The 57,671-nt window shown below is 55.3% G+C and carries 49 protein-coding genes (2 of these 49 running past the window's edge); 30 read left to right on the top strand and 19 right to left on the bottom strand.

Annotated elements, in window-relative coordinates; all coding sequences use genetic code 11:
• Window positions 1–5, top strand: the 3' portion of a protein-coding gene (locus AAFH99_RS11275) for an aminotransferase class IV (protein WP_406827776.1). It extends 901 nt beyond the left edge of the window; only the last 5 of its 906 coding nucleotides appear in the window; the start codon falls outside the window, past its left edge; it ends in the stop codon at window positions 3–5.
• Window positions 1–1,114, top strand: partial view of an endolytic transglycosylase MltG gene (mltG, locus tag AAFH99_RS11270; RefSeq protein ID WP_406827775.1) — the 3' portion only. The gene continues 2 nt to the left of window position 1, outside the view; only the last 1,114 of its 1,116 coding nucleotides appear in the window; its start codon straddles the left edge of the window (only 1 of its three bases is visible, at window position 1); it ends in the stop codon at window positions 1,112–1,114. Before AAFH99_RS11275 ends, mltG begins: the two co-directional genes overlap by 7 nt.
• Window positions 1,115–1,144: 30 nt before the next feature.
• Window positions 1,145–1,783 carry a dTMP kinase gene (gene tmk, locus AAFH99_RS11265; protein WP_406827774.1) on the top strand — a complete coding sequence of 213 codons (639 nt, stop codon included), beginning with the start codon at window positions 1,145–1,147 and terminating at the stop codon, window positions 1,781–1,783.
• The gene (locus AAFH99_RS11260; RefSeq protein WP_051686877.1) at window positions 1,780–2,817 is read left to right on the top strand and encodes a DNA polymerase III subunit delta'; all 1,038 of its coding nucleotides are present in this window, start codon (window positions 1,780–1,782) and stop codon (window positions 2,815–2,817) included. Before tmk ends, AAFH99_RS11260 begins: the two co-directional genes overlap by 4 nt.
• Before the next feature lie 200 nt (window positions 2,818–3,017).
• Window positions 3,018–3,371, top strand: coding sequence for a PilZ domain-containing protein (locus AAFH99_RS11255; protein WP_043316121.1), 354 nt, complete (start codon window positions 3,018–3,020; stop codon window positions 3,369–3,371).
• Window positions 3,372–3,491: 120 nt separating this feature from the next.
• On the top strand, window positions 3,492–4,268 hold the full coding sequence (locus AAFH99_RS11250) for a TatD family hydrolase (RefSeq protein ID WP_043316123.1): 777 nt from the start codon (window positions 3,492–3,494) through the stop codon (window positions 4,266–4,268).
• A gap of 33 nt (window positions 4,269–4,301) precedes the next feature.
• Window positions 4,302–4,919 carry a dUTP diphosphatase gene (locus AAFH99_RS11245; RefSeq protein ID WP_406827773.1) on the top strand — a complete coding sequence of 206 codons (618 nt, stop codon included), beginning with the start codon at window positions 4,302–4,304 and terminating at the stop codon, window positions 4,917–4,919.
• A gap of 115 nt (window positions 4,920–5,034) precedes the next feature.
• Entirely contained in the window at window positions 5,035–6,015 is a 981-nt protein-coding gene (locus AAFH99_RS11240; protein WP_406827772.1) for a malate dehydrogenase, read from the top strand.
• A 180-nt stretch (window positions 6,016–6,195) separates the two neighbouring features.
• On the opposite strand, the gene asnS is transcribed toward AAFH99_RS11240, so the two are convergent.
• The gene (gene asnS, locus AAFH99_RS11235) at window positions 6,196–7,596 is read right to left on the bottom strand and encodes an asparagine--tRNA ligase (protein WP_043316185.1); all 1,401 of its coding nucleotides are present in this window, start codon (window positions 7,594–7,596) and stop codon (window positions 6,196–6,198) included.
• 312 nt (window positions 7,597–7,908) lie between these two features.
• Here asnS and AAFH99_RS11230 point away from each other — a divergent pair, with 312 nt between their 5' ends.
• The 6 genes from AAFH99_RS11230 to AAFH99_RS11205 all read left to right on the top strand — a co-directional run bounded on the left by AAFH99_RS11230 (window position 7,909) and on the right by AAFH99_RS11205 (window position 13,690).
• Window positions 7,909–8,448: a DUF2244 domain-containing protein gene (locus AAFH99_RS11230; protein WP_231491475.1), complete on the top strand. Its 540-nt coding sequence runs from the start codon at window positions 7,909–7,911 to the stop codon at window positions 8,446–8,448.
• A gap of 198 nt (window positions 8,449–8,646) precedes the next feature.
• The gene (gene bcp / locus AAFH99_RS11225) at window positions 8,647–9,123 is read left to right on the top strand and encodes a thioredoxin-dependent thiol peroxidase (protein WP_043316187.1); all 477 of its coding nucleotides are present in this window, start codon (window positions 8,647–8,649) and stop codon (window positions 9,121–9,123) included.
• A 443-nt stretch (window positions 9,124–9,566) separates the two neighbouring features.
• A complete protein-coding gene (locus tag AAFH99_RS11220; RefSeq protein WP_043316188.1) occupies window positions 9,567–10,013 on the top strand; it encodes a helix-turn-helix domain-containing protein in 447 nt (148 codons plus the stop codon).
• Between the two features lie 137 nt (window positions 10,014–10,150).
• A complete protein-coding gene (gene yajC / locus AAFH99_RS11215; RefSeq protein ID WP_043316189.1) occupies window positions 10,151–10,483 on the top strand; it encodes a preprotein translocase subunit YajC in 333 nt (110 codons plus the stop codon).
• 151 nt (window positions 10,484–10,634) lie between these two features.
• A complete protein-coding gene (locus AAFH99_RS11210) occupies window positions 10,635–11,684 on the top strand; it encodes a pyridoxal-phosphate dependent enzyme (protein WP_043317968.1) in 1,050 nt (349 codons plus the stop codon).
• Between the two features lie 347 nt (window positions 11,685–12,031).
• Complete coding sequence (locus tag AAFH99_RS11205) at window positions 12,032–13,690, top strand: sodium:alanine symporter family protein (RefSeq protein ID WP_043316190.1); 1,659 nt, start codon at window positions 12,032–12,034, stop codon at window positions 13,688–13,690.
• Between the two features lie 71 nt (window positions 13,691–13,761).
• On the opposite strand, the gene AAFH99_RS11200 is transcribed toward AAFH99_RS11205, so the two are convergent.
• Window positions 13,762–15,096, bottom strand: coding sequence for a glutamine synthetase family protein (locus AAFH99_RS11200; RefSeq protein WP_043316191.1), 1,335 nt, complete (start codon window positions 15,094–15,096; stop codon window positions 13,762–13,764).
• Window positions 15,097–15,304: 208 nt separating this feature from the next.
• On the opposite strand from AAFH99_RS11200, the gene AAFH99_RS11195 reads away from it, so the two are divergent.
• The 5 genes from AAFH99_RS11195 to cysB all read left to right on the top strand — a co-directional run bounded on the left by AAFH99_RS11195 (window position 15,305) and on the right by cysB (window position 22,127).
• Window positions 15,305–16,612, top strand: coding sequence for an FAD-binding oxidoreductase (locus AAFH99_RS11195; RefSeq protein WP_043316192.1), 1,308 nt, complete (start codon window positions 15,305–15,307; stop codon window positions 16,610–16,612).
• A gap of 212 nt (window positions 16,613–16,824) precedes the next feature.
• The gene (locus tag AAFH99_RS11190) at window positions 16,825–19,194 is read left to right on the top strand and encodes a TonB-dependent receptor (protein WP_406827771.1); all 2,370 of its coding nucleotides are present in this window, start codon (window positions 16,825–16,827) and stop codon (window positions 19,192–19,194) included.
• Between the two features lie 114 nt (window positions 19,195–19,308).
• Window positions 19,309–19,989, top strand: coding sequence for a TetR/AcrR family transcriptional regulator (locus AAFH99_RS11185; RefSeq protein ID WP_231491478.1), 681 nt, complete (start codon window positions 19,309–19,311; stop codon window positions 19,987–19,989).
• A gap of 9 nt (window positions 19,990–19,998) precedes the next feature.
• On the top strand, window positions 19,999–20,904 hold the full coding sequence (locus tag AAFH99_RS11180) for a 5'-nucleotidase (RefSeq protein ID WP_043316199.1): 906 nt from the start codon (window positions 19,999–20,001) through the stop codon (window positions 20,902–20,904).
• A gap of 248 nt (window positions 20,905–21,152) precedes the next feature.
• Window positions 21,153–22,127 carry an HTH-type transcriptional regulator CysB gene (gene cysB / locus AAFH99_RS11175; protein WP_043316202.1) on the top strand — a complete coding sequence of 325 codons (975 nt, stop codon included), beginning with the start codon at window positions 21,153–21,155 and terminating at the stop codon, window positions 22,125–22,127.
• Between the two features lie 219 nt (window positions 22,128–22,346).
• Here the strand turns inward: cysB and AAFH99_RS11170 are convergent, their stop codons facing one another.
• The 3 genes from AAFH99_RS11170 to AAFH99_RS11160 all read right to left on the bottom strand — a co-directional run bounded on the left by AAFH99_RS11170 (window position 22,347) and on the right by AAFH99_RS11160 (window position 25,170).
• Window positions 22,347–22,622, bottom strand: coding sequence for a hypothetical protein (locus AAFH99_RS11170; RefSeq protein WP_043316204.1), 276 nt, complete (start codon window positions 22,620–22,622; stop codon window positions 22,347–22,349).
• 171 nt (window positions 22,623–22,793) lie between these two features.
• Window positions 22,794–24,128 (bottom strand): aminodeoxychorismate synthase component I, encoded by a 1,335-nt coding sequence (pabB, locus tag AAFH99_RS11165; RefSeq protein WP_051686887.1) that lies wholly within the window; start codon window positions 24,126–24,128, stop codon window positions 22,794–22,796.
• A gap of 172 nt (window positions 24,129–24,300) precedes the next feature.
• Window positions 24,301–25,170, bottom strand: coding sequence for a pyruvate, water dikinase regulatory protein (locus tag AAFH99_RS11160; RefSeq protein WP_051686888.1), 870 nt, complete (start codon window positions 25,168–25,170; stop codon window positions 24,301–24,303).
• A 278-nt stretch (window positions 25,171–25,448) separates the two neighbouring features.
• On the opposite strand from AAFH99_RS11160, the gene ppsA reads away from it, so the two are divergent.
• The 6 genes from ppsA to AAFH99_RS11130 all read left to right on the top strand — a co-directional run bounded on the left by ppsA (window position 25,449) and on the right by AAFH99_RS11130 (window position 35,133).
• Window positions 25,449–27,827 (top strand): phosphoenolpyruvate synthase, encoded by a 2,379-nt coding sequence (gene ppsA / locus AAFH99_RS11155; protein WP_406827770.1) that lies wholly within the window; start codon window positions 25,449–25,451, stop codon window positions 27,825–27,827.
• Between the two features lie 417 nt (window positions 27,828–28,244).
• A complete protein-coding gene (locus AAFH99_RS11150; RefSeq protein ID WP_081847891.1) occupies window positions 28,245–28,934 on the top strand; it encodes a L,D-transpeptidase in 690 nt (229 codons plus the stop codon).
• A gap of 235 nt (window positions 28,935–29,169) precedes the next feature.
• On the top strand, window positions 29,170–29,658 hold the full coding sequence (rraA, locus tag AAFH99_RS11145) for a ribonuclease E activity regulator RraA (protein ID WP_406827769.1): 489 nt from the start codon (window positions 29,170–29,172) through the stop codon (window positions 29,656–29,658).
• Window position 29,659: 1 nt separating this feature from the next.
• Window positions 29,660–30,502 carry a DMT family transporter gene (locus tag AAFH99_RS11140; protein ID WP_043316210.1) on the top strand — a complete coding sequence of 281 codons (843 nt, stop codon included), beginning with the start codon at window positions 29,660–29,662 and terminating at the stop codon, window positions 30,500–30,502.
• Between the two features lie 151 nt (window positions 30,503–30,653).
• Entirely contained in the window at window positions 30,654–32,885 is a 2,232-nt protein-coding gene (locus tag AAFH99_RS11135; RefSeq protein ID WP_406827768.1) for an acyl-CoA dehydrogenase, read from the top strand.
• A gap of 16 nt (window positions 32,886–32,901) precedes the next feature.
• On the top strand, window positions 32,902–35,133 hold the full coding sequence (locus AAFH99_RS11130; protein WP_406827767.1) for an acetyl-CoA hydrolase/transferase C-terminal domain-containing protein: 2,232 nt from the start codon (window positions 32,902–32,904) through the stop codon (window positions 35,131–35,133).
• A 27-nt stretch (window positions 35,134–35,160) separates the two neighbouring features.
• Here the strand turns inward: AAFH99_RS11130 and pta are convergent, their stop codons facing one another.
• The 3 genes from pta to AAFH99_RS11115 form a co-directional block, all read right to left on the bottom strand.
• Entirely contained in the window at window positions 35,161–37,302 is a 2,142-nt protein-coding gene (pta, locus tag AAFH99_RS11125; protein WP_043316217.1) for a phosphate acetyltransferase, read from the bottom strand.
• A gap of 2 nt (window positions 37,303–37,304) precedes the next feature.
• Window positions 37,305–38,543 carry an acetate kinase gene (locus AAFH99_RS11120; RefSeq protein ID WP_043316219.1) on the bottom strand — a complete coding sequence of 413 codons (1,239 nt, stop codon included), beginning with the start codon at window positions 38,541–38,543 and terminating at the stop codon, window positions 37,305–37,307.
• Window positions 38,544–38,754: 211 nt separating this feature from the next.
• Window positions 38,755–40,353, bottom strand: coding sequence for an isocitrate lyase (locus AAFH99_RS11115; RefSeq protein ID WP_043316221.1), 1,599 nt, complete (start codon window positions 40,351–40,353; stop codon window positions 38,755–38,757).
• 176 nt (window positions 40,354–40,529) lie between these two features.
• On the opposite strand from AAFH99_RS11115, the gene AAFH99_RS11110 reads away from it, so the two are divergent.
• Window positions 40,530–41,465, top strand: coding sequence for a LysR family transcriptional regulator (locus AAFH99_RS11110; protein ID WP_043316222.1), 936 nt, complete (start codon window positions 40,530–40,532; stop codon window positions 41,463–41,465).
• A gap of 116 nt (window positions 41,466–41,581) precedes the next feature.
• Window positions 41,582–43,756 (top strand): malate synthase G, encoded by a 2,175-nt coding sequence (locus tag AAFH99_RS11105; protein ID WP_406827766.1) that lies wholly within the window; start codon window positions 41,582–41,584, stop codon window positions 43,754–43,756.
• Window positions 43,757–43,870: 114 nt separating this feature from the next.
• On the opposite strand, the gene AAFH99_RS11100 is transcribed toward AAFH99_RS11105, so the two are convergent.
• From AAFH99_RS11100 to AAFH99_RS11070, 7 genes are all read right to left on the bottom strand, one after another.
• A complete protein-coding gene (locus tag AAFH99_RS11100; RefSeq protein WP_043316227.1) occupies window positions 43,871–44,404 on the bottom strand; it encodes a hypothetical protein in 534 nt (177 codons plus the stop codon).
• Entirely contained in the window at window positions 44,388–44,849 is a 462-nt protein-coding gene (locus AAFH99_RS11095) for a GNAT family N-acetyltransferase (RefSeq protein ID WP_043316229.1), read from the bottom strand. Before AAFH99_RS11095 ends, AAFH99_RS11100 begins: the two co-directional genes overlap by 17 nt.
• 11 nt (window positions 44,850–44,860) lie before the next feature.
• On the bottom strand, window positions 44,861–46,060 hold the full coding sequence (locus AAFH99_RS11090) for a cupin domain-containing protein (RefSeq protein WP_043316230.1): 1,200 nt from the start codon (window positions 46,058–46,060) through the stop codon (window positions 44,861–44,863).
• Window positions 46,061–46,087: 27 nt separating this feature from the next.
• Window positions 46,088–47,461: an adenylosuccinate lyase gene (purB, locus tag AAFH99_RS11085; RefSeq protein WP_043316232.1), complete on the bottom strand. Its 1,374-nt coding sequence runs from the start codon at window positions 47,459–47,461 to the stop codon at window positions 46,088–46,090.
• A 58-nt stretch (window positions 47,462–47,519) separates the two neighbouring features.
• A complete protein-coding gene (gene hflD, locus AAFH99_RS11080; RefSeq protein ID WP_043316234.1) occupies window positions 47,520–48,155 on the bottom strand; it encodes a high frequency lysogenization protein HflD in 636 nt (211 codons plus the stop codon).
• Window positions 48,152–49,354, bottom strand: coding sequence for a tRNA 2-thiouridine(34) synthase MnmA (gene mnmA, locus AAFH99_RS11075; RefSeq protein ID WP_043316236.1), 1,203 nt, complete (start codon window positions 49,352–49,354; stop codon window positions 48,152–48,154). Before mnmA ends, hflD begins: the two co-directional genes overlap by 4 nt.
• A gap of 285 nt (window positions 49,355–49,639) precedes the next feature.
• Complete coding sequence (locus AAFH99_RS11070) at window positions 49,640–50,308, bottom strand: pseudouridine synthase (RefSeq protein WP_406827765.1); 669 nt, start codon at window positions 50,306–50,308, stop codon at window positions 49,640–49,642.
• Window positions 50,309–50,562: 254 nt separating this feature from the next.
• On the opposite strand from AAFH99_RS11070, the gene icd reads away from it, so the two are divergent.
• The gene (gene icd / locus AAFH99_RS11065) at window positions 50,563–51,813 is read left to right on the top strand and encodes an NADP-dependent isocitrate dehydrogenase (RefSeq protein WP_043316239.1); all 1,251 of its coding nucleotides are present in this window, start codon (window positions 50,563–50,565) and stop codon (window positions 51,811–51,813) included.
• A 236-nt stretch (window positions 51,814–52,049) separates the two neighbouring features.
• Here icd and cspD read toward each other — a convergent pair whose 3' ends face one another.
• The gene (gene cspD, locus AAFH99_RS11060) at window positions 52,050–52,337 is read right to left on the bottom strand and encodes a cold shock domain-containing protein CspD (protein WP_043316241.1); all 288 of its coding nucleotides are present in this window, start codon (window positions 52,335–52,337) and stop codon (window positions 52,050–52,052) included.
• A gap of 351 nt (window positions 52,338–52,688) precedes the next feature.
• On the opposite strand from cspD, the gene clpS reads away from it, so the two are divergent.
• Both clpS and clpA read left to right on the top strand, forming a co-directional pair.
• A complete protein-coding gene (gene clpS / locus AAFH99_RS11055) occupies window positions 52,689–53,084 on the top strand; it encodes an ATP-dependent Clp protease adapter ClpS (protein ID WP_043316243.1) in 396 nt (131 codons plus the stop codon).
• 133 nt (window positions 53,085–53,217) lie between these two features.
• A complete protein-coding gene (clpA, locus tag AAFH99_RS11050; RefSeq protein ID WP_406827764.1) occupies window positions 53,218–55,503 on the top strand; it encodes an ATP-dependent Clp protease ATP-binding subunit ClpA in 2,286 nt (761 codons plus the stop codon).
• A 93-nt stretch (window positions 55,504–55,596) separates the two neighbouring features.
• On the opposite strand, the gene infA is transcribed toward clpA, so the two are convergent.
• The 3 genes from infA to aat all read right to left on the bottom strand — a co-directional run bounded on the left by infA (window position 55,597) and on the right by aat (window position 57,541).
• Complete coding sequence (infA, locus tag AAFH99_RS11045) at window positions 55,597–55,815, bottom strand: translation initiation factor IF-1 (RefSeq protein WP_010130378.1); 219 nt, start codon at window positions 55,813–55,815, stop codon at window positions 55,597–55,599.
• Window positions 55,816–55,949: 134 nt separating this feature from the next.
• Complete coding sequence (locus AAFH99_RS11040; RefSeq protein ID WP_043316250.1) at window positions 55,950–56,678, bottom strand: arginyltransferase; 729 nt, start codon at window positions 56,676–56,678, stop codon at window positions 55,950–55,952.
• Window positions 56,679–56,818: 140 nt separating this feature from the next.
• On the bottom strand, window positions 56,819–57,541 hold the full coding sequence (gene aat, locus AAFH99_RS11035; protein ID WP_197023744.1) for a leucyl/phenylalanyl-tRNA--protein transferase: 723 nt from the start codon (window positions 57,539–57,541) through the stop codon (window positions 56,819–56,821).
• Window positions 57,542–57,671 lie beyond the last annotated feature (130 nt).

Genomic DNA, 57,671 nt, shown 5'->3' with positions numbered 1-57,671 from the left:
GGTAGCGAATAAAAAGCGCAGTAAGAATGCTTCCACAAAGTCGTCAAAACGCCAGCCATCGGGTATCGGGCTGTTATCAAAAGCTCTGCGCGTTTTTCTTGTGCTGGTGGTGGTTGGTGTCTTCGCTGGCGGCGCGGCATTCTGGTTCACTCAAAATGCGCTGGTTGAGCCCCTGGACGTCCCGCTGGATGGTTTGCGTATCGACGTTGAGTCCGGCAGCAACCTTTCCCGCGTAGTACACGAGCTTGCGAGCCAGGATGTGGTGCGTTATCCGCGTCTGGTACTTGCGTACGCGCGAGTGAAGAAACTGGGACATATACACCCCGGGGAGTATCTGATTCCTGCGGGAAGTAATGCCATGGATCTGGTGGCCCGGATGAACCGCGGGGATGTCACCCGCTATCGTCTTACGATAGTTGAGGGGTGGACATTTGCCCAAGCCCTGGACCTGGTGCGTGGGTCAAACAAAATAAAGCCTACAGAGAGCGCCGCAACCGTCGCGGCGGCAGCGCAGGCACTGGGTATCGAGGGCAACCCAGAGGGGTTGATTTTCCCGGATACGTATATTTATCGCTCGGGTACCACCGACCTGGATCTCCTGCGACAAGCTCATCAGCGTATGAACCGTGTACTCGCTGAAGAGTGGGAAAAGCGCGCGAGTGATTTACCTTACGACCGCGCCTACGATGCACTGATAATGGCCTCCATTGTGGAAAAAGAAACCGGAGTGCCCTGGGAACGCGACGAAATTGCCGGGGTTTTTGTCCGGCGACTGAATAAAGGGATGCGTCTACAGACAGACCCCACCGTAATTTATGGAATGGGTGAAAATTACGCGGGCAATTTGCGCCGTGCCGATCTGCGTGAGGCTACGCCCTACAATACCTATGTCATCAAGGGCATGCCGCCCACACCGATTGCTCTGCCGGGGCGCGAAGCCATCCATGCCGCCCTGCACCCAAAGGAGGGGCAATCCCTTTACTTTGTTGCTAAGGGCGACGGCTCGCATAAGTTCTCCGAGACCCTGACCGAGCACAACCGCGCGGTGCGCCAATATCAGCTGAAGCGTCGGTCTGACTACCGTTCAAGTCCCGCGGATGTAAAACAGAATTAAAATTTGCCGTTATTGAAGACCGGTATACATATGCAAGATTTACCCCAGGGAAAATTCATCACGCTGGAAGGCGGAGAGGGCGTGGGGAAGTCCACCAATCTCCGGTTTATTACCCAGTGGCTGGATAAGCAGGGTATTCCCTATGTTCAAACGCGAGAGCCGGGCGGCACGCCAATGGCCGAGCAACTCAGGCAACTCCTGCTGGAAAAGCGTGATGAGGCAGTGGATCCCACCGCAGAGTTACTCATGGTTTTTGCCGCGCGCGCCCAGCACCTGAATCAAGTGATTAAGCCAGCGCTTGCCGCTGGGAAATGGGTGGTCTGTGATCGATTTACCGACGCGACTTACGCCTACCAGGGGGGCGGTCGGGGACTGGATTGGGCGCTGATTGCCCAGCTTGAGCAAATGGTACAAGGGGACCTGCGACCCCACTGCGTGCTTCTACTGGATGTTGCCCCTGAGATCGGTCTACAGCGCGCCGCAAGCACAGGGGAGGCGGACCGCTTCGAGAGCGAACAGATCGACTTTTTCAGGAAGGTACGTGCCGCTTACCGCCGGCGTGCGGACAATGCTCCAGACCGCTATCGAATCATAGATGCTTCAGTCCCGCTGGAAGCCGTGCAAGAGAGCCTGGCATCTGCGCTGCAGCAAATTGCGGGTGATTCATGAGCACTCAAGGTGACCAGCGGAAAACCCCAGAGCAGCCGCTTATTCCGTCACCGCTGCCCTGGCAGGCGGCCCAATGGCAGCGCCTTGGGGCTCAATGGATTGCGGGCCGTTGCCCACACGCATTACTGATCAGTGGTCAGGCGGGTCTTGGGAAACGGCGTTTTGCTGAAGCGTTTACCGCGTTACTTTTATGCGACCAGCCACGTCATGGGCTGGCGTGTGGCGAGTGTCGAGGCTGCCAGCTGCGTGTGGCTGGATCACACCCGGATTTCACTCAGGTCGTACCAGAAAAGGAACAGGGGCCGCTGAAGGTGGAGCAGATTCGCGAGCTGGGTGAATTTGTTGGTCGTACCAGCGGTCGCGAAGGTGCCCGGGTCGTGTTGTTGGCACCGGCGGAAGCCATGAATATCAATGCCGCCAATGCGTTGCTAAAAAATCTGGAAGAGCCCAGTGGTTCCGTTATCTTTCTATTGATCACCGATCACCCTTCAGGACTACTGCCGACAATCCGAAGCCGCTGTCAGACCATTGCATTTCCGGTGCCCCCCCAGCAATCCGCTCTTCGCTGGATGCAGGAGAGTGGTATTGAGGGTGAGGAGGCAGGTACCGCACTCGACCTCGCTGGTGGTGCGCCGTTACTTGCAGTCAGGTTGATGGAGCCGGAATCTCAGGAGGTCCGACAGCAGTTTTTCGCCGACCTGGCCACGCTTACTCGCGGTGATGAGAGCCCCGTCACCCTTGCAGGTAAGTGGGAAAATCCGGGAGAGGGCGCTGATCTGAATTTGCTGCTGCAATTCTGGCAAAGCTGGTTGGCACTGATGCTGAAATCCCGCAGTGTCGACCGGATTGCTGATACAAACATAATGGCACTCCTGCAGCGGTTACCAGGCACTGGTCCGGAGAGTCTAAGGCCGGTGTTTGTGTTCTACGACCACCTGCTCAAGGCAAGAGCGTTGCTTTCCGGCAACAGCAATCCGAACAAGCGACTTCTTTTGGAGGAGCTGCTGATTCGCTGGTCAGCACTGTTTCGCTAGCGTCGGAAGGTGCCAAGCGCACAGCCGGTGTGGACAGGTTACTGGCCATCGGGGTAAGTTAAGGCGACAATTCAGTATCCGTCGATTGCTTGAGTCGCACTCAATAGCCGAATCGGCGATCAAATAACAACCAAAGGTCATGTCGGAATAGAGATCGGCGGATGCGCCGGGCTCGTTGGATGACTAATACGGGGTCAACTATGAAAGGTATGGGGGGCGGTGCCCGCAACGGTATTCTGTCGCTGAAAATCCAGGACAAATCCGTGTTGTACGCAGCTTATATGCCGTTTGTGAAAAATGGTGGCCTTTTTATCAATACTGATAAGTCTTATAACCTGGGAGATGAAGTCTTTCTGTTACTCAGCCTGATGGATGAACCCGAGAAATTGCCGGTAGCCGGTAAAGTCGTGTGGATCACACCGGGTGGAGCCCAGGGGAACCGCACCCCGGGGATCGGTATCCAGTTCAGCGACAAAGAAAATATGGCCCAGGGTAAGATCGAAACTCTGCTGGCGGGCTCGCTCGAGTCCAGCCGTCCGACACATACGCTGTAAACGTCCATTCCAGTGTGGCGGAAGTCCACTCTTCCGCCCGGGCTCCATGCCGCAGCGCGCGCATTATGGGGCCGATCTGTATAATTCCCCGCTCGCACACATTCCGAAAGGCAGAGATTGATGCTGGTAGATTCTCACTGTCACCTGGACAGGCTAAAACTCGATAAATTCGACGGAGACCTGGATGATGTCCTGGCGCTTGCGCGGAGCCGCGGTGTCGGAAAATTCCTGTGTGTCGGTATCAGCCTGGAGAATGTCGATCAGGTGGTTTCCATCGCTGCGAAATACCCAGACGTAGTGTGCTCGGTGGGTGTACACCCGCTGGACGTGGAGTCCGGGCTGGCCGACGTCGACAAGCTGAAAATGCTGTCTGCAAAAGCGAAGGTTGTTGCTCTGGGTGAGACAGGTCTCGATTACTACTACAGCACCGAGACCAAAGAGGTACAGCAACAGAGCTTCATCGCTCACCTTGAGGCCGCCGGGGAAGTGGGGTTGCCGGTGATCGTGCATACCCGCGATGCCCGGCAGGACACCATTAATCTGATCAGGGCCCACGGCAGTCGCGAACACGCCGGTGTTCTGCACTGTTTTACCGAATCCTGGGAAATGGCGAAGCAGGCCCTGGATCTCAATTACTACATTTCCCTGTCGGGTATCGTGACCTTCAAGAACGCAGAAGCGTTGCGCGACGTCGCGAAGCAGGTACCCCTGGATCGCCTGCTGGTGGAAACCGATTCACCTTACCTGGCGCCGGTACCATACCGGGGCAAGCCAAACATTCCGGCTTATGTACGCGAAGTGGCTGAATTTATTGCTGACCTGCGCGGGCTCACCTATGAAGAGCTGGCCGAAGCGACCACCGCGAACTTCCATCGTCTATTCCCCCGCGCGGTCTGAAGCCAGCGCGCAGTATTTCATTTAGGAATCACCATGTCACAACAACAATTGCAGTCCATGCTGGCCCTGCAAGATGCCATCAACACCGTCGTCAATGAAAACTGGCGTGCACAAAACTTTGCCTGGTACCGCGCCATCTGGGTGGAGAGTGCCGAGCTGTTGGATCACTACGGTTGGAAGTGGTGGAAAAAGCAGCAGCCTGAAATGGAGCAGGTCAAGCTGGAGCTGGTCGATATCTGGCATTTTGGCCTTAGCCTGGAGCTGCAGCAGGGTTCCCCGGAAGAAGTTGCCAGCAAAATGCAGCAGCAACTGGAAGCGGCAGCGCTGGAAGCAGGGGACTTCCGCGAGAACCTGGAAGCCTTCACCCTGAACACGCTGTCGACCAAGCAGTTCGACCTGCCGGGGTTTGCACAATTAATGGCCGATTGCGAAATGGGTTTCGACGAACTTTACCGGCGTTATGTCGGCAAAAATGTACTGAACCGCTTCCGCCAGGACTACGGCTACAAAGACGGCAGCTACGTAAAAACCTGGGAAGGTCGGGAAGACAATGAGCATCTGGCAGAGATTGTTCAATCTTTGGACGCAACAGCAGAAAATTTCAGTGATCAGCTGTATGAAGCGTTAAAACGTCGCTACCCGAGCGCCTGACGGAGTTTGGTCTGACAGATTCGGTTGAATTCTTCGCGAGGATCAGACCAAAGGATAATGCATTTAATTTGCAAAGCCCTATAATGCGGGCGCCTGAAAACAACGGAGATACATCGTGAAAGCACCTGTTCGTGTTGCAGTTACCGGCGCCGCCGGTCAGATCAGCTACTCGCTGCTGTTCCGCATCGCTTCCGGCGAAATGCTGGGTAAAGATCAGCCAGTTATTCTTCAGCTGCTGGAAATCACTCCCGCACTGGAAGCGCTGAAAGGCGTTGCCATGGAGCTCGAAGACTGTGCCTTCCCGCTACTGGCCGGTATTGTGCAGTCCGACGATGCGACCGTTGCCTTCAAAGATGCAGACTACGCACTGCTGGTTGGCGCCCGTCCGCGCGGTCCTGGTATGGAACGTAAGGATCTGCTGGAAGCCAACGCGGCTATCTTCTCCGCGCAGGGTAAGGCCCTGAACGAAGTCGCTTCCCGCAATGTTAAAGTGCTGGTTGTCGGTAATCCGGCGAACACCAATGCACTGATTGCCCAGCGCAACGCGCCGGATCTGGATCCGCGCAACTTTACTGCCATGACCCGTCTGGACCACAACCGTGCCCTGACTCAGCTGGCGAACAAGACCGATTCCACCGTGAATGACATCACCCACATGACCATCTGGGGCAACCACTCTGCCACCCAGTACCCGGACCTGCACCAGGCCAAGGTCAACGGCGAAGACGCCATGGGCAAAGTCGAGCAGGAGTGGTACGAAACCGACTTCATCCCGACGGTACAGCAACGCGGTGCCGCCATCATCAAGGCCCGTGGCGCTTCCTCCGCAGCTTCTGCGGCCAACGCCGCCATCGACCACATGCGCGATTGGGCGCTGGGTTCCGCCGAAGGCGACTGGACCAGCATGGGTGTATACAGCGATGGTTCTTATGGTATTCAGGAAGGTCTGATCTACTCCTTCCCGGTTGTATGCAAGAACGGTGACTGGGAAATTGTTCAGGGCGTAGAAATCAATGACTTCTCCCGCGAGAAAATGACTGCGACCGAGACCGAGCTGGCTGAAGAGCGTGACGCTGTTGCGCACCTGCTGCCGTAAGCTTTTTACTTTTTAATAAGTTAGAAGCCAAAAAACCCGCACCTGGTTTCAGGTGCGGGTTTTTGCGTTTTTGGCCGGAGTTATCTGGTAGATGCGCCTTCGGCTTATCTACCCTACGGGTGTGTGATTGCCCGTAGCACGTAGGGTGGATAAGTGCAGCGCATCCACCAGGTCAAAACCTCAGAACTTCACATTGCGGGGTGTGCGCGGGAAGGGGATCACATCGCGGATGTTACCCATTCCGGTCACGTAGGACACGATGCGATCGAAGCCCAGACCAAAGCCGCCGTGGGGCACGGTGCCGTAGCGACGCAGGTCGCGGTACCAGTCCAGGTGCTCCTTGGGAATATCCATCTCGTCCATGCGTGCGTCGAGCTTGTCCAGGCGCTCTTCGCGCTGGGAGCCACCGATGATTTCACCGATACCCGGTGCCAGCACGTCCATCGCCGCCACCGTCTTGCCGTCGTCATTCATGCGCATATAGAAGGCTTTGATGTCCTTCGGATAGTTCAGCACGATCACCGGCTTCTTGAAGTGTTTTTCGGCCAGATAGCGCTCGTGCTCAGACGCCAGGTCGATTCCCCAGGAAACCGGGAATTCGAACTTCTCTTTGCAGTTCTCAAGGATCTCGATGGCTTCGCAGTAATTGATACGCGCGAAGTCGTTATCGATGATGTTTTCCAGGCGGGTGATGGCTTCCTTGTCGATGCGCTGGGCGAAGAAGGCCATATCGTCGGCGCGCTCCGTTAGCACCGCCTTGAACACATACTTCAGCATTTCCTCCGCCAGATTGGCGCAGTCCGCCAGGTCCGCAAAGGCAATTTCCGGCTCCACCATCCAGAACTCCGCCAGGTGGCGGGTGGTGTTGGAGTTTTCAGCGCGGAAAGTCGGCCCGAAGGTATACACCTTGGACAGGGCCAGGCAGTAGCTCTCTACATTGAGCTGACCAGATACCGTGAGGAAAGTCTCTTCGCCGAAGAAGTCCTCGCTGTAATCCACATCTCCCTTATCGGTGAGGGGCAGGTTGGTCTGATCCAGAGTGCTGACCCGGAACATCTCACCGGCGCCTTCGCAATCAGATGCGGTGATGATGGGGGTATGTACATAATTGAAGCTGCGCTCATGGAAGAAGCGGTGTACCGCCTGGGCGATACAATTACGCACCCGCGCTACAGCGCCGCTGACGTTGGTGCGCGGTCGTAAATGGGCGTGTTCACGCAGGTGTTCCATGGTGTGACGTTTGGGCGACATGGGGTAGGTGTCCGGGTCTTCGACCCAGCCAACAACGGTCACGCTGGTTGCCAGCAACTCGATGGCCTGACCCTTGCCCTCGGAGGCCTTGATAGTGCCTTCAATATCCACGGCGCAGCCGGTGGTAAGGCGCAGCACTTCAGACTGGTAGTTGTTGATGTCCGCTTCCACGACCACCTGGATCGGATCGAAGCAGCTGCCATCGTGTACGGCGAGGAAAGACAGGCCCGCCTTGGAATCCCGGCGGGTGCGGATCCAGCCCTGGATTCGGGCGGTCTCACCTTCCCGCTGGCTGGATTTTAAAAGCTGTTCAATGGATTCAACTTGCATGATGGTGCTCTTGTTGTCGTTCGCGCCTGCCGATGGGGCATTGCTGTCGGTATAAGAACCACAGGCTGCGCGGTTGTTACACGCGTCTTTTGGTCGCGCAATCCGGCGGCATCTTGCCCCCTGCGTGCCGGAAAATCCACCCCTCAAACCTCAGAAGTGCAAGTGCGGCGGCCACGGGTCAGGTGGTGAATATGCGATGGCCGGAGAGTCGCTGTGGTCTGCAGTGCGGCTTTAGTATAGAAGGCAGAGCCCGCCGCCGTGACTCTTGGTTCAATTTTGCGCTGTCCTACACTGAAAGTATCACAGTGATGGATGTTGGAAGTTGTACCCATGGTCAAAGAAGTTGGCGGCGCGCGTGGGCGCCGGGCCTGTATTCTCCTCGCGCCCAATCAATCCCTGTCATTTGCCGGAAACCTGTGGGTGTTCATCTCGTTGGTTGCGGTGTCGCTCGGAATCAGTATTGCATTCGCTTTCGCCGGTGCCTGGATGGTAATTCCTTTTGCCGGGCTGGAAATTCTCCTGCTGGGCGCGCTATTCGGGTATGTATATATGGAAGGTACCCGCAGAGAGGTGATCCGAATCAGTGATGATCGCGTAGTACTGGATAGCAGTCGCGGGAATCTTGAGCGACCGGTGTATCACACGGAATTTGATCGCCACAGCCTTGCGGTGCTGGTGAGAATGGGAACAACCCCGGCGGAGCCGTCCTGTGTCACTTTTACCGGTCCGGAAGGTTGTCTGGAAATAGGAGACTTCCTGACGGACGCTGAAAAAGCCGCACTGGTTGAAAAGCTGGGGGATTGTGGCTTGCGAGCGCGCAAAGAACAGAGCTTTCGTTTGCAGGACTTTTAGGTAATCTCTGATCAGACTCCCTGCTGCCTAAGGATTTCCGAGCGACTAATAACCGATGTGTAACTTCGATCATCGGTTTCCTCACACGGATGCAGCGGGATATGAGTTCTATATAATGCCGGGCCCGAGGCGGAAACCTCGGGCCTTTTTACCTTGAGAAACAGTCCTAATAGTGAATTTAATCAGAGGGGCGGCACTATGGCACATCCTAAGATCGGTAATCTCGCACCGGTATTTACGTTGAATAACCAGAATGGCGAAAAGGTCGCGTTGAAAGACTTTCGCGGCGAAAAAAATGTAGTGCTGTATTTCTACCCCAAGGCACTGACACCAGGCTGTACCACCCAGGCGTGTGGAATCCGTGATAGTGCCAAAGAGTTTGCCAAGCGAGACACTGTGGTTTTCGGTCTGAGCCCAGACCCTGAATCCAAGCTTCAGAAGTTTATTGATAAACATGAGCTCAATTTTGATCTGCTTGCAGATGAAGACCACAAGGTCGCCGACAAGTACGGTTGCTGGGGTCTGAAGAAATTTATGGGTAAAGAGTACATGGGCCTGATCCGTACCACCTTTATTATCGACAAGGCGGGTCGCTTACAGCACATCATGGATAAGGTGAAAACTAAGTCCCACCACGATGATGTGCTGAGCTGGATCGACGAGAACCTGGAATAAGCGAGTAGGGGCTTCTTCCAGTACTTGGTCTGGACGATTTTTAGCCCTTAGAGATCCCTGGGTAGCCCTTATTGGTTAGGTCCGGGGGTCTTCTCTGCGGTGGCGGCACGGCCGTTTTGTGCGTCGTTTAAAAAAAATTGCCTGTCGTCCCTTGCATTATCCTTATATGGTCTATACTGGCTTGTGTAAAGGAGCGCCGCTCAACCGTTTGGCCCAGAGCGATTGGGTGTGGTGCGAGGAAGTAGTACAAAAAGTGTTCACTCTGGGTAGGCTTCGATCGCCTGTTTTCAGGTGCGCCCCGCACCCAGGTAGTAGTCAGTCATTGTTGAATTTGTAACCGCAATTCAAGTCGGCAATGTCGCTGGCGGTGGTATATAGGGACTCGCAGGAAGCGGGCGTAGAACAATAACCGCGGCTCAAGGAACCCATCAAGGAGCAGCTCCATGAATCATATTCAGCCAGACCAGGCTTCGCTCTCGGAAGATAAACCTCTGCAACAGGCCAGACTGTCCGGAGATCCGAACATTCTCGACCAGTTGCTGGCACCGCCGGAGGCGACCAGCTTCGGTATTGCTGCAAGAGTTATCGATGTGCTGGAACAACGGATTGGAAAGGCATCTCTGGCAATTCGCCCGGTGGCATCTGACCTCAGTATGTCTACCCGGACGCTGCAGCGCCGTTTGCAGGAACACAACCTGAGTTTTGCCTCTCTGCGTGATCATGTTCGTTTCCGCCATGCAGTGCACTTCCTTAAAGACACTGCACTCAGCGTCGACGGCATTTCCCGTATTCTCGACTTTTCTGACAGAACCAGCTTTACCAGTGCATTCAAGCGTTGGACGGGTATGTCACCAACCGGTTATCGCCGCCAGGTAAGACAGCGCTTCTAAGTCGTCCCTGTCCGACTTTTACCTCGCATCACGTGGTTCAGGGCACCGGTAAACTCCGGTGCTCTGGATTGCCTCATTTTGTCAAAGCCGTTAGAGTTGGCCCCAGAATTTTGACTGACTCTATTGAGGTTTAGACCATGGATTTCTTTATTCCTGCCGCAATGGCACAAGAGGCCGCTCCGGCTCCTCAGGGCAACCCGCTGATCACTCTGCTGATGTTCGGTGGCCTGTTTGTGTTTATGTGGCTGTTTATCATTCGCCCGCAGCGCAAGCGCCAGAAAGAGCACCAGGAATTGGTGGGTGCCCTGAAGAAGGGGGATGAAGTGGTAATGACCAGTGGAATGCTGGGCCGGGTTGAAAAGGTGGACGACGATTACCTGATTCTGGAAGTCGCTGAGAATATGCAGCTCAAATTCCAGAAAGTCGCGGTACACGCGGTACTGCCCAAGGGCACCATCAAGAATATCTGAAGCTGTCCAGCCGACTGAAGGTGTTTATCACACTCTGTCGACTGGGCTTCATCTCGATCAAAACCCGGCTAGGCCGGGTTTTTTTGGTTTTGGCTTACCCTGATATGCCGTGAGACTGGCTGGCGACCTGCAATTTGCCCTGAGGAGGTCAATAGTGAAGATTAAATACCCCGCCAGAGAGACACTGGCGAATTTGCCGACGCCGTTACAACCTCTCGATCGCATCAGCGAAACCTTCTCTTATCCCTTCGAAGGTCCCAGGATCTGGGTGAAGCGGGACGATCTTACCGAGAGCGCAATGTCTGGTAATAAGTTACGCAAACTGGAGTTCATTATCGCGGAAGCCAAGGCGCAGGGGTGCGATACACTGATCACCTGCGGTGGAGAGCAATCAAATCACTGCCGGGCGACAGCTTTGGCTGCGGCCAAAGCCGGTTTGCGGGCGCATGTCCTGCTGCGAGCCGGTCGCAGTACAGACCTTGAGGCGTCGGCTCCCGACGGAAACCTTCTGGTGGATTTTCTCGCAGGGGCCCGTGTATCCCTATATCCATTAAAGGAATATCTCGCGCGACTCCCCGACCTGTTTGAAGAGTGGAGCGCACATTATTTGCAGCGAGGGCGCCGCGCCCTCTGTATTCCCACCGGTGGTAGCGATGGGTTGGGGATCTGGGGATATATCGCCGGTGCAGAAGAGATTATTTCCGATTGTCGCGCCTCAGGGTTTGAGCCTGAGCACCTGATATGTGCAACCGGTAGTGGTGGCACTCAATCCGGGTTGACTCTCGGTTGTCAGTTACTCGGTGTTGCTACCCAGGTCACGGGGTACGCGGTGTGCGACGATGAAGCGTATTTTTTGCGCAAAGTCGTGCAGGATATTGCGGACTGGAAGGTTCGCTACCCCGGAGCGGGCGGTGCCGGATTTGTATTGGACGAAGATCGAATACACGTGATTGATGATTACATTGGTCCGGGATATGCACTGGCCACTGAATCGGTTTACCAATCCATTGCGCTACTGGCTCAGCAAGAGGGGCTGTTACTGGATCCCGTTTATACCGGCAAAGCGTTTCATGGATTATTGGCTGAGATTAAGCGCGGGCGGTATCGAGGCAGCAAAAATCTCGTGTTCGTTCACACTGGCGGGCAGTTCGGAATATTCCCTCAGCGAGATGGTTTTAAAAGCAGTTGGGCTGAAAATTAGTCAGTAACCTGGCACTGAGTAAATACGGCCAATTGTTCGATGCCCAATCAAGGCCTGGCGTGGGTTCTGTTTCGCGACAGAATTCTCTGTTTTAGCGAAAAATTTGGTGATAAATCGAATTTTTGGCAGAAAACAGGACTATGCTGCTGATGATTGGCGGATTACTGTTCTCATTTTGGCGAAACTGCTACCCTCAGCGTCATTGTCGGGGCGGTCGAGTAATAAAAATCGGTGTTCTCACCGAGAGAACGATATCGAAAAACTGCCCGAATCTGTCTCGGCGGATCCTGCGTCGAGCATATTGCTGACTGTTTTTCAATCAAAAAATAAGAGCTGTGGGGGTTGATTTGGAATCATTCAATCAGTTGTTGCTAACCCTGGATGGGTTGCTGGGTTCAGCGGCCTGGTTTCCCTGGGTACTGTTAGGGGTCGGTTTTTTCTTCACGCTGTATCTGGGCTTCCCTCAGATCCGCTACTTCGGCCACGCGATCAAGATCGTGCGGGGTAAATACGATAAACCAGGTGACCCGGGGGATACCTCCCACTTCCAGGCGCTATCCACCGCACTGTCGGGTACCGTAGGTACCGGTAATATTGGTGGAGTGGGGCTCGCGATCTTCCTTGGCGGGCCGGCCGCGTTGTTCTGGATGTGGGTCACTGCATTTCTCGGTATGACGACAAAGTTCGTTGAGGTAACCCTATCTCATAAATATCGAATTAAGGCAGCGGACGGTTACTATGCCGGCGGCCCCATGTTCTACATGGAGCGACGGTTAAACATGAAGTGGCTGGCAGTCATATTTGCCATCGCGACGGTAATCAGCTCATTTGGTACCGGCAGTTTGCCGCAGGTCAATAATATTGCCCAGGCCATGTATGATACCTTTGGTCTGAGCAAGATGCTGACCGGCGGTGTGCTGGCGATTCTTCTCGGTCTGGTGATTATCGGCGGCATTACGCGTATCGCCAAAGTGACCTCAACCATTGTGCCGGTGATGGCTGTGCTGTACATCGTGGGCGCGCTGGCAGTTATCCTGTACAACTACCAGAACATCATCCCCTCCTTTTCTGCCGTTTTTGCCGGTGCCTTCAATGGCAGTGCGGCCATGGGCGGTTTCCTCGGCGCCAGCTTCGCCTACGCCTTTAACCGCGGCGTAAACCGCGGCCTCTTCTCCAACGAAGCCGGGCAGGGCTCAGCGCCCATTGCCCACGCCGCTGCACGCGCGGATGAGCCTGTATCTGAGGGTATGGTGTCACTGCTTGAGCCATTCATTGATACCCTGATCATCTGTACCCTGACCGGTCTGGTGATTCTGTCGTCGGGGGTCTGGACCGAGAAGCATATGAATCGCTTTGAACGCGCAGATATGATGGTGGTTGCCGGTACCTATACCGACAAAGATGAGGCAGATGTAAAACAGCTGTTTGGTTTCCTGAGCAATCAGAGCAGCGATGTTAAGCCATACACCGGGACTATTGTGGTCGCCGACGGCCTACCTCTGAATAAAGATGAGTTCACTGTGCTCAACTCTCGCTCCGTTGCCGAAGACGTGGAATTCCGAGTGGGCGGGGACAACTTCTCCGGTGTGCTCAACGTCAATAGCGGCCGCCTGGTAAATCCGAATGTCGATGTCTGGGGTAATTCGTTGTTGCACTCGGTGGCATTGACTAACCGGGCCTTCCAGAAAGGGTTCTTCGGAGAGTACGGAAGCTACATTGTTACCCTCGGGATTCTGCTGTTTGCCTTCTCGACGGCAATCGCCTGGTCCTATTATGGTGACCGCTCCATGATCTATCTGTTTGGTCCCAAAGCAGTAATGCCGTACCGGTTGGTCTACGTGGTGGCTTTCTTCTGGGCAGCGATCGAGGATACGACGATTATCTGGAACCTGTCCGCAGTGGCGATTGTGCTAATGACACTGCCAAACCTGTTTGGTATTTCTATCCTCGCAAGGGAAATGAAAGATACGGTCAAGGACTACTGGAAAGATCCCAGCCACAAATAATTGCTCGAATTACCAGGGCACAAAAAACCCGGCAAATGCTGGGTTTTTTGTATTTTAGGGGTGCCAATGAATCAGACATTGAGCAGCAGGTACTCGCGCTCCCAGGAGCTGATTACGCGGTTAAATTCCTCGTACTCATCCCGTTTGATCGCAGCCCAGGCGCGAACGAAGGTATCGCCAAACATTTCGACGGCTTCCGGACATTCTGCCAACAGGCTGAGCGCATGCTCCTGAGTGCGGGGTAGGGTGATGGGCTCTGATGAGCAATCGCCGGTGTACGGTTTGCTTGGTGTGACTTTGTTCATCATGCCGAGATAACCGCAGGCGAGCGAAGTCGCAATCGCCAGGTAGGGGTTGCAGTCGGCACCGGGGAAGCGGTTCTCCAGGCGTTTTGCCTGAGGTGAGCTGTCTGGTACTCGCAGCCCGGTGGTCCGATTGTCATAGCCCCAGTGCAGGCTGGTGGGCGCAGCCATTTCCGGTGTGAAACGGCGATAAGAATTTACGTTCGGAGCAAAAAACGTGATAAACCCCGGGGTGTATTTTTGCATGCCACCGATGAAGTGCATAAAACGCTCATTCTCAGAGCCGTCCTCATTTACAAAAATGTTTTTCCCGGTCTTGCTGTCAACGATACTCTGGTGGAGGTGCAGGGCACTGCCAGGCTCATCTTCCATGGGCTTCGCCATAAAAGTGGCATAGATGCCATGGCGCAGGGCGGTTTCACGTACCGTACGTTTGAAGGTGAATACCTGATCGGCAAGCCGGAGTGGATCGCCGTGCAGAAAGTTGATTTCCATCTGTGCGGTGCCGGATTCGTGGATCAGGGTGTCCACGTCTAGTCCCTGAGCTTCGCAGAAATCGTACATGTCTTCGATGATTGGCTCGTACTCATTGGCCGCATCAATACTGTAAGACTGGCGGGTTTTTTCCGTGCGCCCGGAGCGTCCTACGGGGGCGGAGAGTTTTTCATCGGGGTCGAGATTGCGTTTGACGAGGTAGAACTCAACTTCTGGAGCGACCACTGGCTGCCAGCCCTGTTCCGCATACTTGTCCAGTACGAACTTGAGAATATTGCGGGTGCTGATGGGGTGCGGTTTACCATCGCGGGTGTAGCAGTCGTGGATAATCTGCGCGGTAGGCTCGTTCGCCCAGGGGTTCAGGCGAATTGAGTCCGGGTCGGGTACCAGCAGCATGTCAGTATCTGCTGGGTCTACCAGTTCATTATGCTCGTCTACATAGTCGCCGGTCACCGTCTGAACCAGGATGCTCTCCGGCAGGCGGCTGTCTTCGGTCAGGAATTTGTCCGTCGGGGTGAATTTACCCCGCGCATTGCCGGACATATCCGGTACCAGGCACTCGACTTCGGAGATCGAATGTTCCGCGAGCCACTGGGTTATCTTGTCCATGTTACACCTTGTGATTGGAAGGCTTGTATTTGATTATCGTGCCAACTTCGCCAAACAGTAGCTTAAACCTCTGTGGGTGGCGAAGGATGATTTCCGGCGTACCGCAAATTTTTCATCCGGACTTTGATTATGGCAAGAAACCGAATTATTATTCAACAAATACCGAATAATGATTCGGTTTTAGCGAGGATGATTTTGGAGATACTCGATGTCCGCTAGCGGAAGCATTACCAGATTGCACGGCCATACCGATTCCTATTATGCGGCCAGTGCAAACCCCACTCCGGAATACCCGTGCCTGGAGGGCGAGGTGACAGCGGATGTGTGCATTATTGGTGCGGGGTATACCGGCCTTTCGTCCGCGCTCCACCTTGCCGAGCGCGGATACAAGGTGGTTGTCCTCGAAGCGGAGCGCGTGGGCTGGGGGGCTTCCGGGCGCAACGGCGGCCACGTGGGTGTTGGTCAGCGCAAAGGTCAGGAAGAGCTCGAAAAAATGCTGGGCAGGGATACCGCCAGAGCACTGTGGGATATGGGCCTGGAAGCGGTGCAACTCGTGGAGCACCTGATAAACCGGCACGGTATCCAGTGCGACCTGAAGCGCGGCATTATGCATTTGGCGGCCAAAAAGAGTCACGAGGCCGAGCTCCGCCAAGAGGTCGAATTGCTCAACCAGCGTTATGGCTATGAGGACATGCGATACGCCAACCGGGACGAAGTGGCTGATCTCGTCGGTTCGGATCGCTTTTTCGGCGGCCAGATAGATTCCGGTTCGTTGCACCTGCATCCACTTAATTATGCGCTCGGCCTTGCCGATGCCGCGCGGGCCGCAGGTGTCCTGTTTTTTGAACACAGTCGGGTCACAGGGTACGTCAGCGGCAGCCCCTGCGTAGTGTCCACAGAGCATGGGCGGGTGAGTGCGGCGAATATCGTCCTTGCCTGTAATGGGTACCTGGGCAAACTGGAGCCGCGTATGGCCGGGCGTATTATGCCCATCAACAACTTTGTGCTGGCCACAGAGCCTCTGGAGGAGAAGCTGGCACGAGAATTGATAGCGAACGACTACGCGCTGCAAGACACGCTGTTCGTGATCAATTATTGGAAATTGTCCGGAGACAACCGTCTGATTTTCGGCGGCGGCGAAAATTATTCATCGCGCTTTCCTCGAGATATTCGCGGGTTTGTACGGAAGTACATGCTGGAGGTCTACCCACAGTTGGCCGGTACGCAGATTGACTACGGTTGGGGCGGTACTCTGGCGATCACTATGAATCGAATGCCGAGTATTGGCAGGCTGGAACCGAACGTCTACTACAGCCAGGGGTACTCTGGGCACGGTGTGCCGACAGCGACGTTTGCCGGAAAAATTCTTGCGGAAGTGATTGCCGGTACCGAAGAGAGGTTTGATATATTGTCGCGCATTCCAACGCCAAGTTTCCCGGGGGGGACACTGCTGCGTTGGCCAGGACTGGTAGCAGGAATGCTCTATTACAGCTTATTGGACAAGTTGGGGCGATAGGGATCCTGGAAGTCTACAGTTCGCGGCTTCATCGACAGCGCCGGTGTCCCGGTGTTGCGGCACCGTGTTTCCAGTGGTTTTCGGGGTCAAAAAATAAAGTTGAATAATTGTTCGGTTTGTGGAATAACAGACCGAGCAGTTTGATTACTGGGGCCGTCCTAAGCGGTATCACTGGACACAAACCCGATAAAAATAACCCACGGGGAGTTACGATGACGCTATCAGACCGGTCGTTCATGGCCAAAAAAAACCTGCTGGCTACCACTATCGGCGCAATGATTTTCACTGTTAGCAGTGGCGCCACGGCAGCCGAGATCGAAGAAGTAACCGTCACCGCGCAAATGCGCGCCGAATCGCTGAAAGACGTCCCAATGTCGGTCAGCGCTTTTACCGGCGATACCATCAAGAGTGCGAACCTCAGTGACTTTAAAGATCTATTTGCCATAACACCGGGAATCTCTGGTGAAACTACGGATGGCTTTTTCGACTCTGTTTCCGTTCGCGGTGTGAACAATAACGGCTTTGGCTCGGGTAGTGATCCGGCCCTGGGGATATTTCTGGAAGGCGTTTACCAAAGTCGCTCCGGTGCGGCGCCCACCATGTACGATCTCGAACGGGTCGAGGTGGTGAAGGGGCCACAGGGTACGCTGTTTGGTCGGAATACGGCTTCTGGCGCTATTTCCATGACGACGCAAAAGCCCGGAGAGGCCTTTGCAGGGGAGGTGTCAGTCAGCGCCGGTCAATATGGCCGCCTGGACTTCGAAGGCGCCCTGGACATGCCGGTCAGCGAAGATTTTGCTGTGCGTATTGCCGGAGTTCATCAGGAAGAAGAAGGGCATGTGAAAAACCTGTCCGGTGGCCGCAAGCTAGGCGCCAGTGAAGTGGATGCCATGCGCTTTACTGCGGTGTACGACGGAATCGAGAACACCACCGTAACCTTTCTTGGTCAGTATGAAGATCGAATCAGTGACGGCACTATCTACCGGGCACTGGGTACCGACAGCGACTTCGATGAAGTCTACAACGACCAGCAAGGCGTAGACCAATCGGAAATCGGTGATGCAATCCTCACCATTGAGCACCAGATGGACGCTCTCACGTTTACCTCCATCACTGGCTACAAAACACATAATTACACTTATATCGAAGACTTTGACGGTACTGCGGATACCATCGACACCTTCGTGCGCGATCAGACTGGAGATTTTTTCAGTCAGGAATTTCGTCTGACCTCGGATAACAACGGTCCGTTTAATTGGGTCTTGGGTGCGAGCTATTACCAGGAAGACCTGGATGCCTACTTCGCCGGCGTCGATGCAGAGGACTTTATCTGCGCTGGTGCCATGGAAGTGGATTACGAGCTGGATGTAGACTCCTCCATGACCTGTGCGGAGCTGGCGCTGGCTTACCCAGAAGAAATGGATGATGCATTCTGGACCGGTGGTGACCCCTGGGAATACGCACCGACAGCGGGCATGGTCATTCCCGGTGGTGTCTCCGTGGGCGATGGCATGTCCATCGAGGAGTCCTATACCCGCGGCGAGTACAGCGGGTGGGGGGTGCTCGCGAACACCACCTTTGATCTGAGCGATGTCACGAGCCTTGGGTTGGGCGTTCGATACACCCAGGACCGCAAAATATATACCGTGGATTCTCCGTGGCCAGACACCTGGACCGGCGGCTGGAACTATCAGGCCATGTTCACCGACGGACCAATCACTGGCGACGATACCTGGAGCAACGTATCCGGCCGTGCCACCCTGAACCACGACTTCTCGGATAACATCACCGCTTATGCGAGCGTTGCTACCGGTTATAAATCCGGTGGCTTTGACTACCTGACCTATCGGGTCACAGACCCGGCGTTTGCACAAGACGAAGACGCCTGGCTGGAGGAATATGAGTGGACTGTCGATAGCAGCAATGCAGAGCCCAACAGTTTCGATGAAGAGCAGGTACTTTCCTATGAGTTGGGCGTGAAGGCGCGCTTGCTGGACAATCGCCTGCACCTGAATGCGGCTGCATTTCAGTACACCTACGAAGACCTGCAGCAGGCCTTCTTTATCGGCGCGGCTGCTGTGACCCGCAACGTCGGTGAGAGTGAGGGGCAAGGGCTGGAAGTCGACGCGCGCTGGCTGATTACCGATAACCTCGATCTCTATATGGGTGTTGCCTGGATGAACACCGATTTCACTGGCGCACCAGAAGAGCTGTGCGAAGATTGTGATGGTAATCAGATGGCCTTTGCGCCTGAATTTTCCTCGGCTACCGCACTGACCTATACCACGGATCTGGGCTTTGGTTCCCTGGCGCTGACCGGTGAATACAACTTCACTGGCGAACAGTTTGCCGACCTGGCAAATACCGAGGAAGTAAAACTCGACAGCCGTGGCGTGGTTAATCTTCGCGCTTCCATTACCGCGCCGAGCGAGAATCTCACTGCCGGTATCTACGTGGAAAACCTGACCGGGGAGGAGTACTACCACTGGGGCTATGCGGCGGCAGATTACAACCTGCCCGCCACCCAGACCGACCCCTCTCGCGGTCGAGTGGCTGGCGTCAGTGTTGATTACCGGTTCTGATACCAAAACTCATCTCACAGGATGGGCGAAAGGTCGGCAGCGATGCCGGCCTTTTTTAGTGAGCCACTACCCCAATTGTGTTAAAAAGGACTGTCACAAGTAGGGAATTCGGAAGTGTCGAGCGCAGAACAGAATCGCCGCAGAAACCAGTTGTCGCCACGAAGAGAGCCGGTACAGGCGCGGGCCCGCGAGCGTGCCCGTCAGATCCTGGATACCACTGGCCAGCTTCTAGAGCGGGTGGGTCTGAATGATCTCACTACCATCCTGATCGCCAAAGAGCTCGGTGTCTCGGTTGGGTCGGTCTATCACTATTTCCCCAACAAACATGCCATTCTGTATGCCATGGGCGAGCAGTGGCTGGCGAGCCTTACCGAGCGCCTGAACGAGCTTGCGGCCAGTGATCTGGAGCAGCTCAGCCTGCGGGAATTTCTCGATGACCTGCTTACACGCTGGGTATCTGTCTACCGCGAGCAGCGGGGCCTGCTTCCTCTCGTTCAGGCGATGTGGGGGGTACCGGAACTGCACGAGTTGGACGAGCGCCACGATGAGCTTGTCATCAACCATCTGATGGATATGTTCCGCCGCCTGGGCTTTACCTGCCCTGCCAATGAAACCAATCGCCTGGCGCGCGCCACCCTGGAGACCTGCCACGCCATGTTACTGGTGGTGGTCAATCAGGTTGGTGTGCGCTCTGAACGGACGCGGGAAGATCTGCTCAATATGCTGATGGTGCTGCTTGAGCCGCATCGCAATGATGAATTCCCCTCTGGTCTGGACGATGTAGAAGCACCTTGAGGTGGCTTTGTGAATAGTACGAAACCCAACAAGCTGATCATTGCCATTTCCTCGCGGGCGTTATTTGACCTGCGGGAAAGTCACCAGATATTTGAAGAGCAGGGCGTCGATGCGTTTTCTGCGTATCAGATTGAGCGTGAAAATGACATTCTGCCCAAGGGCGAAGCCTTTTCCCTGGTGGAAAAGTTTTTGCAGATCAATGAACGGCTTTCCGGTGAACCCCGCGTCGAGGTGATTCTATTATCACGCAACAGCGCTGATACCGGCCTTCGGGTCTTCAACTCTATCGAACATTACGGCCTGAGCATCAGTCGCGCGGCCTTTTGTAATGGTGGCAGCCCCTATCGGTATATTGCTCCCTTTGGGTGTCATCTGTTCCTCTCCACCGACGGTGAGGATGTGCGGCGGGCGCTGGAGCAGGGGATTGCCGCGGCGACACTGATCCCGGGTGGTGCCCGACAGCGGGGCGATGAAGTACTGCGTTTTGCATTTGATGGTGATGCCGTCCTGTTTTCCGACGAGGCGGAGCAGATTTTCAAGCGCGATGGCTTGGCCGCTTTTGCCAACGCCGAGCGCGCATCTGCGAAAAAGCCGCTGCAGGGAGGCCCGTTCAAAGGGTTTCTCGAGGCGCTGCAACATCTTCAGGGGGAGTTCTCACCGGAGAACTGTCCCATCCGTACCGCTCTGGTCACCGCGCGTTCCGCGCCCGCGCACGAGCGGGTGATTCGCACCCTGCGTGCATGGAATATCCGCATCGATGAATCCATGTTTCTCGGCGGACTACCCAAAGGTGAGTTCCTCCGTGCATTCGGGGCAGACGTGTTTTTTGATGATCAGCCGACCCACTGTGCATCCGCCGCCGCCCATGTCGCTACCGGGCACGTGCCCCACGGCATAGCCAATCAGGGCAACTAACCGCCTTTGACTAGAATATATTCCCGCCAAATTTCCATAAGCGGCACATATCTCACCACTGCGGGTCACTTTTCGTAACTATTTGCTCGCATTTCTGATGTGCATATCACGTTCTGTTGGCCCGCTGTAACTTTCGCTGCTATGCTTTTCCCGCATAAAGTCGCAGAGTTTTTATAACCAATCGCTGGCGCAAAATTGATCGGGCCGATTGTTTTGCACAAATTGCCAGCAATGGACAGGGAGAGGCTATGAAGCTGCAGCAGTTGCGATATATCTGGGAAGTTGCTCATCACGACCTCAATGTGTCGGCCACCGCACAGAGTCTGTTTACTTCTCAGCCTGGAATCAGCAAGCAGATTCGATTGCTGGAAGATGAGCTGGGTGTCGAGATTTTCGCCCGCAGTGGCAAGCATCTGACCCGCGTAACGCCGGCCGGTGAGGCGATCCTCAAGACCGCTGGCGAAATAATGCGCAAGGTTGAGAATATCAAACAGGTAGCGCAGGAGTTCAGCAACGACAAGCGTGGCAGTCTCGCCATCGCTACCACCCACACCCAGGCGCGCTACGCGCTGCCCACGGTAATCAAGGCTTTTATTGCCCGCTATCCGGAAGTGTCCCTGCATATGCATCAGGGCACTCCGATGCAAATCTCAGAAATGGCCGCAGATGGCACCGCGGATTTCGCCATTGCCACCGAGGCGCTGGAATTGTTCAGCGATCTCGTGATGATGCCGGTATACCGCTGGAACCGCTGTATTCTGGTCCCCAAGGGCCACGAGCTCGCACAATTGTCCAAGCTGACTCTGGAAGACGTCGCCAGGTATCCGATTGTCACTTATGTGTTTGGGTTCACCGGACGCTCGAAACTCGATGAGGCCTTCCTCGAAAAAGGGCTGTCGCCCAAAGTGGTGTTCACCGCGGCGGATGCCGATGTGATCAAGACTTATGTGCGCCTTGGGTTGGGTATCGGCATTGTCGCCGATATGGCGGCAGTGGAAGATGAGGATAGTGATCTGGTGGCGCTGGACGCAAGCGAACTGTTCGAGTCCAGCGTAACGAAAATCGGTTTCCGGAAGGGGATTTTTCTACGTGGCTTTATGTACGAATTTATTCAGCAGTTCGCGCCGCACCTTACCCGTGAGTTGATCGATCAGGCGGCCCAGGCGTCCTCCCGTGCGGAAGTGGATGAGCTCTTTTCCCATATAGATCTACCGGTCTATTGATTGAAATCTGCCGGCTCCGAGTCGGTTCTCTAACGCTTCAATCGCCGTAAATCCATTTCACCGCACCTTGCGCTCCGCACCGCCATTTATGGCGGTGCCAAAACGGTATTTGGGAGATCGCAGTTGCCTTGCAGGGTGCGGGCGCAGTCCGAATCAACCTCGGGCAAACCGGCACCCATCATTTCCGCCCCGGCTTTGCGCGTTATCGCGCTGAATACATTACAGGTTCTTGAGTACTTCCTTGGCAAATTTGAAATACACGGTATAAACCTCCGGTTCTCTGCCTTCTTCCTCTACGACAAAAAATGGCGCGCGCTGGACGTTCAGGCGTTGTGCCAGCTGCATACCTGGACTCTCCGGGTCGCGCTCGTCGGCAATCAACGTCTCATCCAGATATTTTTCCTGATCGTTTTCCTTCAGCTTTTCCTCCACGTCTCGGCATTTACCACAAGGGGAGCCGTCAGCGAGGATTTTCTTTACCAGGGTAATTCGCATTGCACATAACCTTATACTGTAAGCCGGATCCGGACTGGCAGTCTTGGGCCGGACCGAGTCGCTTTTATGGTATTACCAGTGAATGGCGCGGAATCTAGCAAGGAAACAGGTATCAGGGAAATACCGAAGGGCGATAGCGATATAACTGCGATTTCACCTTAAGCAAGAAAGTCAATGAAATCGCGATTCGAGTGTTTCAAGCAGGATGCGCACCTTATCCAGGCACTCCTGGTGTTCCGCTTCGGGAATGGAGTCCGCCACAATGCCACCGCCTGCCGCGCAGCTTATTTCACCATTGCTGGCGGTGAGGGTGCGAATGGCAATATTGGTATCGGCTCGGCCGCAGCTGCTCAGATAACCGATACTCCCGCAATACACCCCGCGCGGGCTCAATTCAAGTTCACGAATGATTTCCATGGCGCGGCGCTTGGGGGCACCGGTAATTGAACCACCGGGAAAGCATGCGTGGATTACGTCTGCGAACTCCAGTGTGTCGGGAACCTGACCGGTAATGGTGCTTACCAGGTGATGCACATTCGCAAAACTCTGTAGTTCAAACAGGTTAGGGACACGCACGCTGCCACGCTGGCAGACTTTCCCGAAATCATTGCGCAGTAAGTCCACGATCATCAGGTTTTCCGCCCGATCCTTTACACTTTCCTGCAAGCGTCTAGCGAATGCCGCGTCTTCTACCGCATCAATGGCCCGAGGAAGGGTGCCCTTGATCGGTTCGGTTTGTAGGAAGCGTCCATCCTGCAGGATAAATCGCTCCGGTGATAGGCTGAGGATCGCCCCTCCGGGGACCGTCAGAAATGCGGAAAACGGCCCAGCAGCGACTTCCCGTAATGCCATATATGCGGTTAGTGGGTTCCCTTCGAATTCTGCGAGAAACCGCTGGGTAAAGTTGGCCTGGTAAATGTCGCCGGCCTGTATGTATTCCAGAATACGGGCAATGCGTCTGGCATATTCCTTTGCGGTGAACTCATGCTGAAACCGGCTTGTCAGATGAAACGAGTCGTTGTGTGCTGCCGGTGCATCCCAAGCGACTGTTTCAAAGCGTTGGCGCAGATCCCGTTTCTGGCTATCGGTACAGGCCGGGTGGAACACCAGATGCGCACTGCCCAGTTGATGGTCGGCGATCACTGCCCAGCTGTACAGGCCGAAGAAGCCGGCGGGTAGCGGTGAGGGACGCTCATCTGCGGACAGGAAGTTCCCCCTGGCTCCTAGCTCGTATCCGGCGTAGCCGATAGCACCACCGCAGAAGGGTATCTGCTGGTCAGCCTCCTGTGGCGCCAGCTCGCACACAAGGTCATCAAGATCCGCGAATGGTGCTGAATCACTGGAGGAAAGTGTCAGGGTAGCGATTGGATCTGCGCTTATGATGTCGAAACGCCCCCCGCGCGCGGTCGCGAGGCCGGAATCCAGCCAGACCGGGTATGGGAGGTCGGCCAGCACGGCTAGTGCCGCGCCGATATTGCGGGAATAGGGCAGGGAAATGATCTGCAAAACGTCAACCAAACTTCACGCGGAATGAACACCCCGGACGCAAGGATCTGTCCGGGGCGGCCCCTTGGGTGGCGCTACTTTACTCCAATTTGCCTGTTTAGCCCAACGAACGGGAATGGCAGCGGTCAAGCGGGTGCGCAATCGGAGTATTTTTTGTCGCCATTGACAAAAGTTAGCTGATTCTGCGCTCAATTCCTGCCTGAGACATCAGGCGTGTGGCGAGCTCCTCGACGGAGAGCTCGGTGGCGTCCAAGAAAGGGATCTGTGCTCGGCGCAGCATCTGTTCAACCTGACGCACCTCAAACTCACACTGTTCCGGTGAGGCATAGCGGCTATTCGCACGTCGCTCCTGACGAATGCTCATCAGGCGCCGGGGGTCAATTGTGAGGCCGAACAATTTGTGCTGAAAGGGGCGCAGGATTTTTGGTAGGGATGTACTGTCCATGTCTTCTTCTGTGATGGGGTAGTTGGCTGCGCGCAGGCCGAATTGCAGGGCCAGATAGAGACAAGTTGGTGTTTTACCCGAGCGTGATACCCCGACAAGAATAATATCGGCACTTTCGAATTCGCGGGTGCGACGGCCATCGTCATTGTCCATGGCATAGTGCACGGCATCGATACGGGCCGTATAGCGGCTGTTGTCTGCTATACCGTGTGAAACCCCCACGGATCGATTGGGCGCGGACCCAAACAGATTCGCCAGAGGTGCGAGATAGCTTTCAAAAACATCCAGCATCAGCGCCGAGCTCTGGTGCAGTTGCCCGCGGATATGATCCGAAACAATACTGGTGATGATAATGGGTTGTAGCCCGGACTCTTCGGCGGCCTGTTCGATTCTTTGCAGTACCTGTTTGACCCGGGCTTCAGAATCTACGTAGGGGACAGTCACCTGTTCCACCTGGTGGTCGGGAAATTGCGCCAATAGGCTGTGCCCGATTCCCTCTACCGTGAGGCCCGTCCCATCGGAAATAAAAAAGGCAGTGCGCTTTGGCGGGTGGGTATCAAATGTGGAGCAGGTACCGAAACGGGTAGGTTGATTCATGGGCAGGTCGCTTGATGGTTGTATAGAGAGTAATCGTGAAATCGCCAAGTTCAACAATACCAAAAAACTCGTAGGGTGATTTACGAATCCAAGACAAAGCGGTTGAAGTTACCAAAGACTCAATGTTCGCGAATCGTCTGGGGGCGGTCATCCAGAAAGTGCGTTTGTAGAAAAATTACAACAGAAAAGCGACCATTTCACCGACGTTTGCGGGGTATTATTTACAAAACCCTTCCTTATAATCTGCCGCCAATACAGAAGTTGCAGAGGGCAATCCATTGACCACTTACACTATCGAGTTCGCGAAGCTGGGCATGGCGGACGTCGACAAGGTCGGCGGTAAGAACGCATCCCTGGGTGAGATGATTTCCTCCCTGTCAGGTGCCGGCGTCAGCGTACCGGGCGGGTTTGCCACTACTGCCGAAGCTTTTCGTGAATTCCTGTCCTCTGCAGGACTGGATACCCGCATCGCCGAGCGCTTGCAGGAACTGGATGTCGACGATGTAACCGCACTGGCTGCCGCCGGTGAAGAAATTCGTCAGTGGCTGCTGGACACGCCATTTCCGGCGGGGCTGGAGAAAGAGATACGCGCAGGGTATGAGGCCCTGGGGGGCGGTGAGACCGCCGTTGCCGTACGCTCTTCCGCCACCGCGGAAGATCTGCCGGATGCTTCCTTTGCTGGACAGCAGGAAACTTTCCTGAATATTCGCGGGATCGACGCGGTTCTCCAGGCCGTTCGGGAAGTTTTTGCATCCCTGTACAACGATCGCGCTATTGCCTATCGCGTACACACGGGATACGCGGATGTAGGTGTTTACCTGTCGGCTGGCATCCAACATATGGTTCGCAGTGAAACAGGCGCCTCTGGGGTCATGTTTACACTGGATACCGAGAGCGGCTTCCGCGACGTGATTTTTGTAACCGCCGCGTACGGTCTCGGAGAGACCGTAGTGCAGGGTGCGGTGAACCCTGACGAGTTTTATCTGTACAAGCCTGCGCTCGAGGCCAAACGCCCTGCAATACTGCGCCGTAATCGCGGCAGTAAAGCCATCAAAATGATATACGACGCGAGTGGCGAATGCGGCCGCTCGGTCAAAACCGTACAGGTACCGGAAGTGGATCGCCTGCGTTTTGCCCTGACCGATGAGGAGCTCACCGAGCTAGCCAATCAGGCGCGCAAGATCGAGGCGCACTACCAGCGCCCGATGGATATCGAATGGGCGAAAGATGGCGATTCCGGCAAGCTGTTTATCGTGCAGGCACGCCCGGAAACCGTACGCTCGCGAGATACCGGTACCAGTATCGAGCGCTATAAGCTGCAGGAGCGTGGCGACATCCTTTGCGAGGGCCGTGCCATTGGCCAGCGTATCGGAGCCGGCCCTGTGCGCGTACTCGACTCGGTAGAGGACATGGCCAAGATGCAGGACGGCGACGTCCTGGTAACCGATATGACTGACCCGGATTGGGAGCCAGTACTGAAAAAGGCCAGTGCGATCGTTACCAACCGCGGCGGCCGCACCTGTCACGCGGCGATTATCGCCCGGGAACTCGGCATTCCCGCGGTCGTTGGCTGTGGTGACGCCACCGAGAAACTGTCGACCGGGACCCCGGTCACCGTAACTTGTGCAGAAGGTGATACCGGCTTCGTAATGTCCGGTCAGCTGGATTTCGAGCGTTCCCTCACCGAAGTGACCGATATGCCCGATCTGCCTTTCAAGATTATGCTGAACGTGGGGAATCCGGACCGTGCCTTTGCTTTCAGCAATTTGCCGAATCAGGGTGTCGGACTGGCGCGTCTGGAATTCATTCTTAACCGTATGATCGGAATTCACCCGAAGGCACTGCTGGAGCTGGACCGCCTGCCACAGGACCTGCAACAGAATATCCGCAACCGCATTGGCGGTTACGTCTCGCCGGAAGATTTTATTGTCGAAAAGCTGGTCGAGGGTATTTCCACCTTGGCCGCCGCGTTTGCGCCGAATCGCACTATTGTGCGGCTGTCGGACTTCAAGTCCAATGAGTACGCTCACCTGTTGGGCGGCCAGATGTACGAGCCTAGCGAGGAAAACCCGATGCTCGGTTTTCGCGGTGCTGCGCGCTATCGCTCCAAAGACTTCCGTCACTGCTTTGCCCTGGAATGCAAGGCGCTGAAAAAAGTTCGAGACGAAATGGGACTCACCAATGTGGAGATCATGGTGCCTTTCGTGCGCACGCCAGATGAAGCCCGCCAGGTTGTGGCGTTATTGGAAGAAAATGGGCTGAAGCGCGGAGAGAATGGCCTCAAGATCATCATGATGTGTGAGCTCCCGTCCAATGCCCTGCTGGCAGAAGATTTCCTGCAGTATTTTGATGGATTCTCCATCGGCTCCAACGATCTGACTCAGCTTACTCTGGGGCTGGATCGGGATTCCGGACTGGTGGCAGAACTGTTCGATGAGCGTGACCCGGCGGTGAGAATGCTCCTGTCTCGTGCGATTCAGGCCTGTAAAAAAGCTGGAAAGTATGTGGGGATATGCGGGCAGGGTCCCTCGGACCACAAAGATTTCGCTCAGTGGCTGATGGACGAAGGAATTGACAGTGTTTCCTTGAATCCGGATACCGCAGTGGATACCTGGCTGTATCTCGCCAATCAGCGAAGCGCGGATGAGTCGAAGTAGGAGGGTTATGCCCCTGACTAACCTTATTTGCACGCAAAGAATGCGCGCAATGGCGAGATAAGTACTTATCAGACCCGGTTTTCGCGGCCTGAGCACGATAAAGCGACCGAATTGGTCGCTTTTTTTGTGCCTGTAATTAGGAAATATTTCCACGTTGACGCCACATCGGACGAAATGGACTTCGGCGAAACCGACCCCACGGGCTTGTGGCGACGTTTATCGCAGTCTAAGTGCATTGCCAAATTCCATAAAACCGGCAAAAGCTCTATTAAATCAATCTAAGCACGGCAAGTACGATCAATAAAATCGAACAAGCTTCCGTACAAAGCAGCGCAGTAATGCGGTGATCTGCGGAGGCTTCGATTGCTGTTATTCACCGAGAAAACCTTCTATTGAAGTACTGACCGAGGTGCCATCATGCTTAGACGTTTCCTGTTCTCTCCCAATGAAGAGCCTTTCACCCGCGCGCAAGACGGGCAATACACGCTAGAACATTCCGGGGGGGGTGTGGCCGTTGAAGCAGGGGCAACCGAGCGAATTTCAGCGGGCGTCTCGCGCCGCTTTGTAGCTGCCGCGTTGCTGTTCGCCGCGACACTGCTAGGGAGCCTCTGGCCGACACTCGCCGAGGCGCACAACGGAGGAAACTGGTTTGACGATCAGGCTGCGGCGAGTTCTTCCGGTGCACCGTCCATTCGTATCAATCTCAGTGAACAGAAGGCGTACTTCTACAAAGGCGGCAAGTTGGTCGGCGTATCACTGATTTCTTCCGGTAAACAGGGTTTCCGTACCAGTCCCGGGAAATTTCGTGTATTAGCCAAGCGTCCCAATCACCGCTCAAGTATTTATGGTAGCTATGTGGACCGGAGCACGGGCCGTGTCGTCAAGGCAGATGTTGATACGCGCAAGCATCGCCGCCCGGCGGGAACCTATTATCGTGGAGCGAAAATGAACCACTATATCCGCTTCAATGGCGGGGTAGGTCTGCATGCTTCCGGCCATGTTCCCCGCTATCCGGCGTCACACGGTTGTGTGCGTATGCCGCCGCACATGGCGCGTAAGTTTTATCAGTATTCACGTGTCGGTATGCCTGTAACGGTCAGTTACTGAGTTGCATTCCCTATTGGCAATCCGCACCGGGAAATGTGTATCCATGGGATAGAAATTCCCGGAAGCCTGCGGGACCTGTTTGCCGGGTATTATCCATAGAGGTAATACCCGGCATTTTTGTTGCCGCGCTGTAGCCGGAAGGGAGAATCGCTATGATGAGGTGCTGGCCGAATATGTATGATCGGCACCACATAGAATGACCTTCAGGAACGATGATTGGACTCAGGAGCCTGCCATGAACCAAAAAATGATATCTACCCCAGACCTGTGTGATGAATTTCCCGATCTGGTTCAGGTGGTAGAGCCCATGTTTATCAACTATGGGGGCAGGGAAGCATTCGGCGGGGAAATTGTCACGATCAAATGCTTTGAAGACAACTCACTGGTGCGTGAGCGGGTGGCGGAAGATGGTACTGGCAAAGTACTGGTGGTGGATGCTGGAGGGTCGATGCGTAGGGCCTGTCTCGGTGACATGCTGGCCGAAAAGGCGTGTCGGAACCGATGGGCCGGGATTCTGATGTACGGTTGTATACGCGATGTGGATGCGATTTCTGGTCTAGAGTTAGGAGTACAGGCGCTGGGAAGCCACCCAATGAAGACCGATAAAAAGGGTATCGGGGAACGGGATATTGCGGTGACTTTTGGCGGCGTCTCCTTTAAACCTGGAGAGTATTTGTACGCCGATAATAACGGTGTGATAGTTTCTCCCCAACCGCTTATGTAATTTGGAAATATCAGAATCTGCTTTATTTGCGCTGGTCCTGCTGTCTGCGCTTGCTCATGCCGTATGGAATGCGGTGGTCAAACACAGTGAAGAAGGTTTCCTGCAGCTGGCGATGATCCGCAGTGTCGGCCTTCTGGTAGGCGCTGCACTTGCCACACAACTACCCCTTCCCGGGCACAACGCATTGGGTTACCTGCTCGGCGGAGCGTTTTTTCAGTATCTGTATTTCTTCCTGTTATCCCGGTCCTATCGCGCACTGGACTACGGTACCGCATACCCTATTGCCCGGGGCGTGACCCCGCTTATGGTGGCGACTGCCGCGTTGCTATTTCTTGATGAATCGTTACAGCCACTGCAACTGACCGGCATCTTACTGGTGACCTGCGGTATCTTCGCACTCATCATGAAGGAGCTGCGGGTGAGCAGAATGGGCATCCTGTACTCCGTTGGCACCGGAATCGCCATTACTGGCTATACAACTCTCGGCGCAGCGGGCGTACGCAGTGTCGAAAACCCACTCAGTTACGTGGCCTGGCTAGAAATTCTCTCCGGAGGCGGAATCATTCTGGCGGTCCTCCTGACACGTCCTCTGAAAGGGCTCGCCTTTGCCCGAGCACACTTCCTGCGAAGTTCACTTTCCGGTGTTCTTGCCACGAGTGGCTTCGGTATCGCGTTGTGGGCAACATCAATGATGCCTGTGGCGGCGGTTGCCGCAACCCGAGAGGTGAGTATCCTATTTGCTTCTCTCATTTCCGTATTCCTGCTTAACGAGCGTTTTTCTCTACAGCGTGTCTTCGCAGCATTGATTATTTTCTGCGGCATTGGCACTCTGGCACTTGCCTGATATTCACCATACCCGTAATTGATTGCCTATAGTTGCAAGCAAGCGCGGCACATAGCGGCAGCGGTTAACTTATGCGCCGCAGCGGTTAAATCAGTTGCTGTCTGTTGTCATTCCGTTGGCACTGCAATCAATACTTCAACAAGGATAAGTAATGAGTACCCTGCGTCAGAAGTGGATCACAGCCCCATTATTGAAGTGGATCAAAAAGGTTCTTCCGCCCATATCCGACACAGAGCGTGCGGCGATGGAAGCGGGGGAGGTATGGTGGGATGCCCAGTTGCTCTCGGGTAAGCCGGACTGGAATCAATTGCTTGAAATGGGGCCGCCGACTCTGACAGATGCAGAGCAGGCTTTTATTGAGGGGCCGGTGGAAGAACTCTGCAAGATGATCGACGATTGGCAAATCTCCTATGAAGATCACGACATCTCCGAAGAGATCTGGGAGTTTCTCAAGAAAAATCGATTCTTCGGGATCATCATTCCGGAGGAGTTCGGCGGTCTCGGCTTTTCCCCGACGGCACATGCGCAGATCGTAACGAAAATCTCTACCCGCAGTACCAGTGTGGGTGTCACAGTGATGGTGCCCAACTCTCTTGGACCCGGGGAGTTACTGATGGCCCACGGCACCGACGCGCAGAAGCAGCACTACCTGCCACGCCTGGCGGACGGGCGTGATATCCCCTGTTTTGGCCTGACAAGCCCGGAGGCTGGCTCCGATGCAGCTTCAATGGTCGATCACGGTGTGGTCTGCTACGGCGACTACAAGGGTGAAAAGACACTGGGGATGCGCGTGAACTGGCACAAGCGCTATATCACCCTTGGCCCGGTAGCCACCGTACTTGGCCTCGCATTCAAGCTATATGACCCGGACCATATTCTGGGGGAAGAAGAAGAACTTGGTATTACTGTTGCCCTGGTACCCACGGATACAGAAGGTGTAACCATCGGTCAGCGCCACTTACCCGCAATGCAGGCGTTTATGAATGGTCCGAATTGGGGGAAAGATGTCTTTATTCCGATGGAATGGATTATTGGCGGGCAAGAAAATATCGGTCACGGTTGGCACATGCTGATGAGTGCGTTGGCCGCCGGACGAGGCATCTCGCTACCGTCCCTGTCCACCGGCGGTGCGCAACTGGCGGCCCGTACGACCGGTGCCTACGCCCATATTCGCGAGCAGTTTGGTATATCGATCGGGAAATTCGAGGGTGTACAGCGTCGTCTCGCGGAAATTGCCGGTATCGCCTATGTACTGGATTCCGCGCACAAAACCACTACCCGCGCACTGGACCAGGGTCGTAAACCCGCCGTAGTGTCGGCAATCATGAAGGCCCACGCGACCAACGGTTTACGACAGGCCATAAATGATGCCATGGACATCCATGCAGGTAAGGCCATCATTGACGGCCCGTCGAATTACCTGGGCAATGTCTATCGGGCAGTACCGGTCGCCATCACCGTCGAGGGCGCAAATATTTTAACCCGCAGCCTGATGATCTTTGGCCAAGGAGCCATTCGTTGTCACCCATATCTGCTGCAGGAAATGGAGGCTGCCACCAACCCTGACAATGATGCGGGTGTGAAGGAACTGGATGCTCTGCTGCCGAAACACTTCCTGTTTCAATTGAAGACCCTCGGCCGTGCCATGTTTCATGGCTGGACCGGCGGCCTGTTCGCAAGCAGCCCCAAGGGGGTTGGCGATGCCGCCAAATATTATCGGCAAATGAATCGTTATTCTGCGGTCCTTACCCTGGTCACCGAGATTTCACTGATGTCACTTGGCGGCGAACTTAAACGGAAAGAAATGATATCGGCCCGACTGGGGGATGTATTGAGTGAGCTCTATCTGATGAGTTGCACACTCAAGCGTTTTCACGATGACGGTAGTCCGAAAGAAGACCGGCCATTACTGGAATTTGCCATGCGCTCAGGCTTTCACAATATCGAAGTCAGCCTGATTGAAGTCTTTCATAACTTCCCTGTACGTTTTGTCGGGCAATTCATGCACTTCCTTACCATGCCCTGGGGGCACAGTATTCGTGCCGCATCGGACCGCCAGGCGCGAGCCTGTGCCAACCTGATTATGGAACCGTCTGATACCCGCGACCGCCTGACCCAGGGGGTATTCCTGGGAAATCCTGGCGATGGTATTGATGTGGTCGAACAGGCATTCCTGAAAAGTCATGAGACCGCCCCAATCCGTGAAAAAATGAAAAAGGCCGGTATCCGCTCGCTCAGCGTGGACGCTGTGGAACAAGCACGGACGAAGGGTGTCATCAATGATGAAGAGTCGGCGCAAATAAAATCGACGGCAGAGGCCGTGGACAAGGCAATTCAGGTTGACCATTTCGATTCCCTCGGCGAGCAAACCGCCAAGGGTTGACCAGTACGAGGCGCTCATGGCATCTAATGTTTCAGCCCCGGATTGCTTTGACAGGGCAGAGGCCTGTGTTGATGCGGTTTTGGAAAAAGTTGGCAAACGCATCGTTCTGGGGCTACCGCTGGGCATTGGCAAGGCGAATCATTTTGCTAATGCCCTGTACGCACGGGCCGAAGTGGATCCCGAAATTTCCCTGACGATTTTTACTGCGCTGACACTGGAGCGACCATCCGGCCATAGCGAGCTGGAACGGCGATTTGTACAGCCACTGCTGGACCGACTTTATTCCGACTATCAGGACCTTGCCTACAATCAGGCGCGTCGACGTGGGCTGTTACCGAAAAATGTCGAAGTATGTGAATTCTTCATGCAACCTGGGAGTTTCCTTAACTCACCCAACGCCCAACAGAGTTATGTGAGCTCAAACTACACCCATGTACCCCGAGACCTTCTCGACCGGGGTGTCAATGTGGTTGCGCAAATGGTGACTCCGGCACCGGACGATTCTGGTGATCTGAGTTTGAGCTCCAACCCAGATCTCACTCTGCCGTTGCTTGCGCTCGCCGAGGAGCGCCGTTATGGCCATATCACAATGGTTGGTGAGATTAACCCTCAGCTTCCATTTGTCGGAGGCGATGCACGTGTTCCGGCGAGTAAGTTCGATTTTTTGCTCGCTGGCGACGTTTTTGACCAGGAAATCTTTCCTGCGCCCAATGCACCGGTTCGTCTGACGGAGTATGCATTGGCATTTCATATTGCCGCACTGGTGAAAGATGGCGGCACATTGCAGGTCGGTATCGGCGCATTGGGTGATGCGGTATGCCATGTTCTGGCGCTGCGCCAACGTAAAAACACCGACTTTATCGATATTCTCGAGGCGCTACAGGCCGAGTCTCCTTCAACCATCTGTCATCTACCTCTGGAGACCGGTCGATTCCAGCGAGGCTTGTACGGTGCCAGTGAAATGGTTCCGGAAGGCTTCTTTCATCTGCGCGATGCCGGAGTACTGGTGCGCAATGTCTATCCTGATACCGCGCTTCAAAAACTCCTGAATGAGGGGCGGGTGTCAGAGACCGTTGATGAGGCACTGCTATTGGCACTACGTGATGTCGGTAGAATCAAGAGCCCACTGAGTGAAGGGGATACACGATTTCTACAAGAGGTGGGTATTGTCGATCCATCCTACAGTTGGCGCGGACACCGCTTCCTCGATGAGGGGGGCGAAATGGAGGAATGTGATCTCCATTCGTCCAGCGGCCGAAAGCGGTTGCTTGGTACCTGTGAAGGGAACGCCATAAAAGGCGGCACCTGGTTGCACGGTGGTTTTTACCTGGGGTCTACCCGGCTTTACGAGCGCCTGCGGACGATGCCGACTGGTGATATGGCGGGAATCAATATGACCGCCATCGACTATATCAATGACATGCTTAAGAGCTCCGAGCTCAAGATTGCCCAGCGACAGCATGCTCGCTTCGTCAATTCTGCAATGATGGTGACGCTAAATGGAGCGGTCATCTCCGATGGCCTTGAAGATGGCAAGGTCGTCAGTGGAGTGGGGGGGCAGTATAACTTCGTCGCACAGGCGCACGGACTACCCGGGGGGCGCTCCATCATTGCCGTACCCAGTACACGCCACTCTGGCGGTCGTGTTTGCAGCAACATCGTGTGGGAGTATCCCCACTGCACAATTCCCCGGCATTTGCGAGATATTGTGGTAACCGAATACGGCGTGGCGGATCTTCGGGGCAAGACCGATCGCGATGTGATTGTAGCGATGCTGTGCATCACCGATTCCCGTTTTCAACACGAGTTGCTGGGCAAGGCCCGGGATGCGGGAAAGGTAGAAGCCGACTGCTGTATTCCCAAACCCTTTACCAATAATACACCGGAAAAACTACACGCCGTGTTTGGACAGGGGCACCGGCTCAGCCTGCTGCCGTATTACCCACTGGGCACCGATTTGACTGAAGAAGAGGCGCGACTCGCCGTGGCTCTGAAAGCAGTCAAAGAAGAAGGGCGTAAGCTCTGGGAGCTGTGGCCCATTCTTCGCAAAGGGTTGAAAGCCTGTAAGAGTGAGGCCTCAGAATTTCAATCAATCCACGCTTGTCTGAAACGTATGGGCTTCAACCGTACCGATACCTTTGAGCATCGCCTTGAGGCCTATGTCGTGGCTGGCGCACTGGTCCGGTTCTACGACGAGCGGCGTCCTCTGGGGGAGACTGCTGTGAGTGTTGACACTGTGAGCGCGTGATGTGTACCAGGGTACCCTCCGCCGAAGTCAGGCATTTTGCTGGCTCGCCTGAATAGCGGTTAGTGCAATGGTATATACAATGTCATCGACGAGGGCTCCGCGGGACAGGTCGTTGACGGGCTTGCGCATTCCCTGAAGCATAGGGCCGATACTAATAAGATCCGCACTGCGCTGTACCGCCTTGTAAGTTGTATTGCCGGTGTTCAGATCCGGAAAAATAAATACCGTCGCACGGCCAGCCACCGGGCTATCTGGCGCTTTCTTTTTGGCGACATTTTCCATAATGGCGGCGTCGTATTGCAGTGGACCATCAATGACAAGGTCCGGTCTTTTATTCTGAGCCAATCGGGTTGCTTCTCGCACTTTATCGACGTCACTACCGGACCCTGACGTACCGGTGGAATAGCTGATCATGGCTACCCGGGGCTCGATTCCGAACGCCTCGGCGGAATCCGCAGACTGAATGGCGATATCTGCGAGCTCCTCTGCATCTGGGTCCGGGTTGATCGCGCAGTCTCCGTAGACAAGCACCTGATCCGGCAGAAGCATAAAGAACACGGATGAGACCAGGGACGCACCAGGTGCGGTTTTAATCAGTTGTAACGCAGGGCGAATGGTGTTCGCGGTGGTATGCACGGCACCGGAAACCAGTCCGTCAACCTCACCCTCGGCCAGCATCATAGTACCGAGTACCACGTTGTCCTGCAGTTGCTCTTTGGCGACGATTTCGGTGAGTCCTTTGTTTTTGCGGAGCTCAACCATCGCGTCCACATATTTGTTGCGGGCGCTCTCTGGGTCAATGATTTCGACCTTGTCGGCGAGGGCAATTCCCTGTTGCTCCGCCACACGGTGAATCTCCTTTGGGTCACCGAGCAGCACCGGGCGCGCTATGCCGCGCTCGGCGCAAACAAGTGCCGCTTTCACTGTACGCGGCTCATCGCCCTCCGGCAGCACAATCCGCTTGTTGGCACGTCTCGCCAGCTCGGTCAGGTAGTAACGAAACGCGGGGGGAGAAAGACGCCGCGGTCGATTGGAATCTTTGCCCAGTGACTCCAGCCAGTGATTGTCGAGATGACCAGCGATGAAATCCTGTACTTTTTCTATGCGCTCTATGTCGTCGGTGGGTGTTTCAGTGTTGAAGGATTGCAGCTGCAGCGCAGTCTGCCAGGTATTGCTCTGTACCAGTATCACAGGTAAGCCGGTTTCCATCGCCGGTGCGCACAGCTTACGGACCTGTGACTCAATGTGGTAACCACCGGTCAGCAATAGACAGCCAATCTTGATGCCGTTCATTGCCGCAAGGCAGGCTGCGACTATGACATCGGGCCTATCCCCCGAGGACACCAGCATGGAACCCGGCTCAAATCGGTAGATCATATTACCCAAGGAGCGGGAACAGAAGGTCACACTGTGCAGTCGTCGACTCTCCAGTTCACCGTAGTTAATGATTTCTGCCTGGAAGTGGTCCGCGAGGTCTTTCGCTCTTGGTGCGACCAGCTCGGCATTCCAGGGAATGCACCCGATAATCGGCAGTGGACTCTTGCCAAACAGAGACAGAATTTCGAGGCTCCCACGACGTACTCGTGGGCCCTCGAATACCCCAGTAATATCTGCCCCCGGCGCGTCCGGGACCTGAGAGGGAGCTCCTACCTTGTTTACGATACAGCCCACCACCCGCCCGGAGCTGGCGCCATCAAATGTGGTCAAGGCAACTTCCAGTCGATCTTTCAACTGCTGGATTGAATCCAGTTCGGGGCATACCACAAGAACGATTTCTGCATCCAGGGTCTTTGCTATCTGCAGATTCAGCAGGCTGGCAAATTGGTTCTCGGCATTGGGCACCAGGCCCTCGACAATCGCAACATCGGCCTTATGCGCGTGATCGTTATAACGGGACAGCACTTCTTCCAGCAGGTCTGCCAGGTCGTCATGACCAATCATCGACTCCGCGTGTTGCATACTGAAAGATTCGGGCACTTTCAGATTTGATGCCCTTCGAAGGATCTCATTGCTTCGGTCTCGATTGCGCTCATGTTTTACCGCTTCGGAAATCGGCTTATAAAAGCTTACGCTGATGCCATCCCGCTCTAACGCGCGCAGAATTCCGAGGCTGACCGAGGTAATACCGACACCGGCACTTATCGGCACCAGCATTATCGTACGGGGCATTCTCAGGGCCCCTCGATGTGTGCTATCAACCGCGCGGCATCCTGTGCGATGACCCACTCTTCATTGGTGGGAATCACCATCACAGGCCTATCGGGCTGCAGGCCACTTTCTTTGTGAATTGTTCCCTCGGCACCAAACCGCATCTTTTCATTCGCGGTGTGGTTCACACAATATCCAAGCCCGCTGAGCTGTTGCAGAACTTTCTCCCGAATCAGGGAAGAGTTCTCACCGATACCGCCGGTGAAGACTACAGCATGAACGCTTGGTAGCACGCCATGATACGCAGCAATATATTTACTGAGACGATAACAGAAGATATCCAGCGCAAGCTGCGCTCCCTCGTGTCCATCGGCCGCCGCCCGCTCCAGGGTGCGACAGTCGTTGCTGAGCTCAGAAATACCCAGCAGTCCGCTTTGCTTGTTTAGCAGGTCATTGATCTCTTTCAGGCAATAGTCCATCCGGGCGCCGAGGTGCATAAGTAGCCCCGGATCCACGTCACCACTACGGGTGCCCATCACCAAGCCTTCCAGTGGCGTAAGCCCCATGCTGGTGTCCACGCTTTTTCCACTCGCGATGGCAGTTATGGAAGCACCGTTACCCAGGTGAGCAGAGATAAGATTGATTTTTTCGATGGGTATCGCAAGAAGTTTTGCCGCGCGGTCGGTGACAAAACGGTGGCTGGTACCATGCATGCCGTAGCGCCGGATTCCGTGGTCGCGATACAGGGCGTAGGGCAGGGCGTAGATGTAAGCATACCGAGGCATGGATTGGTGAAAGGCGGTATCAAAAACTGCAACCTGGGGTAAATCGGGAAAGGCCTTGGTCGCCGCTTCAATTCCGAGTAAATGCGCTGGATTATGCAACGGTGCCAGGGCAACGCAGTCCCGTATTGCACGGATTACCGAGTCATCAATCAGCACGGAACCGGAAAATGTTTCACCGCCGTGTACCACACGATGACCAATAGCGATAATACGCTGAAGCAGATTACTCGCAGAGTGCAGTATCTCGTCCACAAGATACTGGATGGCTTCTGTGTTGCGGGCACCTGCCGAAAGGGGATGTGACTGCCGTTCCCCGTGCACTTCCCAGCTGACCACCGGTTCTTCCTGCCCCAGAGCATCGCCGATACCACTGAGGGTGACATCACCATTGGAGGGATCAATCAGTGCAAATTTGAGTGATGAACTCCCACAATTGAGGACGAGGACATAACCATTGACAGGAGACTCAATAGACATAAGCGCCGCGAACAGATTGCGTGATCAGACTAAAAGCCTAGTTCATTTTTCCGCCAATGTTCGATGACCGTATCTGAACAGTGGGGTCCAGCGTGCGACTTGACCGGGAAAGCGGTGACTGAAGCAGAAACAGGTTTTTAAGGCACAAAAAAGGGCCGCTATGCGGCCCGGAAGTGAATGAAACGATTCTCAGGGATAGAGGTGAATCGGCTCAGCCAAATTGATTCATCGTATTGTCCTTACCGGCCGCTTTCAGCGCTGCTTCACCGGCAAAGTACTCTTTATGGTCATCGCCCATATCCGAGCCGGCCATGTTCTGGTGCTTCACGCAGGCGATGCCCTGGCGAATTTCCTTGCGCTGTACGCCTTCAACGTAACCAAGCATGCCCTTTTCACCGAAGTACTCTTTGGCCAGGTTGTCGGTAGACAATGCCGCAGTGTGGTAGGTGGGCAGAGTGATGAGGTGGTGGAAGATACCCGCCTCGCGAGACGCGTCCGCCTGGAAAGTGCGGATTTTCTCGTCCGCGGCTTTGGACAGTTCGGAGTCGTCGTACTCTGCACTCATCAGATTGTCACGATCGTACGCAGAAACGTCTTTGCCTTCTTCTTTCCAGGCATCGAACACCTGCTGGCGGAAGTTCAGTGTCCAGTTGAACGATGGGCTGTTGTTGTACACCAGTTTCGCGTTTGGTACCTGCTTGCGAATCTCGTCCATCATGGCGCCAATCTGGCGAACGTGCGGCTTTTCGGTTTCGATCCAGATCAGATCGGCACCGTTTTGCAGGGAAGTCACACTGTCGAGAATGCAGCGCGCTTCACCGGTGCCCTTGCGGAACTGGAAGAGGTTGGAAGCCAGGCGCTTCGGACGCAGCAGTTTACCTTCCCGGTTGATAACCACATCGCCATTTTTCAGGTCCGACGGCGCAATTTCTTCACAATCCAGGAAGCTGTTGTACTGATCACCCAGGTCGCCCGGTTCTTTGGTAACCGCGATCTGCTTGGTCAGACCCGCCCCCAGAGAATCCGTGCGGGCAACGATAACACCATTATCGACGCCCAATTCTAAGAAGGCATAACGCACTGCGCGAATCTTCGCCAGGAAGTCTTCATGCGGCACGGTAACCTTACCGTCCTGGTGGCCACATTGTTTCTCGTCGGAAACCTGGTTCTCGATCTGAATACAGCAGGCGCCCGCCTCGATCATTTTCTTGGCCAACAGGTAGGTCGCTTCAGCATTACCAAAGCCCGCATCAATGTCCGCGATAATCGGTACCACATGGGTCACGTGATTGTCGATCTGGTTCTGGATGGCCTTGGCCTTCAACTGATCTCCTGCTTCACGGGCCGCATCCAGTTCACGGAACAAACCGCCCAGTTCGCGAGCATCCGCCTGACGCAGAAAGGTATAGAGCTCTTCGATCAGCGCGGCTACCGAGGTTTTCTCGTGCATGGACTGGTCGGGCAGGGGGCCGAATTCACTGCGCAGGGCAGCAACCATCCATCCGGACAGGTACAGGTAGCGCCGATCGGTATTCCCTTCAAAATGTTTTTTGATGGAAATCATTTTTTGCTGGCCGATAAATCCGTGCCAGCATCCCAGAGACTGGGTGTATTTGGAGGTGTCCTGATCGTAAGCCTCCATGTCCTTGCGCATGATGTCTGCGGTGTAACGCGCGATATCCAGGCCGGTTTTGAACTTGTTTTGCAAGCGCATGCGGGCAACAGATTCCGGGCTGATGGCATCCCAGGTGCTGCCGTTGGCGTCACACAGCTTAGCGGCTGTTTCGATCTCTTTTGCGTAGCTAGACATGGCAATTTTCCCTTGAACGGTGACTGCGAATAGGTTGTGCGTATCCTAGGAGTGCTGGCATAATTTGGCTAATTTATTGTCATTATTCTCACTATACAAAGCGTGAATAGATGACCGGAGCGCCCAAAAAACCACAACAAACCACCGGGAAAAGAAGCCCGGTAGAGAGTGTGCCGATGAATCTGGAAAGAGCCGATCTCAACCTCCTGGTATACCTGGACGTACTGTTACGGGAACGCAACGTGACCCGTGCGGCGAGTCATCTGGGGTTATCGCAGCCCGCCATGAGCAATGGATTGAAGCGCCTGCGCGAACTGTTTGGAGACCCACTGCTGGTGCGTACCCGCGAGGGCATGATGCCCACCGAACGGGCCATGGAACTGCAACCCATGGTGCGAGAGGCGCTCGCCGCCATTGATCAGGTTATCCAGCCCAATCGGGATTTCACACCTTCGGATGCTCGCCGCACCTTCCGGATCATGGCGAGCGACTACGCTGAATCCACATTGATCCCTCCCTTACTTAAACAGTTGCGGGTAGGGGCTCCCGGTATCAGTCTAGACATCATGACCCCGTCGGACGTGAGTTTCGTGGATGTTGAGCAGGGCAAGGTGGATATGGTGATCAACCGATTTGACTCCATGCCCCAGAGCTTTCACCAGGCCACCATCTGGAGCGATAGCTTTTCCTGCGTGATGCGTGCAGATAACCCGATATTGCAGGACTACAATCTTGAGAGTTATCTGGGGGCCCAGCACATCTGGGTCAGTAAAACCGGTATGGGCGTTGGCGTGGGAGTTAATCCCGAAGATGTGCAACGCCTGGGCTGGGTAGATGAGGCCATCGGCCGACTCGGGCGCAAGCGCGACATTTCTGTATTTACGCGCCACTATCAGGTTGCCATGTTGCTCGCGGAGCAGAGTGACCTGATCGTCACTGTACCGACACGAATGGCCCAGTTGGCGTCGAGTAATCCGCGGGTAGTTCTGCGCGAGCCCCCTCTGAAAATACCGCCCCTGGAGCTGAAAATGGCCTGGAGCCCATTGCTTCAGCAGAGCGCCCCCCACCGCTGGATGCGCCGATTGATTCTGGATGTGGGCCGACAGCTATAGGCTGCCTAGAGTAAAATTCATTTCCCGAATAGTGAAGATTCCAGCGATAAATTAGTGATATGAGTGTTGCCATGTTTAGAATGCCGCAGCACTCCACCAGTACCAAGAGGTCAACCATGACGGAAAGAGTCCGTATCGGCGGTCTGCAGATCGCCACAGAACTGCACGCATTGATCGCGAATGAAGTGATTCCGGGTACCGGTGTCAAAGAGGAAGCGTTCTGGGCGGAATTCGAGAAAATCGTCAACGACCTGGCACCGGTCAATCGTGATTTGCTGGCTAAACGCGATCAGATTCAGGCGCAGATGGACCAGTGGTACGCTGACAACCCGAGAGGGTATCGTGACCTCGATCATTACAAATCCTTTCTGAAAGAAATTGGCTACCTGGTAGACGAACCGACCGACTTCAGTGCAAAAACTGAAAACGTGGATACGGAAATCGCTTCAATGGCTGGTCCACAACTGGTAGTGCCGGTCATGAATGCGCGCTATGCGCTGAACGCGGCCAATGCGCGCTGGGGAAGCCTTTACGATGCGCTATATGGCACTGACGTAATCGGTGAGGCTGATGGCGCGGAGAAATCCGCAGAATACAACCCGGTACGCGGCGGTAAAGTAATAGAGTTCGGACGGGATTTTCTCGATGAGGCGGCACCGCTGAATGGCGCCAGCCACAGGAACGTGTCGGCGTACCGGATCAACGGGTCTCTGCTGGAAGCCGAGTTGCAAAACGGCAAAGTATCAACCCTGCAAAACAGTCGCCAGTATCGCGGCTATCGCGGTGCCCAAGATACACCGGAAGCCATCCTGCTGGAGCACAACGGTCTACATTTCGAGATCCAGATCGATCGCGACAGCCCCATTGGGAAAACAGATAGCGCCGGGATAAAAGACATCCTTATGGAAGCGGCGCTGACCACCATTATGGATTGCGAAGATTCGGTTGCCGCAGTGGACGCGGAAGACAAGGTCATCGTTTACCGCAATTGGCTGGGCTTGATGAAAGGTGACCTGCGGGAAACACTGAAAAAGGGTGGCCGCGACGTGGTGCGCACCCTGAACCCCGACCGGGATTACAAGGGCGCTGAAGGTGGCGAGTTCACTCTGCCGGGGCGCAGCCTGATGTTCGTGCGTAATGTGGGCCACCTCATGACCAATGACGCAGTCCTCGACACGGACGGCAACGAGGTGCCAGAGGGCATCCTCGACGCGATGATTACCAGCCTCATTGCGATGCACGATTTACGCAGCGAAGGTCCAATACGTAATTCCCGCACCGGCAGTGTCTACATCGTGAAGCCCAAAATGCACGGCCCCGAAGAAGTTGCGTTTGCAAATACTCTGTTTAATCGGGTTGAAGACGCCCTCGGACTTGCACGCAATACGCTCAAAATGGGCATAATGGATGAGGAGCGGCGTACCACGGTGAACCTCAAGGCCTGTATCGCCGCAGCGCAGGAGCGGGTGGTCTTCATCAATACCGGATTCCTCGACCGTACGGGCGACGAAATCCATACCTCGATGCTGGCTGGCCCGATGATCCGCAAGGGCGAAATGAAACAGTCGAAATGGATAGCCGCTTACGAAGACTCGAACGTTGATATCGGGCTCGCCACAGGTCTGAAGGGGCGCGCGCAGATAGGAAAAGGCATGTGGCCGATTCCCGATCAGATGGCGGCGATGATGGAAGCCAAGATCGGACACCCCAAAGCGGGTGCCAATACAGCCTGGGTTCCTTCCCCGACAGCCGCTACCCTGCATGCGCTTCACTATCACCAGGTCAAGGTGGCAGACGTTCAGGACCAGTTGGCAAGCCGCCAGCGTGCGAGTCTTGACGACATCCTCACGGTGCCTGTCGCAGAGAGCCCCGGTTGGAGTGATGCTGAAATACAGCGCGAATTGGATAATAACGCACAGGGTATCCTCGGGTACGTGGTGCGCTGGATCGACCAGGGGGTTGGCTGCTCGAAGGTGCCGGACATCAACGATGTCGGACTGATGGAGGATCGCGCGACATTACGGATTTCATCGCAACATATCGCCAACTGGCTGAAGCAGGGCATATGTACAGAGGCGCAAGTGCGGGAAACCATGGAGCGCATGGCAGCCGTGGTGGATCGTCAGAATGCATCGGACCCAGCATATCGTCCGATGGCGCCTGAGTTTGATCGTAGCATTGCATTCCAGGCCGCTTGTGAACTAGTGTTTGATGGCTGCGCTCAGCCCAACGGCTACACCGAGCCGGTATTACATCGCCGCCGTCGCGAGTTCAAAGCAAGCCAGCGATAGGCGCCTGTCTGTCACGGCACATGCTTGTTGAAAATACATAGCCCCGTTACCGCGGGGCTTCTACTTGAGTAGGTTGATGGAACCGTAGATCCCTGTCGTTCCAAGTGGGGTGCGCTAGAGCACGAAGCGTCGAAAGGCGGGGTCTGGGCGCGCATTCAGCCAGCTCTGCTCAAATACATCCTGCAGCTTGCGGTTTCTCACCGGGTCGTCGGCGCGGTGCTGGCCAATCCACTGATGCGCGTCGACGATCATCAGGCTTTGGCGGTCGTCGGCAATCGCAAATTCCCAATCGCTGGGCTCACTACTGTTCTGTATTTTCCGCAAACTGATACGGCTATCGAGTCGCTGTATCAAAGGGACAAGCAGATGCGGCTGGCGCAGCAGCGGATCACTGTCAGTAATCAGAATTTCTACGCGTGCGTGACGGCTGCGACGGGCGAACTGAGACAGCGCTTCGACGCAATCTTTTTGATGGTAGAGGGGACGTGCAAGGTGTTGCGAAAATATTCGCACACGGCGGCGACTCTCAGATAGCAGCTGGACGAGCGCCTGTGCACAGGCACTGCTGTTGTCCAGCTCAACTGCGGCGGTGCAATTCGGCGAGGCACCTGCCTGAAGCTGTTTGCGTCGGTCAGCGGTTCCAGTCATCGAGGTTTGCGCAAGGTTCTTTCTCGTTGAGGGTGCGCTCCATGCGCAGGTGTGGAATACCCGCCTCCATAAACTCTTCCCCGGCAGCGACAAAGCCAGCGCGTTCGTAGAAGGGGATGGCCTGTACCTGGGCATTCAGGTACACATTTTTTTGCCCGGAAAGAGCGGCAAATTTGCAGATTCGACGCAATAGCTCAAGGCCCGCACCGAGACCCCGGGCATCCTTCAGAATCGCCATACGACCAATCTTGCCCCCATCCGTCAGGCGGCCTGTGCCGATGGGCTTGTTTTCGTGATACACGAGAAAGTGCTGGGCAGATTCCTCCAGTTCATCCCACTCCAGTTCGGGTGGCACCTGCTGCTCTTCCACAAAGACCTTCTGGCGGATACTGCGAATGGCATCCCGGTCCGTCTGCCAATCAGCGAGGCGTACAAACAGACTCATGAAGCGAACTCCTACTCATCATCCTGATCGTCGTATTCGAGTTGCTCAGGGTAAATGAGACTGCCCTGAGAAACCAGTTGGTCGATCAAGCCATTTTCCATGGCCAGTTGCGGATATGCTGAGATATCGAGACTGGCGATAGTGCGGCAATCGCAAAAGGCTTCCGCAAATAGTAACGGGGCAGGGAAGGGCTCACCGTCAACGAACAGTAGTTCCGGATGGCGGGAGAAAGCGCTGCGGGACCCCGGATTCAAAATCAGGGTGCCACCTTCCTCCAGTTGCTCGCGCCAGTCTTCCGCGCTGCCGGCATCCAGGGCGACCGTTTCCGGGTATTTGGATTCCGTCATGATGGCGCCAAACCAGCGGGCGATGGTTTCCGGCTGCTTCAGCCATTCACTGAGTTGTCCCTGGACGCGGGCGACCGTGGCCGGGTCTATTTCTGCAGGGTTCGCGGGCAGGGCGAGATCCTGGTCACTGTAGCGAATATGCTCGGGCAGATGCGCGGCCAGTTCGCCGCCCAGGTCTTCCAGCAAGGTGCGCGCTGACGGGGCGCGGAAGCCAATAGAGATGGTGGTGCAGCCACCCTCGGCTACACCCCAGTGGCTGAACTGCGGCGGCAGATAGAGCATATCGCCGGGCTCCAGCTCCCAGCTGGCTTCGGCCTCAAAGTCGCGCAGGATATTCAGCGGTGTGCCATCTACCCGCGGGCTGCTGGCATCCGCCTTGGGGCCCAGTTGCCAGCGTCGCACGCCTTCTGCCTGCAGCAGGAACACGTCGTAGAAATCGTAATGGGGACCGACGCTGCCCTGATCGGCGGCGTAACTGATCATCACGTCATCGAGACGCCAGTCCGGGATAAAGCGAAAGTGATCTTTGAGTTCCGCCACTTCCGGAATCCACTGATCCACCGCCTGCACCAGCAGCGTCCAGTGGGATTTCGGCAGTCCGAAAAAGTCTTCTTCGGTGAAGGGGCCACTGCGCAGTTGCCAGGGGCCATCTGCACCGCGCTCTTCGATCAGACGGGATTCAATCTGTTCTTCCAGCGCCATACCAGCGAGTTCTTCGCCGGTAATGGGGGTTTCGAACCCGGGAAACGCATTGCGAATGAGCAGAGGTTTTTTTTGCCAGTAATCCCGCAAAAAAGTCTCCACCGGCATATCGCCCAGGTGGGTCAGAGGTTGTACTGCTGTATTCTGGCCCGACGCTGACATGCTACGCTCCCGGTCGTTTTCTGGAATTTAGATATTGTTGGCTTGGGCCACGGCATTACCGATGTAGGAAGCTGGGGTCATCTCGCGCAGAGACTGCTTGGCTTCTTCCGGCATATCCAGGCCATCGATAAACGCCGCCAGGGTTTCTTTAGTGATGCCCTGACCGCGGGTCAGCGCCTTCAGCTTCTCGTAGGGCTCTTCGATGTTGTAGCGGCGCATAACGGTCTGGATCGGCTCAGCCAGAACTTCCCAGGCGTTGTTCAGATCTTCTTCCAGGCGTGCGCGGTTGATTTCCAGTTTGCCCAAGCCCTTCATGGTGGCCGCGTAGGCAATCACGGAATAGCCAGCACCCACACCCATATTGCGCAGCACGGTGGAGTCGGTCAGGTCCCGCTGCCAGCGGGAAACCGGCAGCTTGGCCGCCAGGTGCTGGAAAACGGCATTGGCGATCCCCAGGTTGCCCTCAGAGTTCTCGAAGTCGATGGGGTTCACCTTGTGCGGCATTGTGGACGAGCCCACTTCGCCGGCAACCACTTTCTGCTTGAAGTAACCGAGAGAGATGTAGCCCCAGATATCGCGATCGAAGTCGATCAGGATGGTGTTGAAGCGCGCAATAGCATCGAACAATTCGGCAATATAGTCGTGAGGTTCTATCTGGGTGGTGTAGGGGTTCCAGGAAAGGCCGAGAGAGGTCACGAACTCCTCGGCGTTCTGTTGCCAGTCCACATCCGGGTAGGCAGACAGGTGCGCGTTGTAGTTGCCCACGGCGCCATTGATTTTACCCAGCAGTTCCACTTCGTGAATCTGCTTTACCTGGCGGCGCAGACGCGCAACCACGTTGGCCAGTTCTTTACCAACCGTGGTGGGGCTGGCAGTCTGGCCGTGGGTGCGCGACAGCATAGGGACGTCGGCAAAGTTTTTTGCCAGTGTCGCGATCTCACTGACAATCTGATTCATTGCGGGTAGCAACACCTGATCGCGGCCGGCACGCAGCATCAGCGCGTGGGACAGGTTGTTGATGTCTTCAGAGGTGCACGCGAAGTGAATAAACTCGCTCACAGCATTCAGCTGTTCGTCGCCTTTCACTTTTTCTTTCAGGAAGTACTCCACCGCCTTCACGTCGTGATTGGTGGTGCGTTCGATTTCCTTGATACGCTCGGCATCTTCTACCGAAAACTTGGCAACGATGTCATCCAGAATCTGATTACTGTTACCGGTGAAAGGTTGCACTTCGTTAATTTTTTCATGGCGGGCAAGTTGTTGCAGCCAGCGCACTTCAACTTCCACGCGCGCGCGGATCAGGCCGTATTCGCTGAAAATATCGCGCAGGGGAGCGGTTTTGCTTTCGTAGCGTCCATCAATGGGGGAAACCGCGGTCAGTGCGGATAGCTCGACAGTCATTGTGTCTCTCCGGTAGTGAGCTCTTGCCGGATCAGGCGTCCGGCGTAAACGTGAAAAATCAGTGTTCCAGGGATTCGTATTTGGATATCAATGCATCCATTTCGGCGATCAGTTTTTTCCGTTGGAATAGCAGGTGTAAGCGACGACCGCCCAGCTGGCGCCACAACATGGCAGAGCGGACGCCGGCAAACAACATGGTGCGAATCTGGTTGGCAATACGCTGTTGTTGCAGAAAATTGAAATCGCCGAGGACCTGAATACGGAAACGGAAGGTGCTCAGAGTATCGCTATAAATACTGGCCAGGTTGGCGTACACGTTTTCATGGCCAATTCCGAAATGGTCCATCTGTAACTGCGCCTTTTCCAGGCGGCTGCCAATAATAGATAGCAAGTCTGGTTTCTTCGCCAGCTGTCGTTGCAGGTACAGTATCGACAGCACGTAGCGCAGACAGTCGGTGTATTCCGGGTGATTGCGTGTGGCAATCAGCTGTCGCGCGGCGCGCAGTCCGGGCAATAGCTTCTCGACACCGCCGAACACATCCTCCGTAGTTTCGGGGTTCTGCTGAAACAGACTGTAGATCGCTGTTTCCATCTGGTCGGCGGGGGCTGTGCCCGTTTTGGCCAGCCGCTCAACGAGAATTGCTGATTGGAATACACCAGCCAGAGCCAGCGCTTGATCTCGCCAATTACTCAAAAGTCGCTCCCTGCAGATTGATTGGCTATCGGCTTACGTCTCGGTCTCGGAGCGTGTTCGGGGCCATCACTCTCTACATCGCCAACGCCGGTGGCCGAGTCGATGACGGCGCCGCCAAGACAGATCTCCCCCTGGTAAATCACCACCGACTGGCCCGGTGTTACGGCACGCTGGGGTTGATCGAAGGCAATGCTAAGTTGACCATTTTCACCCAGGCTCACTTCGCAGTCCTGGTCATCCTGCCGATAACGGGTTTTTGCCGTTGCCCGGAATTTTTGCGCCGGCGGAGCCCCATTAATCCAGTGTGCCTGGGTGGCTTCCAGGCCTGTAGCATAGAGAAGCGGGTGATGCTTTCCCTGGGCAACCAGTAGTACATTTCGGGTCAAATCTTTACCAACCACATACCAGGGCTGATCGCCGGCACCTTTGACGCCGCCAATTCCCAATCCCTGGCGCTGACCGATAGTGTGGTACATCAACCCCGCGTGCTGACCCATGACTTCGCCGTCTGGCGTCTGCATCTCACCGGGCTGCGCCGGCAGGTACTGTTCAAGAAAATCCTTGAAGCGACGTTCACCGATAAAGCAGATTCCGGTGCTGTCTTTCTTGCTGTGGGTGATAAAACCGTTCTCTTCCGCAATGCGACGGACTTCTGGCTTCTCAAGCTCACCCAGGGGAAACAGCGACTTTGCAAACTCCGCTTCGCCCACGGCGTGCAGGAAATAACTCTGATCCTTGTTTGGGTCCAGCCCCTTGGCAAGAAAGGTGTGACCGTCGCGATCAATCCGACGAGTGTAGTGCCCTGTAGCGATCGCGTCGGCGCCAAGCATTTCTGCGTATTCGAGAAACACTTTGAATTTGATTTCCCGGTTACACAGAATGTCAGGATTGGGGGTCCGCCCAGCCTTGTACTCGGCCAGGAAATACTCGAATACGTTGTCCCAGTATTCGGCAGCAAAGTTCGCCGTGTGCAGCTTGATGCCGAGCCGCGCGCAAACGGATTCTGCATCTGCCAGGTCCTGTTTGGCAGTACAGTACTCAGTCCCGTCGTCTTCATCCCAGTTTTTCATAAACAGACCTTCCACCTGGTAGCCCTGCTGGAGCAGCAATAGGGCGGCCACGGAAGAGTCGACCCCGCCGGACATGCCGACGATGACGCGTTTACCCGCAGGTAGAGGTGATTTAGGCGTTAAAGACACTACTGATACCGAATCTGAATGAAATACCGGGTCTTTCAGTGAGGGGGGAGGGCGGGATTTCAACCCGCACCCCCCGCAAAACCACACTGGGACGGGAAAATGGGGGCGCATTTTACCTGCGATTGGGTTCAGTGACCAATTTCCCCTGGGCAGCGTGCGATTGATGCTCCAACACTACCGCCTGTACGCGCAGCCCAGACCGCCGGGTCCGATTCTGGCTCCTACTAGCTCCTACTAGCTCCTATCTATAACCAGCCTATAGCAGCCTAGCTCTTCATAGGATTGTTACCGGCGTGGCTTGCCGTTGCGCGGCGCAGGGCTGGCCCCTGGTGCGCGGCGCGGATTCCGCTTGCCGCGTGCGGCTGCCGGTGGTCCGCGGTGGGATTTCCGGGGCTTGGTCGGGGTGGCAGGCATTTTTACCTGTTCCGTACGGTATTCGCCGGGTGTCAGACCATCGAGGTGCCAGCTTCCAATCGAGCACCGCACCAGGCGCAGAGTAGGGAAGCCTACCGCGGCGGTCATGCGCCGCACCTGGCGATTTCGCCCCTCGCTGATGGTCAACTCGACCCACGAGGTAGGAATGGATTTGCGCTCTCGGATCGGGGGATGGCGCTGCCAAAGGTCGGGAGCCGGGATTCTTCGGGCCTGGGCCGGCGCGGTATCGCCATCTTTCAGCGAAACCCCATGACACAGTCGCAGCAGGGCGTCGTCGGTGATCTCACCTTCTACTTGCGCCCAGTAGGTTTTCGGTAATTTGTTGCTTGGGTGAGCAATGCGGTGTTGCAGCTGCCCGTCGGCGGTCAGTAACAGCAGTCCCTCTGAGTCGAAATCCAGGCGGCCCGCCGCATACACACCGGGCTCGGACACAAAGTCGGCCAGGGTCGGGCGGCCTTGCGGGTCGGTAAACTGGCAGAGTACCCCGTAGGGCTTGTTCAGCAGGATCAGTTTGCTCATCTCAGTCCTATGTTCGCGCCTTGGTTATGCCCGCTGTGGTGGCCCTGATTCTGAGTCATCCTGCACCGGATGTAATGAAACTACAAAAGTAGGCGGATGTTGGTATAATCCCGCCGATTTTTAGCCAGCTCGGCGTGTGCAACGGCGCAAACAATGGGCGGCAACCATGACCGGCCGCGGAATTCTGGTGCATTATGCCGAGATTTCCCCGAAAAAGCCGGACGTTTAGTCAAAGAGTTACGGGAGTCAACTTAATGGGTCATATCCAAGTGCCGGCCAACGGCGAAAAAGTCACAGTCAACGCAGATGGTTCTCTGAACGTACCGAACACCCCGATCATTCCGTTTATCGAAGGTGACGGCATCGGCGTGGATATCACCCCGGTAATGCGCAAAGTGATCGACGCTGCCGTAAGCAAGGCCTACAGCGACGAAAAAGCCATCGCATGGATGGAAATCTTCTGCGGTGAAAAAGCGGCTGAAACCTACAGCGGCGACTGGTTCCCGGCAGAAACCCTGGAAGCCATCAAGGAATACGTTGTCAGCATCAAAGGCCCGCTGACCACCCCAGTAGGCGGCGGCTTCCGCTCCCTGAACGTTGCTCTGCGCCAGGAGCTGGACCTGTACGTATGTCAGCGTCCGGTACGCTGGTTCAGCGGTGTACCTTCTCCGGTAAAAGAGCCGAACAAAGTTGACATGGTGATCTTCCGTGAGAATTCCGAAGACATCTACGCCGGTATCGAGTGGAAAGCAGGTACCGACGAAGCCAAGAAAGTGGTTAAGTTCCTGCAGGAAGAAATGGGGGTTAAGAAAATCCGCTTCCCGCAAGAAGTGGGTATCGGTGTCAAGCCAGTTTCCGAAGAAGGCACCAAGCGCCTGGTGCGCAAAGCCCTGCAGTACACCATTGATCAGGACCGCGACTCCCTGACCCTGGTGCACAAAGGCAACATCATGAAGTTCACCGAAGGTGCCTTCGCCGATTGGGGCTACGAGCTGGCCCGTGAAGAGTTCGGCGCTCAGCCGATCGATGGCGGCCCCTGGTGCAGCTTCAAGAACCCGAACACCGGTAAGGAAATCGTGGTTAAGGACGTAATCGCCGACGCCATGCTGCAGCAGATTCTGCTGCGTCCGGCCGAGTACGACGTAATCGCCACCCTGAACCTGAACGGCGACTACCTGTCCGACGCACTGGCTGCGCAGGTGGGCGGTATCGGTATCGCGCCAGGTGCCAACCTGTCTGACGAAGTTGCCCTGTTCGAAGCGACCCACGGTACTGCACCGAAGTACGCTGGTCAGGACAAGGTAAACCCGGGGTCCCTGATCCTGTCTGCAGAAATGATGCTGCGTCACCTGGGCTGGAACGAAGCGGCCGAGCTGGTCGTTAAAGGTATGGAAGGCGCTATCGAAGCCAAGACCGTTACCTATGACTTCGAGCGTCTGATGGACGGCGCTGAGCTGAAATCCTGCTCTGAGTTCGGCGACGAAGTAATCAAGCACATGGCCTGATTGTCGAGCTGAAATGAAAAAGGCCCCGCATCTAAAGGTGCGGGGCCTTTTTTATGTCTAATTCTTGTGTCGGGAAATATAAGTCCGCTTCACTCATTCACTGTGGAACGAGTGTGCCACTGTATGGGCGTGAGGGAACTTGGCTCTGAACGAGCCGGAAGGGGCTCTGGTCAACACCAGAGTGATCGTTCGGGAGGCGCGGAAGCTGACGACAGCCGCCGCACTGCAGTAAGCCGTTAGTCCAGAACTTCTTCGGCTTCCTGCTCCCTGACCGCTTCAGTCTGCGGAGCAGGCGCTGGGCTGGGTGCCGCGCGGGATGCATCTACGGCGCTGATATTCGCCGCATGGTAACCCTTGTCACCCTGAATGATGTCGAACTGCACTTGCTGGCCAGCCTTCAGGGTGCGATACCCATCCATCTGGATCGCTGAATAGTGCGCAAACAGGTCTTCTCCACCTTCGTCAGCAAGAATAAATCCATATCCCTTGGCGTTATTGAACCACTTAACGGTGCCGGTAGGCATGGCGAAATCCCTCTAATATTGCCGGGGCGACTGCAGGCCGCCTATACATGTTGTCATTATTGTTATCGCGCTTCATGCGCTGATTGGTTCGTGCAAAATCATTTGTACGATTATTTATGTACCTTCGCTAACCACATGGCGTGGTTACTATCTCTTGTAGCCAACAGTCCAGAGCTTGTCAAGTGAATACCATTCGACGCAATGTGCGGCACACCATTTGCGGTTACAATGCCCGCTTGCCATGTTGAACGCAGTGACTGATACCGAGCTGCTGGTATCGCTCGCGTTGAGCGAGAGAAAACTCGGTGACAGCACTGTGAACTGATTCCTGAAGATTGATTGATTAGCGCTATGGGAAATTCACAAATCATTAAACTACACTCGAATCAAGGTCCTGATAATGACGACTTTGATTTTCATGAGGGGAGCGGGGGCACTGCACTTGCGGAAGCCAGGCCACAACTCAAGCGCCCCCCGATGTACAAGGTCGTTATGCTCAACGACGATTACACACCGATGGAGTTTGTCGTCGAAGCACTGGAACTCTTTTTCTACGTGAATCGTGAGCGCGCCACTCAGCTGATGTTGCAGGTGCACACTAAGGGAAAAGCGATCTGCGGTGTCTATACTCGAGATATAGCGGAGACCAAGGCCGCGCAGGTCAATCAATTTGCGCGGGACAATGAACATCCATTGCTGTGCGAGATCGAAGCAGATGAAGGCGACGAGCGCGGCGAGGAGGGTTGAAGAGGCTTTCGAGATCGCTGGCGGGTATGCCGGTGACATCAAACCCGCCGGGAAACCGGCAACACTTCAGGAATGCCGGGTGTACTCAGCGACAATCCGGACGACATTGGCCAGTAAGGTTTTTGAGGTTTAGATGCTCAGCAAGGATTTAGAGGTAACGCTCAATCTAGCGTTTAAAGGTGCACGGGCGAAACGCCACGAGTTTATGACCGTTGAGCACCTGTTGCTGGCGCTGCTGGACAACGAATCTGCGGCAGATGTCCTGCATGCCTGTGGAGCAGACCTGAGCGCACTTCGCCGGGAGCTGCTCGAATTCGTCGATTCAACCACGCCGCTTATTCCTGAAAATGATTCCGAGCGTGAAACTCAACCCACCCTGGGGTTCCAGCGAGTGCTTCAGCGCGCGGTGTTTCACGTACAGTCGTCTGGCAAAAAAGAGGTTACCGGGGCCAATGTGCTGGTAGCCATCTTTTGTGAGCAGGAAAGTCAGGCAGTTTATTACCTGAAGCAGCAGAGCGTCGCCCGCATTGACGTGGTGAACTATATCACCCACGGTATTTCTCGCGTAAGCTCGGGTGGCAATAACACGCACAATAACCCCGATCCTTCTCCGGAGCAGGTGGATGAGGATCTCGGCAGCGCCGCGGAGTCGGGCGGTTCAGATCCGCTTGAGAGCTACGCCACCAACCTCAACCAAGAAGCGATACTGGGGCGCATTGATCCGCTGGTCGGGCGCGCACCGGAAGTGGAGCGGGTAACCCAGGTTCTGGCGCGTCGGCGTAAAAACAACCCATTGCTGGTTGGTGAATCCGGGGTGGGTAAGACCGCAATCGCCGAAGGCCTCGCGCGTCGAATCGTAGATGGCGAAGTACCCGAGCCACTAAAAGAAAGCACCATTTACTCGCTGGATCTGGGTTCGTTGCTTGCGGGCACCAAGTATCGCGGGGATTTTGAAAAGCGGTTTAAGGCGCTGCTCGCGGAGCTGAAAAAACGCGAGCACGCGGTTCTGTTTATCGATGAGATTCACACCATAATCGGTGCTGGCGCCGCATCTGGCGGCGTAATGGATGCGTCCAACCTGCTGAAGCCACTGCTGTCCAGCGGTCAGATGCGCTGTATCGGTTCAACCACCTTCAATGAATACCGCGGCATCTTCGAGAAAGACCGCGCGCTTTCCCGTCGCTTTCAGAAAATTGACGTACACGAACCGTCAGTCGAAGAAACCGTACAAATTCTGCAGGGCCTGAAATCCTGTTTCGAAGATCACCATAAGGTGCGCTTTACCGACTCGGCGCTTGAGGCTGCCGCGCAGCTCGCCAACCGTCATATTACTGAACGGTTTCTACCGGATAAGGCAATCGACGTAATTGATGAGGCGGGTGCTTATCAGGCACTGCTGCCCGCCGACCAACGAACCGACACCATTACTGTCGCGGAAATTGAAAACGTGGTCGCGAAAATGGCCCGCATCCCGGCCAAGAGCGTCTCTGCGTCGGATAAGGCAGCACTCGCCAAGCTGGACGAAAACCTGAAAATGGTTGTTTTCGGACAGGATCAGGCAATCGAGGCACTCAGCACCTCAATCAAATTGGCGCGCGCCGGGCTTGGTGCAGAAGAGAAGCCCATTGGCTCCTTCCTGTTTGCCGGCCCTACCGGTGTAGGTAAAACCGAATTGTGCCGCCAGCTAGCGCAGGTTATGGGTATTGAGCTGATTCGCTTCGATATGTCTGAGTATATGGAGCGCCATACCGTTTCCCGTCTGATTGGTGCCCCTCCAGGCTACGTTGGTTTTGATCAGGGTGGCCTGCTTACTGACGCGGTCACCAAGCACCCCCACAGTGTTGTGCTGTTGGATGAGATCGAGAAGGCACACCCGGAAGTGTTCAACCTGCTACTGCAGGTAATGGATCACGGTACGCTGACCGATAACAACGGGCGCAAAGCAGATTTCCGCAACGTTATTCTGATCATGACCACCAATGCCGGCGCGGAAGTCATGAGTCGCCGCTCCATTGGCTTTGCCAATCAGGATCACAGCAGTGACGGCATGGAGGAGATCAAGAAAATGTTCACTCCGGAGTTCCGCAACCGCCTCGACAGCATCATCCAGTTCGGTGCGCTTGATATCGGCGTAGTGAAAACAGTGGTCGATAAGTTTGTGGTCGAGCTACAAGCCCAGCTCGACGAGTCCCGCGTGACACTGGAAGTGGACGACGAAGCCCGCGAGTGGCTGGCAGTGAACGGCTACGACGAGAAGATGGGGGCGCGGCCAATGGCCCGCCTGATTCGCGAGAAGCTGCGCAAGCCGCTGGCGGAAGCCGTTCTCTTTGGTGAGCTTTCGGAAGACGGTGGCAAGGTTGAAGTTACCGTCGAAGATGATCAGCTGAAGATCAGGACTGCAGTTCCGGCACTCCACTGACCTTCGGTCAGCCACCCAGAAACGCAAAAAGCCACCTCATGAGGTGGCTTTTTTATTGCAGCTGCAATTCCGCGAGAAATTGCTATCTGACAATCAGCGGGCGCGGTAGGTGATGCGGCCCTTGCTCAGGTCGTAAGGGGTCAGCTCTACCTTGACCTTGTCACCCGTCAGAATACGGATGTAATTTTTGCGCATCTTGCCTGAGATATGCGCGATCACCACGTGTCCGTTTTCCAGTTTTACGCGGAATGTGGTGTTGGGCAGGGTGTCGATCACCTCGCCTTCCATTTCAATGTAATCGTCTTTTGCCATGCGGCAGCAACCTTTGATTGATGTGTACTAGCTATTCCGCCAAAGCCGGCGGTGCGACGGGCGTGCATTTTGCACGAAAAGCGCCCGCAGGCCAAGTGAATCCGGGATTTGCTGGATAAATGGGGGAGAGGGCGTTAGTCCGCCTGATCTGACTTGAGAGTCCAGCGGTTGTCCACCAGGTATTCCAGCGGCTGAAACTGATTTTTGTAAGCCATTTTTTCACACTGCCGTATCCAGTAACCCAGATACAGGCTTGGCAATCCGAGACGACGGGTCCATTCGATCTGATAGAGGATCGCATATGTACCCAGGCTGCGCTTGACCTCGTCGGGGTCAAAATAGGTATAAATCGCGGATACGCCGCCGTTGAGCACATCCGTTACCGCAACCCCCACCAGGCGGTCACGGGCTCGAAACTCAAGGTACCGTGTACTACCCCATGCGTTATTCAGAAAACTGCGGAATTGTTCGCGACTGGGCGGGTACATCTCCCCATCACGATGGCGCTGCTCGATATAGTGCGCGTAGAGTGCGTAGTGCTCGTCAGTATCTATATCCTGCCGATGGAACACGTCCAGGTCCCGGTTGCGACGCCAGCAGCGTCGCTGATTTCGATTCGGAACAAACAGCTCCACCGGCACCCGCGCGGGCACACAGGCCTGACAGCTCGTGCACTGAGGGCGGTACAGGTAGTTGCCACTACGGCGAAAACCAAGTTCAGACAGGCGACTGTAGAGGCGCTGGTCCACCGTGGTTTGCGGATCGACAAACACTGTTGTGGCTTCCTGCCCATCCAGGTAGCCGCAGGGGTGCGGCATGGTTGCCAACAGGCGCACGGAATCCAATTGAGAGTATTGGCTCACTGGTCTGCCGCCTGCTCGACACGGATATGGTCTGCCTTTGCCACGCCTGTCCTCTCTCCGCCAATTGATGGGTATCACTAGACCCGAGGGTAATTTGTGGTCAGCAAAAACTCAAACATTCTGCGCCGCTCTTTGACCTGCTAGTCGGCCGCAAATAGTTCGGGGCCCGCTTTTGCGGGCCAGGGGTGGGGAAATGAAGCCTGGGTGACGCCCTCTACCAGCAATTGCTCAAACTCATCTCGAGGCACTTCTTCCGCGCCGAGGCTGACGAGATGCGGATTGCTGACCTGGCAATCGATCAGTTCGCAGCCCCACAGCCTGAGCTGGCGTACCAGATGGGCGAAGGCCACCTTGGATGCATCCGCTGCCCGATGAAACATGGACTCCCCAAAAAACACTCGACCAATACTGAGCCCGTACAGGCCGCCAACCAGCTGACCGTCTTGCCAGGCTTCTACCGAATGCGCATGGCCGCGCGCGTGCATCTCCGTATAAGCCCAGCGCATGTCATCTGTGATCCAGGTGCCTGAATCGTCAGACCGTGGGGCAGCACATCCATGCAGTACATCCTCAAATGCCTGGTCAAAGGTAATCTCGAAGCGCTGTTGACGAATAGTCTTGCGCAGGCTGCGGCTAAATTTGAGTGTCTGAGGGCGGACTATGCAACGTGGGGAGGGTGACCACCAGAGAATTGGCTGGTCGTCGGAAAACCACGGGAAGATACCCCTGGCATATGCCGCCAATAGCCATTCCGGGGTCAGATCGCCGCCCACGGCCAGCAGTCCATTTGGGTCTGCCAGCGCTGTGCTGGTGCAGGGAAACTCAACCCGGTCGGGGTCCAGTAGTGTAAGGATGTCATCCATGCAGTTCGCTTATCCACCTGATACGGCCTGAAACGAAAAAAGCGGCTCAAGAGCCACTGCTGTCCCACAGTTTGACAGTCATGAGACCAGCCTCATTTGAGGCTGGTCTTTTTGATTGGGTGGCGGGCGC

Origin of the sequence: Microbulbifer sp. ARAS458-1 (genome assembly GCF_045348205.1) — a bacterium.
Taxonomy (GTDB): Bacteria; Pseudomonadota; Gammaproteobacteria; order Pseudomonadales; family Cellvibrionaceae; genus Microbulbifer.
This window is presented reverse-complemented; position numbering and strand designations above follow the sequence as displayed.

Bases quoted from the DNA above. Each gene is read 5' to 3' on its own strand.
- tmk (WP_406827774.1), top strand. From the start codon at position 1,145: ATGCAAGATTTACCCCAGGGAAAATTCATCACGCTGGAAGGCGGAGAG.
- AAFH99_RS11260 (WP_051686877.1), top strand. From the start codon at position 1,780: ATGAGCACTCAAGGTGACCAGCGGAAAACCCCAGAGCAGCCGCTTATT.
- AAFH99_RS11255 (WP_043316121.1), top strand. From the start codon at position 3,018: ATGAAAGGTATGGGGGGCGGTGCCCGCAACGGTATTCTGTCGCTGAAA.
- AAFH99_RS11250 (WP_043316123.1), top strand. From the start codon at position 3,492: ATGCTGGTAGATTCTCACTGTCACCTGGACAGGCTAAAACTCGATAAA.
- AAFH99_RS11245 (WP_406827773.1), top strand. From the start codon at position 4,302: ATGTCACAACAACAATTGCAGTCCATGCTGGCCCTGCAAGATGCCATC.
- asnS (WP_043316185.1), bottom strand. From the start codon at position 7,596: ATGCAAGTTGAATCCATTGAACAGCTTTTAAAATCCAGCCAGCGGGAA.
- AAFH99_RS11230 (WP_231491475.1), top strand. From the start codon at position 7,909: ATGTTGGAAGTTGTACCCATGGTCAAAGAAGTTGGCGGCGCGCGTGGG.
- bcp (WP_043316187.1), top strand. From the start codon at position 8,647: ATGGCACATCCTAAGATCGGTAATCTCGCACCGGTATTTACGTTGAAT.
- AAFH99_RS11220 (WP_043316188.1), top strand. From the start codon at position 9,567: ATGAATCATATTCAGCCAGACCAGGCTTCGCTCTCGGAAGATAAACCT.
- yajC (WP_043316189.1), top strand. From the start codon at position 10,151: ATGGATTTCTTTATTCCTGCCGCAATGGCACAAGAGGCCGCTCCGGCT.
- AAFH99_RS11200 (WP_043316191.1), bottom strand. From the start codon at position 15,096: ATGGACAAGATAACCCAGTGGCTCGCGGAACATTCGATCTCCGAAGTC.
- AAFH99_RS11195 (WP_043316192.1), top strand. From the start codon at position 15,305: ATGTCCGCTAGCGGAAGCATTACCAGATTGCACGGCCATACCGATTCC.
- AAFH99_RS11190 (WP_406827771.1), top strand. From the start codon at position 16,825: ATGACGCTATCAGACCGGTCGTTCATGGCCAAAAAAAACCTGCTGGCT.
- cysB (WP_043316202.1), top strand. From the start codon at position 21,153: ATGAAGCTGCAGCAGTTGCGATATATCTGGGAAGTTGCTCATCACGAC.
- AAFH99_RS11170 (WP_043316204.1), bottom strand. From the start codon at position 22,622: ATGCGAATTACCCTGGTAAAGAAAATCCTCGCTGACGGCTCCCCTTGT.
- AAFH99_RS11160 (WP_051686888.1), bottom strand. From the start codon at position 25,170: ATGAATCAACCTACCCGTTTCGGTACCTGCTCCACATTTGATACCCAC.
- AAFH99_RS11150 (WP_081847891.1), top strand. From the start codon at position 28,245: ATGCTTAGACGTTTCCTGTTCTCTCCCAATGAAGAGCCTTTCACCCGC.
- rraA (WP_406827769.1), top strand. From the start codon at position 29,170: ATGAACCAAAAAATGATATCTACCCCAGACCTGTGTGATGAATTTCCC.
- AAFH99_RS11135 (WP_406827768.1), top strand. From the start codon at position 30,654: ATGAGTACCCTGCGTCAGAAGTGGATCACAGCCCCATTATTGAAGTGG.
- AAFH99_RS11130 (WP_406827767.1), top strand. From the start codon at position 32,902: ATGGCATCTAATGTTTCAGCCCCGGATTGCTTTGACAGGGCAGAGGCC.
- pta (WP_043316217.1), bottom strand. From the start codon at position 37,302: ATGCCCCGTACGATAATGCTGGTGCCGATAAGTGCCGGTGTCGGTATT.
- AAFH99_RS11120 (WP_043316219.1), bottom strand. From the start codon at position 38,543: ATGTCTATTGAGTCTCCTGTCAATGGTTATGTCCTCGTCCTCAATTGT.
- AAFH99_RS11115 (WP_043316221.1), bottom strand. From the start codon at position 40,353: ATGTCTAGCTACGCAAAAGAGATCGAAACAGCCGCTAAGCTGTGTGAC.
- AAFH99_RS11110 (WP_043316222.1), top strand. From the start codon at position 40,530: ATGAATCTGGAAAGAGCCGATCTCAACCTCCTGGTATACCTGGACGTA.
- AAFH99_RS11105 (WP_406827766.1), top strand. From the start codon at position 41,582: ATGACGGAAAGAGTCCGTATCGGCGGTCTGCAGATCGCCACAGAACTG.
- AAFH99_RS11100 (WP_043316227.1), bottom strand. From the start codon at position 44,404: ATGACTGGAACCGCTGACCGACGCAAACAGCTTCAGGCAGGTGCCTCG.
- AAFH99_RS11095 (WP_043316229.1), bottom strand. From the start codon at position 44,849: ATGAGTCTGTTTGTACGCCTCGCTGATTGGCAGACGGACCGGGATGCC.
- AAFH99_RS11090 (WP_043316230.1), bottom strand. From the start codon at position 46,060: ATGTCAGCGTCGGGCCAGAATACAGCAGTACAACCTCTGACCCACCTG.
- purB (WP_043316232.1), bottom strand. From the start codon at position 47,461: ATGACTGTCGAGCTATCCGCACTGACCGCGGTTTCCCCCATTGATGGA.
- AAFH99_RS11070 (WP_406827765.1), bottom strand. From the start codon at position 50,308: ATGAGCAAACTGATCCTGCTGAACAAGCCCTACGGGGTACTCTGCCAG.
- icd (WP_043316239.1), top strand. From the start codon at position 50,563: ATGGGTCATATCCAAGTGCCGGCCAACGGCGAAAAAGTCACAGTCAAC.
- cspD (WP_043316241.1), bottom strand. From the start codon at position 52,337: ATGCCTACCGGCACCGTTAAGTGGTTCAATAACGCCAAGGGATATGGA.
- clpS (WP_043316243.1), top strand. From the start codon at position 52,689: ATGGGAAATTCACAAATCATTAAACTACACTCGAATCAAGGTCCTGAT.
- clpA (WP_406827764.1), top strand. From the start codon at position 53,218: ATGCTCAGCAAGGATTTAGAGGTAACGCTCAATCTAGCGTTTAAAGGT.
- infA (WP_010130378.1), bottom strand. From the start codon at position 55,815: ATGGCAAAAGACGATTACATTGAAATGGAAGGCGAGGTGATCGACACC.
- aat (WP_197023744.1), bottom strand. From the start codon at position 57,541: ATGGATGACATCCTTACACTACTGGACCCCGACCGGGTTGAGTTTCCC.